The organism is Microcoleus sp. Pol11C2, assembly GCF_036701505.1.
GTDB lineage: Bacteria > Cyanobacteriota > Cyanobacteriia > Cyanobacteriales > Microcoleaceae > Microcoleus.
Window position 1 is genome coordinate 115,144 of sequence record NZ_JAUBQX010000009.1, and the last position, 47,412, is coordinate 162,555.

Sequence of the window (47,412 nt, forward strand, 5' to 3'; positions counted from 1 at the left end):
ATCGTCTCAGAATGGAGTTTTAGCACCACAGGATAACCGAGGCGATCGGCAATTTCTACAGCTTCGGCCGCACTCGCTGCAATTTCTGTCGCTACGGTGGGAATGCCGTAAGCTGCCAGCAACTGTTTTGATTCGTACTCGGTTAATAGAGTGCGATTGTTTTGGCGGGCGGCAGTCAAAATTTTCGCAGCAGTCGCACACCCGGAAGTCTCGATTTCGCAATCAGCGGGGAGAGATGGCGTTTCGTAGATAGCGCGCAGGTTGTATGTGTACCGCCACATATAGTTGAATAACCTGACGGCGGTATCGGGATAAGGGAAAGTCGGAATATTTGCCTGATTGAGAATTTGCGTTCCCGCTGACACTTCCACACCGCCCATCCAGCTTGCTAATAAGGGCTTTCCGAGTTTGCTGTAAGACTTGAGTTTTTCTGCGGTTTGGGTGGGATTTGTCATCGCTTGTGGCGTTAGGATGACCAGCAATCCGTCACTATTGGGATCTGGAGCGACAACTTCTAGAGTTTGGGCGTAACGATCGCTACTAGCATCGCCCAAAATATCGATCGGGTTGTGATGACTCCACTGAGGCGGCAAAAACTCATCAAGCTGCTGCACAGTCTCCGGTGCCAGATCTGCCAGCGCACCGCCGTCGCTAATTAAGGCATCAGTGGCGATCGCCCCAGGGCCTCCGGCATTGGTGACGATCGATAGGCGGTTGCCCTGCGGTCGCGGTTGCTTGGCCAGAATTTCTGCCATGTCGAACAAATCGGAAATCGTATGTACCCGCAACGCGCCACAGCGGCGGAAAGCAGCGTTAAGCACGTCATCGCTACCGGTCAAAGCTCCCGTATGGGAAGCGGCGGCTTGGGCGGCGGCGGCGGTACGTCCTACCTTGAGAATGATGATCGGTTTGTCGATCGCCACTGGGCGGGCGGCGGACAGAAACGAACGAGCATCACCCATAGATTCCATGTACAAAACGATACTGTGAGTATGGGGATCGTCCCCGAAATACTCGATCAGATCGCCCCAACCGACATCGAGCATAGAGCCGATCGACACAAAGGCGCTAAAACCGACATTTTCCCCCAAACTCCAGTCGAGAATCGAAGTACAGAGGGCGCCGCTTTGACTGATGAAGGCGACATTACCCGGACGGGCGATCGTACCTGCAAAAGTAGCATTGAGCCCAAGCACAGGATTCATCACCCCGAGGCAATTTGGGCCGATAATCCGCATTCCGCCCCGACGCGCCTCGGCCATAACTTGCTGTTCTAAAGCCTCCCCAGCCGCACCAATCTCTTTAAACCCAGCAGAAACAATAATTGCCCCTTTCACCCCAGCAGCGATACATTCGCGGATCACTTGCGGCACCCCAGCAGCAGGCGTAGCAATCACCGCCAGATCCACTACTTCCGGGACGCTAGCAATGTCAGGATAAGACTTGAGCCCCAAGACGCTGCGGCGCTGCGGATTCACCGGAAAAACTGTTCCGCCAAACGGACTCCGAATCAAGTTCCACAGGAGAGTACGTCCGACGCTTCCTTCTCTCTCTGTTGCGCCGATTACAGCCACTGACTGAGGCGCAAAAATCCGATCGAGCGGATGGCGCTGTTCTTTCCAAATATCGTGAGCCGGATCGCTCGCAGTGCTTTGATTTCTTGAATTTATCTGCATAATACCCTACTTCAATTAATCAGCAATTAATATTGCTCTGCTTTCGATAACTACCGCATCCAATCCGAACTCTTTTTCTACTTTTTTTCTGCTTTTTATTCAGCTTCTTCGGCTGTTCGCGGTTTCTGAAAAAAAATCTCATTGCGCGTTTCCGACCCACCCACCCTTAAACAACATTTCGGTTGTCAAAGTGTTAGTTCGGGAACCAATTTGGTCAGAGCTTCCTTAACAATTCAAGAGGATGTTCTGCCTACTATCTATCTTAATTCTTTCCACGGAATTAACAAGTCAACTTTTGTAACAAATAGCGAACCGGGTAGTTAAAATATTGAAATTAAATATATAGTAGATGTAGTGGTCGAAGAATAAAAGATCGATCGCTAACAAAAGATTGAGGTGAAAGCAGCTATGTTTGCAGAATGGCACAGCTTTACTGAAGGCAACTGGACAAACGAAGTCAACGTTAGAGACTTCATCCAAAAGAATTACACCCCCTATGAAGGGAATGCAGAATTTCTCACAGCACCAACCGAAAAAACCCAGCAGCTTTGGCAAAAAGTTCTGGAATTAATGAAGCAAGAGCGCGAAAAAGGTGTATTGGATGTTGATACAAAAGTTCCCACATCTATCACGGCTCATGCAGCAGGATACATCGCTCGCGACTTAGAACAAATAGTAGGTTTGCAAACAGATAGACCGTTGAAACGCGCGATTATGCCCTTGGGGGGAATTCGCGTGGTCAAGGCCGGTTTAGAAGCTTACGGCTATCAGCTCGATCGGCAAACAGAAGAAATATTTACGAAATATCGCAAAACTCATAACGATGGTGTATTCGATGCTTACACGCGCTCGATGCGTCTGGCGAGACGTTCTGGTATCATCACAGGTTTGCCAGATGCCTACGGACGCGGGCGGATTATCGGTGACTACCGGCGCGTTGCTTTGTACGGTGTCGATCGCCTAATTGATGATAAAAAAACACAGCAAGAATCACTCGAACTAGAGGCGATGGACGAGGCAACAATTCGTTTGCGCGAAGAGTTATCCGAGCAAATTCGGGCTTTGTTTGAGTTAAAAGAAATGGCTGCTAGCTACGGCTTTGATATTAGCCGTCCGGCGTCAAACGCACGAGAAGCTGTCCAGTGGGTGTATTTTGGCTACTTGGGAGCAGTGAAAGAACAAAACGGGGCAGCGATGTCTCTCGGCCGCGTATCGACGTTCTTAGACATTTATTTCGAGCGGGATTTGCAAAGTGGCGCGAGTTCCGAACAAGAATTGCAAGAACTGATCGACCATTTTGTAATGAAACTCCGCATGGTGCGGTTTTTGCGAACTCCCGACTATAACGATCTGTTTTCTGGCGATCCAACTTGGGTAACAGAGGCGATCGGCGGTATCAGCGATGACGGTAGAACATTGGTAACTCGTAACAGTTTCCGATTCTTACACACTCTCTCCAACCTCGGTACTGCACCCGAACCAAATCTTACCGTGTTGTGGTCGGAAAACTTGCCGGAAAACTTCAAACTCTTCTGTGCGAAGGTATCCAGCGAGACGAGTTCGATTCAGTACGAAAACGACGATTTGATGCGTCCTCAATACGGCGATGATTACGCGATCGCCTGTTGTGTCTCCGCGATGCGAATTGGCAAGCAAATGCAGTTTTTCGGCGCGCGAGTTAACTTGGCTAAGACTTTGCTGTATGCGATTAACGGCGGTAAAGATGAGAAGTCCGGCGACCAAATCGCGCCGCAGTTCGCACCAATTACTACCGAATATCTCGATTATGAAGAGGTAAGAGCGCGGTTCCATGACATGATGGCGTGGTTGGCAAAAACGTATATCAATACGTTGAATGTCATTCACTATATGCACGACAAATACTGCTACGAACGCCTGGAAATGGCATTGCACGATCGCGATGTTTACCGGACAATGGCCTGCGGAATTGCTGGATTGTCCGTGGTGGCGGACTCGCTCTCGGCGATTAAACACGCGAAAGTTAAGGTGCTTCGCAACGAGCAAGGTTTGGCAGTGGATTACTCGATCGAAGGAGAATATCCAAAATACGGCAATAATGACGATCGCGTTGACAGTCTAGCCATCGAACTTGTGCAAAGGTTCATGAACGAAATTCGCCAGCACAAAACCTACCGTGGCGCTGTAGCAACTCAATCGGTACTCACGATTACTTCTAACGTAGTGTACGGCAAAAAAACTGGTAGCACTCCCGACGGACGTAAAGCAGGCGAACCATTTGCTCCCGGTGCTAACCCGATGCACGGCCGAGATTCCTGTGGGGCGATCGCATCCTTATCTTCTGTAGCGAAACTGCCTTACAGTGATTGTCAAGATGGCATATCGAATACTTTTTCGATTCTACCGCAGGCCTTGGGCAGAATGGAGGACGATCGGACTAATAACCTAGTTAGTCTTATAGACGGTTACTTCCACGATGGCGGCCATCACATTAATGTTAACGCGCTCGATCGGCAAACATTACTAGATGCGATGGAACATCCAGAAAACTATCCCCAGCTAACAATTCGCGTCTCCGGTTATGCGGTTAATTTCATCAAACTTACCCGCGAACAGCAATTAGATGTGATTAAACGGACTTTCCACGAACGGGTATAGCTTCGACTTCGCTCAGCTACCAACCTAAACGCTGTCTGAGCAAAGCCCAAACTCAAACTTCGACTTCGCTCTGTTAACGATTTAACCGCTGGCTGAGCGGAATCGAAGCCCAAACTCAAACTTTAACTTGACGGCTGACTGAGCGGAGTTGAAGCCAAGCAAAATTCAAAACCAAATCAATGTCTGGAATTGGTCGCATTCATTCAATCGAAACATTTGGTACCGTAGACGGCCCCGGAATTCGGTTTATCGTCTTCACCCAAGGCTGTCCGTTACGCTGTCTTTACTGTCACAATCCCGACTGCCACAATTCCCACGATGGTAAAGAAGTAACCGTTGATTATTTAATCGATCAAATTACAAAATGTAAATCCTACCTGCGAAAAGGAGGCGTTACAGTCAGCGGTGGCGAACCGTTGATGCAGCCGGATTTTGTCAGAGAAATCTTTAGTCGCTGTCATCAAATGGGATTGCATACAGCCCTTGACACATCAGGATTCTGTCTTTTAGAAGTTGCTAAACCGGTTCTGGAAATGACCGATCTGGTTTTATTGGACATCAAATCCTACATTCCCGAACTGTATTACAAAGTCACCAATGTCTCGATCGAGCCTACTTTAGCAATGGCAAAATATCTCAGCGAAATTGGCAAACCGACGTGGATTCGGTTCGTTCTAGTTCCTCATCTCACAGATGCCATCGAAAACGTAGAAAAACTAGCGGATTTTATTGCCAATCTGAACAATGTGGAAAAAGTAGAAGTATTACCATTTCATAAAATGGGAGAATACAAATGGGAACAATTAAAACTGGATTACGAACTCAAGGATACACCTCCAGCTTCACCGGAACTCGTGCAACAAACTGTTGAAATTTTTCACACTCGGGGGGTAAATGCGATCGGAGCTAGCGGTATATAATAATTAAAAGACCGCGTTCCCAACTCACCAACAATCTTGAAATTATCTGCGTCGATCAGCAGGTTCCCTACCAATCAAAGATTGAGGCAATAATTTTACCGAAATAAACATTAGGAAAAACAACATGAAAGTTACCAATGTAGATGAATTAGAAGCGCTCATTCAAAAAGTAAAAGCAGCCCAAGCTGAATTTGCCACCTACACTCAAGAACAGGTCGATCGCATATTCAAGCAAGCAGCTTTAGCCGCTAATGCCGCCCGCATTCCCTTAGCCAAGGCAGCAGTCAAAGAATCGGGAATGGGAGTCATAGAAGATAAGGCAATCAAAAATCATTTTGCCTCGGAAATGATTTACAACAAATACAAAAACGACAAGACTTGCGGTATCATCGAGTCCGATCGGCATTTTGGCTACGAACGCATTGCCGAACCCGTGGGAGTGTTGGCGGGAATCGTTCCTGTAACTAACCCGACTTCCACCACCATCTTCAAGTCTTTAATCGTGCTCAAGACGAGAAATGGCATTATATTTTCGCCCCATCCCCGGGCAAAATCCTGCACGGCTGCGGCGGCAAAAATCATCCTCGATGCTGCTGTAGCAGCAGGAGCACCACCGGATATTATTGGGTGGATTGATGAGCCAACTGTGCCGCTTTCCCAAGCTTTGATGCAGCACCCCGATATCAAACTAATTTTGGCAACTGGCGGCCCGGGAATGGTAAAAGCTGCCTACTCTTCAGGACATCCCTCCCTCGGCGTCGGCGCAGGAAATACTCCCGCCATCATCGATGAAACCGCCCACATCCAAATGGCTGTCAGCTCAATTTTGCTCAGCAAAACTTTCGACAACGGCACGATTTGTGCTTCGGAACAATCGGTGGTTGTTGTGGATGAGGTGTACGATGCAGTGCAACTGGAATTTATCAAGCGCGGTGCTTATTTCCTCAATGCTGAAGAACGGGAAAAAGTGCGGCAGGTAATCTTAATTGATGGTCGATTGAATGCCGAAATTGTCGGACAATCGGTGCAAAAGGTGGCGCAGATTGCGGGTTTTGTAGTGCCGTCAAACATCAGGGTTTTGATTGGAGAAGTGGATGGGGTTGGTAAAGAAGAACCCTTTGCTTGTGAAAAACTTTCGCCGATTCTCGCCATGTATCGCGCCAAGGACTTTACTGAAGCAGTAGACAAAGCTGAAGCATTGATAATTTTTGGCGGCCACGGCCATACTTCTGTACTCTACACCGCCCCCCACAATCAGAAGCACATTCGTTATTTTGAAAGCAAACTAGAGACTTCGCGGGTGCTGATTAATACGCCTTCTTCTCAAGGTGCGATCGGCGATTTGTACAATTTCCGCCTCGATCCCTCCCTTACCCTCGGTTGCGGTAGCTGGGGCGATAATTCGATTTCTGTCAACGTGACACCCCATCACCTGCTGAATATCAAAACCGTAGCAGAACGGCGCGAGAATATGCTGTGGTTCCGCATTCCTCCCAAGATTTATTTTAAGTCGGGTTGTCTTCCTGTAGCTTTGAGGGATCTTGCAGGTAAGAAACGTGCTTTGATCGTGACGGATCAACCTTTGTTTGAATTGGGATTGACTAAGGAAGTCACAGATAGTTTGGAAGAAATCGGCATCGATCACTACACATTTTACGATGTGGAACCCGATCCTTCGCTTGCTACTGTTCGCAAAGGTTTAGAAATCTGCAATAGTTTCCATCCAGATGTGATTATTGCCTTTGGTGGGGGCTCGCCGATGGATGCTGCTAAAGTAATGTGGCTGATGTACGAACATCCAGAAATTGAGTTTGAAGGATTGGCGATGCGGTTTATGGATATTCGCAAGCGGGTATACGAACTGCCACCTTTGGGATCGAAGGCAATTATGGTGGCAATTCCAACTACTTCGGGAACGGGTTCGGAAGTCACCCCTTTTGCGGTTGTTACGGATGAACGATCGGGGATTAAGTATCCGCTTGCAGATTATGCTCTGACTCCGAGTATGGCGATCGTCGATCCAGAACTTACCCTGAATATGCCCCGGAAACTGACTGCTTACGGCGGCATTGATGCGCTAACCCACGCTTTAGAAGCTTATGTTTCTGTGTTGGCTTCTGAGTATACAAATGGTTTGGCTTTAGAAGCGATTCGTTTGCTGTTTAAATACCTGCCCAGCGCTTACAAAAATGGTGCTAACGATCCGAAAGCGCGCGAGAAAGTACATTATGCTGCTACGATCGCCGGGATGGCATTTGCCAACTCTTTTCTGGGGGTTTGTCACTCAGTAGCTCACCAATTAGGTGCAACTTGCCACGTCCCTCACGGTTTAGCGAATGCGCTGATGATTTCCCACGTAATTCGCTACAATGCAACGGATGTTCCGTTCAAACAAGCGATTTTTTCTCAAAACAAGTATCCTAACAGCAAGTGGCGTTATGCTCGAATTGCGGACTATCTGAATTTGGGCGGCGATACAGAAGAGGAGAAAGTTGAGAAGTTGATCGCAGCGGTGGAAAATCTCAAGCGTGAGGTAGATCTTCCTAGCACGATTCAGGAGGCTCTTGCCAGTCAGGGAATGAGCGATGATTTCTTTTTTGCTCGAGTTGAGGAAATGGCCGATCGCGCTTTTGACGATCAGTGTACCGGAGCTAACCCCCGCTATCCACTGATTGAAGATTTAAAGCAACTTCTGCTGCAAGCGTATTCTCACGGCGGCGACACTTCTGAGGTCGATCGAGTGTTAACTTTAGTTTAATCGGCGCAGTGCAATAGATTTCTCCAGAAAAGCCTGTCAATGGGGGACAGGATGCCTAACCTTTACTCCCCACAGTTTCTGGAGAAATCTAACGCAGGGCCTGGCTGTGAAAATAAACCCCGAAGCGGATCAAAATACCAAGTAGGGGTTGAAACATTTTGAAATTGTGTTATAATTTTAGAGGTAACTTTTTTACGAATTTTGTAGTTTTAGTGGCTGTTCGCGCGATGACCTCTTCACCAACCATAGCACCCGTTCGATCGAGTCAAGTTACCCGCAAACCTTATCCCAACTATCGGGTAATAGTCCTCAACGACGATTTCAACACATTTCAGCACGTTGTGGAATGTTTGACGAAATACATTCCAGGGATGACTAGCGATCAAGCTTGGAAACTCGCCAACCAAATCCACCACGAAGGCCAGGCCACCGTCTGGGTTGGCCCGCAAGAGCAAGCAGAACTTTATCATATGCAATTGAGCCGTGCGGGGCTGACAATGGCTCCGCTAGAGTCAGCTTAACATTTTTTAACTGACAGTTACAATACTTACTTTGAAACTTGCCAAAATGGCAACATCACTTCATCCTCTTGATTTAGATTATGGGTAAACAAGCCTAATCTTTTACTCAAGTAGGATAATTTTATGAATCATCCTTTTGATCTAGATATTGCTGATCTGGAAGCAATTGATTTGGATTTTGAAGAGACGCTAACTGATGAAGAGTCCACGCGCATCGGAGGTGGATTAAGGGCTACCACTCTAGCTATAGGTGAAGAAGGTGGTGGTGGGATACAGTGTATCTCAGCTCCCTGTCCGGGAAGTGAAGGAGGAGGAGGATTTCCTCCCAAGCCTATTCCCATTGACCCTCCGATGACCACTATGGCTCTAGGTGAAGAGGGTGGAGGATATTACACGAAAGCTTGGTTTGAAGGCGGTGGAGGCCCTATTTATTGGTAATTTCATTCGTGCCGACAATGGTAGAGATTCTGCCTAATTCCTGAACTATTCCGCTTCTTTCTGTAATAAGACTTTCAAAGATTCAGCCTCATTCGAGTGTTTTTTTACACTATAAAAAAAGTTGCAACACTCTCAAAACAAGTGATGCGACTTTTCATATTTGTACTTGATTTTAGCCTATTTTTTATTTTCAAATTTCCCATGAACATTTTAATTCTGGGTAATGATTCCGATGCTCATGCTGCTCATATAAAAGATGCTCTCACCCAAGCCGGTGCAGAAGTAGATTATTTAGATACCTATCAGTTTCCAAGACAGTTACGTCTGTCTTGGCAACCTGATACCCTGGTAGGGTGCTTGACGCTACCCGGAGGTCGCCAGTTGAATTTTCAAGATATTCACAGTGTATTTTGGCGCAATTTTTCCGGTGTTGGCGTTGCACCTTTAAAAGATGCAAATCAACAGCAAGTTGCATTGAACGATTCCATGAGTACAGTGCGATCGCTCATACAAGCTTGTCCGGCTCGCTGGATTAATTCCTGGCAGGCATACCAATTTCATAAAGAAAAACCCCTACAACTAAGTCGGGCAAAGCAAATAGGAGTGACAATTCCTGCAACTTTAATCAGTAACAATCCAGAGCAAGTTAGGGAATTTTTCCAATCTCACAAAAAAGTAATTTTTAAGCCCGTTTATGGTGGCGCTCATACCAAGTTGGTGACAGAGGCACATTTAGAACCTAATCGGCTGGACTTGGCTTTGAGTATTTCTCCAATCACAATACAAGAGTATATTCCTGGGACAAACATTCGCAGTTATGTGATTAGTGAATCAGTTTATTCTGCGGAAATTCGCAGTCAAGCTTTGGACTTTCGGGAAGATTTAGAGTCCGAGTTAATTCCGGTAGATTTGCCCGAATCAGTTTACCAACAATGTTTAGCAATCTTAAAGGCATTTATGCTCGATTGGACTGCTATTGATTGGCGTCTCAAGCCAACCGGTGAGTATGTATTTTTAGAGGCAAATCCTAGTCCGATGTTCAGACATTTTGAGCGTCAGACTGGTTTTCCGATTACACAAAAATTAGTCAATTTGTTAATGTATTAACTCGGACTTAAGAGGCGATCGTAATTTTGCCAATCATCCCCGCTTCCGTATGTCCGGCTACCGTACATCGCAGGTTATACGTTCCCGATTTCATCGGCACAAACACCCATTCTGCCATAGCGCCCGGTTTAAGTTCCAATTCGTGAATCGCTCCTTTAATTTCCACTTTCCCAGCTTCAACTTTTTGAGTCCAACTCTCATCAGCAAAGTTTTTAGCAGTAAAATAATGTTTCTACGAACTGGGATTTTTTAGCAGTAATTTATAGCGCTTGCCCGATTCAAATTCTAGCAAATTGGGAAAGAATTTGAGTTTCCCAGCTTCGTTACCTAAATTAATAGTAATTTCGGTGACAGGTTGCCGAGACAAATCACCTGCCGCACTAGCAATTGCCGCCGGCATCAAAATTGTACTAAAACATAAAATTAGTCCCAAAATCACCTTGAAAGTTTTTTCTAACCGCTGGCTGGGGTAGAATTTGGCTAATTGCCAACCGAGTAAATGGAGCATGGCTGTTCTCACTACTATTAACTGACTAATCACTAATGACTAATGGTTTAATTCGATCGCCAAACTTCGTCCCAAGGCCCGCCCCCAACTTCCAAACCCGATAAAGAGCTTTGAGCCTCTAAGATAATTCTAGAACGCTGCTTGCCATTTTTTTCCACATTTCCCCCCAACAACTCTCGCAGTTGCAAGCGCAATTCGCCGTGCGTCGTATCCCGGCAGCAAAAAGCCATGCCTTTTTCTGTGGGAGTTCGCACATAAGTACCAGGACTGTTTGTAGTGCCAATCAACTCAACTTCAAATTGGCTGTTTCTAGCCTGCATTTTCCAGCTTCCCCAAGGTTGAATAGTCCAACTAACTTGGGAATTCCAAGGCACAAATTCGTAAAATTTGCCTCGGTAATGCAGACAAATCATTGCTACCGATTCCATCCACCACAGCACGCCCCGCTTCCCACCACCTGCAGTTAAAGCTAAATCCTTTTCGCCTTGAAAACAATTGCAATTAATCCAAAACCACTTTTGCGGGAAAGCACCGCCCCAGTTTTTTTCGCTGTAAGCGGGAGCATCTTTAAATTCGTAGCGTTGGTCATTCCAATCGATCCAGCCCGTGGCTAAACCGTGCGCCATTAAAATTTGCCATCCAGGCTCAAATACGGGCAGAAAAGATAGCATTCCGGCTGTAGATCTCTGGATTTCTTCTGAGTTTCCCCAGCCATAAATAGGTTTAATTTCGTACTGCCAAAAACAGTGGCTGCCGCTTCCCGGATCGTGCAGATAACCTTGATTCAAAGTAGCAGTAGCTTGATAGCCTTCTTCGACGTGGCTGTCGAATACTTGCGGCTCTAAATATTCGGGTTTAATTTGTAAATCTGTTTTGCCCCAATGTCCGAAACCTAAGCTTTCTCGGTGCGCCCAAAACTTATTTACATCGGGGAAGGTGCGACACAAATAGCTATCTTTCGGGCCGAGAATTTGAGCGGCACCGCCACTGTAAGGTAGACCGCCTCTGGGGTCTTCGATGGAATACATGAATGCAAAGGATTGTCCGTGAATTGGTAATGTTATTCGGTAGTACCAGCCTTCAAAAAAGCGCCGGGAACTGCCGTCCCAGTGGTAGCCGCTGTGGGGAGTTTCAATAGTTTTGAGTTTTGAGAGTGAATTTGACATAAAATTACCAATAGCAAGATTTTAAAAGTTGTAAATTGTGAGTTTAGGGGAGAGAAGCAGGAGGCAGAAGGGGAAAATGCACTAATTACCCATTACCAATTACCCATATGATAGGTTATTAATTATGTCTTTAGCACTTTGGCGATCGCCCTTAGCTCGCGCGCTCCACCGCAACCGCAGTCTTGCTTTTGCTCGCTACTTGCAATTAGCGACTGTTCGGGGTACCGGGCGTCCGGCTAACCGCACTGTGGTGTTTCGAGGCTTTTTAGCAGATACTAATCAGTTAAAGTTTATTACAGATATTCGCAGTCAAAAGGCAGAGGAAATTAACCTCTATCCTTGGGGGGAAATTTGTTGGTATTTCCCGAAAACTCGCGAACAATTTCGGATTGCTGGAAAGCTAGTTTTGGTAGGGGCAGATTATTCAGAGGCAGAGTTGTGTTTATCGCGGTGCACAACTTGGCAAGAGCTTTCTGAGGCGGCTAGAGCACAGTTTGCTTGGCCGCATCCGGGGGATGACAAAGCCGAGGCTAGTGCTTTTGATTCTGCTTCCCCAAATGCGATCGACCCGCTGCCTAATTTTTGCTTGCTGTTGTTGGAACCGGAAACGGTGGATTTTTTGGAGTTGCGGGGGGAACCGCAAAATCGGTCGCTTTATCGGCGCGACGGGGAGGGAAATTGGTCTGTGCGATCGGTTAATCCTTGAAGTCAGTTGACTGTTGTCAGTAGGAAAGTTTTAAGTTGAAAAATTCCCCATGAAAAACTCAACACTCAAAACTATTTTTAGATGCCGCTGCCGTCGAAAAATTCTTGAATGGCTTTATCTTTTAACTTGCAGCTAGGGGTTGTAACTAGCTGTGTTTTTTCGGCTAAGGCTACATTGCTGGCTTGGTTTAAAGCTTCTGATACTGAGTGGAAATTGTGCGAATGGGGAACAGAAGTTAAGGAGACAGATGCTTGAGGAAGCAAACTTTTTACTTGCTGTTCGAGGGATTCGATACGATCGAGCAAAGAGCGAATTACCGCAGCTTCCGAATCCGGCAAACTGCCGTGTTCTAGCGGATTGACGCGCACTCCCGATCGATAGACGATGCGGCCGGGAATCCCTACCACTGTACAGTCAGATGGTACGTCGCGGAGCACGACGGAACCGGCGCCGATGCGGACGTTATTGCCAATTTGCAGATTGCCGAGTACCTTGGCGCCGGCACCGACAACTACGTTTTCGCCGACGGTAGGGTGACGCTTGCCGCTTTGTTTGCCAGTACCGCCAAGGGTGACACCTTGGTAAATTAGGGCAAAATCGCCGATAATCGCTGTTTCGCCGATTACAACCCCCATACCGTGGTCGATGAATACGCTTTTGCCGATGGTTGCCCCTGGGTGGATTTCAATTCCGGTCAAAAAGCGAGCAATGTGGGAAATCAAGCGGGGGATGAAGGGAAGCCCCAACACATAAAGCCAGTGTGCGAGGCGGTGCAGCACTAGGGCCTGAAGACCGGGGTAGCAAAACAAAACTTCCAGCCAGTTGCGAGCGGCAGGGTCGCGATCGAAAATTATACTGAAGTCAGCTCTAAGAGTCTTTAGCACTTTCGGAGTTACCTATTTTGGTTAAACACGCCACTTTCGATTTTACATTTTACTCGATGGGGGAAGTGAGCGGTTGATCGGGAGGGGGGAGAGTGGGGTAGAATTTGACGACATTTTATTGTGGTTAGGCCACAGCGTCGCTGCGTTCTATTCCTGCACTGAGATTGTATAGTTAGACTTGACTCCGGGTTCGACAGTACCTACCCAAATCCTGTAAGAGCCTGCTTGCCAGTCAGAATCAAGTATGCCAGCATCTTTATTCTGACCTATATCGTCTCCGCAGCGCACCGCATTACCGGGGCCTTGTACGAGTAAGGTTGTGTCCTTGCCTCCGCTGTTGACTTGGAGTGTGAGTTTTGAAAATTTTTGTTGCAAGACTATGATGTGGTCTGGAGTTGGGGTGGCAAAACCCAAACATTTGTTTTTGTGGCGATCGGCGTTGGCTAGGACAGATAGAGAGTACGATCCGCCTGTGGAACCTCTCAAAACTGCTGTTGGGGCTGCAAAACCTCGCGATAAAGTTAAAGTGCCGAAATTGGCTGTTTCTGCTAAAACTGGTAGGGCGGCGATCGCGGCGATCGCCGCCAAGAGCGCACCGTTTTTGAAATTGGCTCGCTGATTAAACAACATGGCAATACTCCTCGGTCACAACTTAAAATCACAACTCAGAATTTACCCATCGCAGTCCCTCGAATACAAACTCTGGAGGAAGAATAATTTTTAAATTAGTTCAAAACCTCCTGGCTTCTCTTCCTTATGTCTATCAGGACAATCCCTGTACGATCGCGCTCGCTTGTGCCACTCGGATTTCTGCCACAGGCGCTCGACTCATATCCGAAATGGTACGGTGTCAAGATGATAAATTTGATACTCCTAGCCTTGCTGTTGGCGATCGGTTCCCTATTGACACAGGCCTTGGTATTGTTACCTATAGGTCTATCTGGCTGGCTCCACATCCCTAATTGGGTGAGCCTGGCCTTGATTTTTCTGGCTATTTCTTGGTGCTTGGGGGATTAGTCAACAGTCAGCAGTCATGAGTGAGGAGTTCTTAGTTATTAGTAAAAAGTTAATTATCAATCATACCGCTTCCCCCAATGGTCAAGGCCCGATCGGCCCCGGTTTGATGATGTATACTTCACAATTGACAATCAGCAATCTAAAATCTAGGATTTGACATCTACCTATAGAATGATGCAACGACAAGTTTATTCGATCTCAGGATTTCACTCTTCTGACAAAACCCTGGGGGAAACTCCTAAAAAACAGGATCGTCCGATACACCGGGCGATCGTGTTAATGCTGGTGGCAACAGGTTTGCTGGGCCTGCACGCTAGTCGGCTGGTGGAATTGCAACTGATACAAGGGAAGCAACACCGGGAACGAGCCGAAAACAATCGCGTTCGCCTAGTGCCAATGCCGGCGAATCGCGGACATATTATCGATCGCAAAGGCAAGTTGCTAGCGGCAAACAATTTAGCTCGATCGGTATATTTGTGGCCTAAAGAACAAACGCCGGAAGAGTGGAAAGCGACTGCAGAAAAGTTGAGTCCGCTGGTTAAAATCCCAGCACCAGAAATTTTAAAAAAATTAAAAGAGGTCGATCCTCTATCCTACAGACCGGTGCGGCTCAAGCAAGCAATGCCGCCAGAGGTGTTTGTGCCACTAGCAGAACAGGTGGGACAAATGCGGGGAGTGGAAGTGCGGCCAGAAGCGAATCGCTACTATCCCGAAGGCAGTTTGGCGGCTCACGTGATCGGATATATTGGCGAAGCTACCGCAGCAGACTTGGAAGATCATCCCGAATATCCGATGGGGATGATTGTCGGTCAAATGGGCATAGAAGCGAGCTCTAACAAGAAGATTGCCGGAGTTTGGGGCGATCGGCTGATCGAGGTAAATGCCCAAAATCAAGAATTGCGGCTGATGGGAGAGACACCGCCCAAACCCGGTGAGGCGGTTCAGCTAACAATAGACTTGGAAATGCAAAAAGCAGCCGAAAAAGCCTTGGGGTACCGCCGGGGAGCAGTAGTGGCGATGGATGTCAAAACCGGGGCGGTATTAGTTATGGCCAGCCACCCGACTTTTGATCCCAATCTGTTTACGCGAAAAATCACTAAGGATGAGTGGGAAACTCTTCAAGATCCGGAAAATCCATTTTTGAATCGGGCCATGCAAGGCTATCCCCCCGGCAGCACCTTTAAAATTGTGACTTCCGTCGCGGGCCTGGAGTCGGGCAAATTTTCGCCGGACTCAATTCTCGGTACTTCGTCTTACATTACTGTGGGGGGAATTGATTTTAACGAACACAGTGGCGGTTACGGCGACATCGGCTTTCGGGATGCTTTGGCTTTCAGCAGCAATACATTTTTTTATCAAGTGGGGATTAGTACCGGGCCGGAGCAAATTTCTAAGTGGGGACACCGCTTGGGAATTGGCAAGGATACGGATTTGAATCTTTTGGGGCTAGGCGGCGGCGATCACGGTCAAATCCCGACGCCGGAGGAGAAGGAGAAACTTTATAAAGAACCTTGGTATGCGGGTGATACGGTAACGATGTCGATCGGTCAGGGGTTGGTGTTGGTGACTCCTTTGGAGGCGGCGGTGATGGTGAGTTCGATCGCTAACGGCGGCTATCGCGTGAAGCCTCATCTTTTGACTTCTATGACCGGCACGCCGGAGACTCAACGCGTACATACGGGGATGAAACCTTCAACAATTCAGGTGGTTAAGGAAGGACTGATCGCGGTGGTTGCCGAGGGTACGGGACAGGGGATGAATGACGGTACGATTCCGCTGACGGCGGGCAAAACAGGGACTTCGGAGGTCATCGGACAGAACGATCACTCACTGTATGTGGCGTTCGGGCCCGCTGAAAAGCCGGAAATTGCGATCGCCGTGGTTGTGGAAAATGGCGGTTATGGTTCTGTTGCCGCAGCCCCGATCGCCAAAGAGGTATTTCAAGCTTATTTTAGGCAATCGAAAAAGGTGAAGCAGCCAGTAGTGATTAGTCCTTAGTTATTGGAAATTGGGAATTGGGAATTGGGAATTGGGCATTGGGCATAGTTTCTTCCTTCTTCCTTCTTCCTTCTATCCTTTACATCCGTTACATCCGTCGAGCGAATCCGTTTCCGAACTTCCTTCTTCCTTCTATCCTTTACATCCGTTACATCCGTCGAGCGAATCCGTTGCCGAACTTCCTTCTGACTAATTCAGCCGCATAAATATTGTAGCTTTGCGAATTCCTGTTATTTCTCCCGTACTGGTGACAGTGAGCGATCGCAAGTGATCGAACAATGGTCTTGCCGAAAGTTCAATTAACCTCAACAGCGGGATTTGTTTTTCCCAAATTGCCCTGCTGGAGGGCCAGTCTAAATAAAAATAGCCGTCGTTAGATGGCGGTAGCGGTTCAATGCTGGTTTGAAAATCTTGATTGGCAACTAAAGAACCTGTTGCGGCTGCTTCTAGTGCTGCGTCCATTGCTTCTACTGAGGTGGTGAAAATTTCGTATTTGCCGACGGTGGCTCGGACTCCTTTTGCCTCAGTTTCGATCGCACTTTTTCTATTATTTTCTATTCCATAATTTGGGTTCGTTGTCAACTGCGTCCAAGCGGTAATTTTCTGGTTTCTGAGAGTGAAGCTGCCGATGCTGTATTCTTTGCTGCGGGCAATTTCATCGAGTTGGTTGATCGCCTTTTCGGAATCAGCAGATTTTTCGGCTGCAAAAATCCAGTCAGCACTATTTGACGAATTTGGAAGCACTGCTAAAGCGTATTCTCCTTGTACCCAGTCAAATATATCCTGGGGCAAGTTGACGCCCCAAACTTGCTGAATATCTGCGAGAGTGCGATCGACTAATTTTGAGACTTCTGCATTAGTGGACACCGCCGATGACAAATCAGCCCAAAAATTCCTTAAATCGGTGCTAGCGACCGCGAAAGGACTGGCTGAGGGAATGTACTGCAAGGCTTGCACAGGTTCCGAGAGTGTTGGAGAAGCTGTGTTTTCTCGCGATGTCACTAAAGCAGTTTGAGCCAGCAATCCCCGTCGGTTGACTCCGACAGCAACTGCGAGAGAATTAAGAGAAACTTGGGGATTTTGCTCGGCTGCTGACTGCGGGAGATTGACAAATGCTAAAGCAATTCTGCCTTGAGTTAGCTGCTGCAAAGCTTTTTGATATTCCGGGGTATTATTGAGATTTAGAGTTGCTGCTTCAACGTTATTAATTGCATCTCGAATCACATTCGGGCTATTGGCAAATAAAACAAAATTTTGGTTATTTCCCGAATTTAAATTACCACCGATTGCTGCTGTTGCGAAGCTGGGTGGCAAAGTTGAGTTCGGCAGAAAAAACGGGTTGAAAGGTGAAAGCGAAGCAGATTTTTTCTTGGCTATTGGTGCTTGTTTATAATTAATTTTCACGCCTTTATATAGTTCGGAATGAACTGTTTTATCGGCACGAGATTGTTGGCCCCAGTAGGAGTCGAGAAATTGTTGGCTGCGATCGATATTTCGGGAAGAAACGGCTAGCAAAAACCCTGTTTCTTTGCCGTTGCTGCTGTCGCCATCCAAATCGGGCGTTGTGACGGCGAGAGTAATTTCGTCACTTATCCAAGGTTGGATATCTTTACTGTAATCGAGGTCTGTACTGGCGAGGAAACTATTTTTGATTTGCTCAAATTCTGCGTGCGATCGACTTCTTTCTTCGGGAGTGGCAAAAACTTGTCGCAATGCTTCGAGGCGATCGGGATTTACCAGCATTGAAGCTAACAAAGGTGCTTGTTTCGAGACAAACACAGCCGCAGCCGGAGTAGTTGTCGGCCCGCCAGCGAGCAAATTCAGGGGAGTTTGAGTTGTCAGCCAGTAAAAACCACCGGCACTCAAGCCTAAGAGTGCCAAGACGCCAGCAATGAGGAAAGAAAAGAACGATCGCAACTTCATCGGCAAATGACAAATTACCACAGTCTCTGATTATACACGCAGAACCCGGACTTGTTTAAGAAGTCGGGGTTCTCGCCACATTGTTAGTTTTCAAGTGTATTGGGTAATCTAGCTATCACATTTTCCAGCGATAATTGAGGCAATTCTGACAGCAGTAATGATAAATTTTCTGGGGATAAGCCGAGCAAATTGGGGATGAGATTAACCGGGGGTCCTTCTTGTCCTGATTCGCTGAAGCGGTTGTTCAAAACACTTTCCGCTAGCAAATTGTGGACTTGTTGGCGATCGATTTGTGCGATCTGCAGCATAGATAATGGGACTAACAACATAGCAAACTAGGCAGTAGGTAGAGCCGATACCGGGCGCAAAAAGGTGACAGTTAGCGGGTCTAACTCCCCAAATCTGACCTGCAAGAAACTCTCTAAAATCAATCGCTGTCCTTCTCTCTTCCTTCTTCTATTCCTCGTTCAATACCTCGTTCAAGACTTTGTTCAAGACCTTGTAGTCGTGCTTCTTGTAAATGTTGTTGAAAAAGGGGTACGCTCGCCATAACTAACTCCTGATCTTCATCATCCATTGTGGGATTAGTTGGTGTATTCGCTTGCAAATTTGCTTGCAAGGTGTAAAGTAATTGTAGCGCATTAGCTCGGAGCGGAGCGTTGACGGGAAATGCTGTTAATTCTGTGATCGCCCCTTGCTGCACCCGGCCCCTACCCAACATCCGCAACCACATAATCTCTGGAGTCCTCGCTAGCTGGTGAATAGCGATTAAGCCAACTCTCCAAACCTCAGATAAAAAATAAACTCCTCTCCCCCAGCCCTCAGACTCTTCAGGAGTCCGAAAACCAAAACTATTTAATAAAGCTTCCGAAGCAGTAGGAGTGAGAATCCACAACATCGGTAATTGTCTTTCCTCAAAACGTTGATCTTGTCGATTAGCGCGCCGCTCCAGTTCTGCCCTACTATTTAATAACTTAACGACACAGCTAAAAATTCCCTCAGCAGTCACAGGATTGCGAAACGGTTCAATTATCGCCACCGTTGCAGCCATTTTACCTAACAAACCCCAACTTTGGACATATTCGCCCTCAAAAGAAGTTGGTTGAAACCCAACATCAATTTCTCTAACTTCAGCAGTGACATTTTTGCTCGTTTCTACTTCTCCAGGAGGCGACAATAACTCTTGCAGGTATTCTTTTGCAAACTGATCGTAGGGAAACTTAGTCATCTGATTTTAGATTTTAGATTTTAGATTTTAAAAGCAGGTTGTCTACCAGGGTACTCCTCGCGCATCGGAAAAATCTGCATCTAGAACCGCCCCCGGATCGAATACAGCATCAGTTAAATCAGCTTTTCTAAACGACGTTACCGACAATTTTTCTATTTCTTCAACAGCAATAAAAAAGCCGATCGCAGTTAACCCAAGAATTACCCCAGAAACCAAAAATAAGACAATTCCCCTGATAGTATCTCCGCCCAAAAATGTCACAATACCGCTAGCCCCGATCGCAGCAGCAGCCCCAGCCACAGCCCCCGCCACAATCCCAGCCTCGCACCGAGTCGCAGCAATCGCCGTAGCAGCCGTTCCAGCCACAGCCACAGCCCCCGCATCCGCCCCGGCGATCAGTCCAGTCAAAGCCCCAGCCGCGGTCACTGTCACCGCCGTTACCCCAGCCCTAGCAATCAAATTTCTCACCCGCCTCCGGCTTTGTCCGGTTCTGACACCCTGAAAATTTGCCCCTCTCAAAATCGCCCCGGTGAAATTGCAGCCTCGAATGTCGCAACCGCTGAAATTCGCGCCAGACAAGTCAAGCCCTTTAAAAGAACGGTTCCGCAAGTTTTGGTTAGCAAAATTGAGATTTCGAGGTAAAGTCATTCGATTTTAGATTTTAGATTTTAGATTTTAAATTAGCAAACCAAAAGCTTGGGATTTTAGATTTTAGATTATAGATTGTAGATTAACCAAGCACAGGGCATTTAGAATAAAGCCTGTGGTTTATAACGAGTTTCCATGTCTCCCATCTCCGAATCCCCATTTTCCCCCGAACAAATTGCCGGTGAAAGACTCACACCTGAAGAATATGAAGAAATCGTTCAGCGTCTGGGTCGCCATCCTAATAAAGCTGAATTGGGAATGTTCGGCGTTATGTGGAGCGAACACTGCTGTTACAAAAATTCGCGGCCACTATTAAAACAGTTTCCCACAGAGGGCGATCGAATTCTCGTCGGGCCTGGAGAAAATGCCGGCGTCGTAGACTTGGGATACGGCTTGCAACTCGCCTTCAAAATTGAATCCCACAACCACCCGTCAGCAGTCGAACCTTTCCAAGGTGCAGCAACCGGTGTCGGGGGGATTCTCCGCGATATCTTCACAATGGGGGCTCGTCCGATCGCACTTTTAAATTCCCTGCGTTTCGGCAACTTAGACGACGCTAAAACTCAGAGATTGTTCAAAGGCGTAGTATCGGGAATTTCCCACTATGGAAATTGCATCGGCGTGCCCACAGTTGGCGGGGAAGTTTACTTCGATCCTGCTTATTCGGGCAACCCGCTAGTTAACGTCATGGCCTTGGGTTTAATGGAAACTCAAGAAATCGTCAAATCCGGGGCATCCGGCATCGGAAATCCAGTGCTTTACGTCGGTTCAACTACCGGGCGAGATGGCATGGGAGGAGCAAGTTTTGCCAGTGCAGAATTGACCGACAAATCAATGGACGATCGCCCCGCAGTCCAAGTAGGAGATCCATTTTTAGAAAAATCCTTAATTGAAGCTTGTTTAGAAGCATTCAAAACCGGTGCAGTCGTCGCCGCCCAAGACATGGGCGCAGCGGGAATCACCTGTTCCACATCAGAAATGGCAGCCAAAGGCGGGGTCGGCATTGAATTCGATTTAGACAAAGTTCCCGTTCGAGAAAGCGGTATGGTTCCCTACGAATACCTGCTTTCGGAATCCCAAGAACGGATGTTGTTTGTTGCCCAAAAAGGACGGGAACAGGAATTAATCGATATTTTCCACAGATGGGGATTGCACGCGGTAGTAGCGGGGACAGTTATCGAAAAGCCGATCGTCCGAATTCTCTTTAAAGGCGAAATCGCTGCCGAAATTACCGCAACTGCTTTGGCAGATAACACGCCAATTTATCACCGAGAACTGTTGACAGAACCGCCAGAATATGCTATAAAAGCCTGGGAATGGACGGCGGATTCGCTGCCACAATCCACAGTTACAGGTATCGAAATTAACGGTAATGTCCAAACTTGGAATCAGATTTTGCTGACGCTTTTAGATACTCCCACCATCGCTTCTAAACGCTGGGTTTATCGCCAATACGACCATCAAGTACAAAACAATACTGTTGTTTTACCGGGAGGCGCTGATGCTGCAGTTGTCAGATTGCGTCCGCTAGAACCTTGCCAATCTTCACTTGGTAACGGGCTAGAAGTACACCCCCTTGCTAAGGGGGATCTACAGAGAGAAAATGCTGTTTCTCTAGCTTCCGAAATCAAACAGGAAGAAGAGGTAATTCCTCTATTTAAAAAGGCACAAGGTAGGGAAACTCCAAAAGTTTCTCCCCCCCTTAGCAAGGAGGAAGCGCCCCTGGGGATTATTCCCGGAGTTGCTGCAACGGTTGATTGCAATTCTCGTTATGTTTATCTCGATCCTTATGAAGGTGCAAAAGCAGTCGTAGCGGAAGCAGCGAGAAATTTAAGTTGTGTGGGTGCTGAACCTCTCGCAGTTACTGATAATTTGAATTTTGGCAGTCCCGAAAAGCCGATCGGATATTGGCAGTTAGCGTCAGCTTGTCGCGGGATTGCTGATGCTTGTCGCGAGTTGGGAACGCCTGTGACTGGCGGCAATGTTTCTCTTTACAATGAAACTGTTGATGCTGAGGGAAATCCTCAACCAATTTATCCGACTCCGGTAATCGGAATGGTGGGGTTAATTCCCGATTTGAAGAAGATTTGCGGCCAAGCTTGGCTAAAGAAAGGTGATTTAATTTATGTGCTGGGAATTGGTGAATCATCCCAAAACTCAGAACTTTCATCTGAAAGCTCAAAAATCGAAACTTCTCCTACTTTGGGAGGTTCGGAATATTTAGCGGCAATTCACGGAATTGTAGCTGGGAAACCGCCAAGGATAGATTTTGAGTTGGAAAGAAAAGTGCAATCGGTTTGTCGCGATGGAATTCGGCAAGGTTGGGTAGGTTCTGCCCATGATTGTGCGGAAGGTGGAATTGCGATCGCCCTCGCGGAATGCTGTATCTCTGCTAAAATGGGTGCCGAAATCCATCTCAGTTTCAATTCGGCAAATGTCAGGCGCTGGGATGAAATTTTGTTTGGTGAAATGGGCAACTGCATTGTAGTTTCAGTCGCACCGAAAAATCAAGAAATTTGGGAGTCTTACCTGCAAGAACATTTGACCCAAATGTGGCAGAAAATAGGTTTAGTTTGCTGTGCTGAATCACCTTTGCGGGTTGTGAGTGCTGACAATCAAGTGTTAATTGAGGTGGCGATGGGTGAGATGGGCGATCGATTCTATAATGCGATCGAGCGTCGGATTGCATCTGTCTAATCGCAGTCCATACACCCGGCGGTTGAAACCGCTACACAGACGAAACCCGCCGAGGCGGGTTGAATTTCTTCAGTCCGCGTCGGCGGAGTTTGTTTGTGCAGAAGCGATTTCAATCGCCCCATTATTGCCCAATTCATCGGCGAGCTAATCGCCAAGTCAATCGGCTCTCCTGAGTTTAGGGTGTAAAATCTACCTAATAATACATTTACCGTTATGAGCTTCCATCTAGACTATCTATTAGCCTTGCCTGGAGTCAGGGTTGAAACTTGTACTCAAGTTGAGGGAAAAATTTTATTGGGACTGAGCATTTTATCAGAAGGAATTGTTGGTCATCCGGAGTAAAAATCCTACCGAACAACTGCATCAAAATCGACCAATTCTAGTAAGAGATTTGTCTGTTTTTGGTCGTCCTGTGTATCTAAAAATCCCACGACGGCAGTTTTACTGTCCTATTTGTCAACGGTATCCCCCAGAAAGAATAGATTTTTTGGACGTTAAAAGGCGGCATACTCAACGATACGAACAAAATATTTATGAGCGTGTAAAACAATCGAGCATGGAACAGATTGGACGAGAAGAAGGACTGAGTTATGATGAAATAAAAGGAATATTGGAGCAGATCAACACAATCAAAAAAAAACGAATGGGAAACGGGTTAAACGCATTTGTCTCGATAAGCTGGGGGGGTAACAAGCAGGCTCAAACCCAGATTTAGTAAGGATTGAGCCAATGTATGCTAAAAAAAGATAGGCAGCAAAATTGTTATACGCTTGCCTATCCAAAAAATAATGATACCAACATTCTACCGCATTCATTTAGAGTAATTGCTCAACTAGGGGAAAAAATGGAGCCATCAATAGAAAGAGCTTGTTGAATAGATTGATAAGCAGTTAAACCTTGACGCTTCCCAGTATTGACAACTGAACGAACGGCAGCAAACAAATCTCTGCGCCATTCCGAACGAAAGCCATTAGTCACACGGCGAAATATTACACTCATCCGAATCGCCTGCTCACTACTATTATTCGTTGGTGGAATCGTCGCATCTTCCAGAAATAGAAATAAATTGTCAATTAGCCCACCATAGCGTTTTCGTAACCGGATACCATCCCGATGATGTGGGGCTAAATTCAAAATCCCCGTTAATCTTTCCTGTAAATTTTTTCGATATCGATTGAGTCTAGTATCGTCTATCCTTTCTCGCCGTCGATGGATGATAAAAGCCCTTAATAATAACCTCTTCATCCCTGGGGCAAAAATCCTGTCTCCAGCATCAATCGCATATTGACAATCCCGCAGTTGATGGGCACTCACATACTTGCCATTGTGGTGCTGGATGATTTTTTTGAGCGCGGGAGAAATCTGACACCCAAATATCGGGACGATGTTCTCCTAGAACCTCGTACATTACTCCACTGGCTCGACTGGGGCGGATGAGGTGTAAACAAACGTCCTGGTTCTGAAACACCCACTCCCACTGATTTTGTCCGTTAACTCTCGCACTCGTTTCATCTGAACAAATTAATTTTGCCCGCCGCAACCGTTGTAGTATTTGAGTTACAAAGGTCATCTAAACTGGTTTTTACTTTTGCCAACAGGTTTGCGATTGCTCCTTCGGATATCTTGAGTCCAAAGACTTCCCCAAATATCGACGACAGCCGTTCGTAGCTGATGGCATGAGTGTAACTGAGGTATGTAACTAAGCTTTGAATTGAACTGCCAAACGGTGAACCTGGTTCCATTCCCAATGGTACAGGTGCAACATACTCGGTCTGACAGCAGGCACACTGACCGCCATAACGTTCGATGCGGGTGATGATGGGGCGAATTGGGGGTAGTTCGATTTTGTCGTAGACGGATTGCAATTTTTGGGTGGCGGCGGTGACTTGCTCTCGACATTGGGGACAATTTTTGACTTGGGCGATGATTGTTTGGTCGGGATGAGGATGTAGTTGTCTGCCCCCTCCTGCTCTTCCTAGGCTTCTTTGTCTTTTTATCCCCTCAATTTTTGAGGGCTTAATGTTGGGCTTGAATCCTTTAGAGGATGGAGTGCTGGAATTCTTGCTAGTTTTTTTGGGAGATGAGTCGGATTTTGGTTCGTATGTGGCTAATGCTGCGCTGAGTTTTTGGATTTCTTCCCATAGCTCCACTATCAAGGCTTCTTTTGCCTCGTTCGATAGTTGGTTTAGGTCGGGGAGTTTTTCCATTCCTTTATCTAATGTCTATCTCGTCTTCTTGTCAAGGAGGTTGAGCAATTACCATTTAGAAAAAAAACTAACGTTAGCTCAGTTTAAGGTGATTGAAATATTGTTACCCGTGATACAATCCGAAAAACAAATCAGATTAGAACCGCTATCCCGCGTATTTCCCTCTCTAATTACAAGCGAAAGTCGGCGACGTAAGTTACAAAGATTTTTGGATTTGCCCAACTTAACTATTTCATTAATTTGGTTCCCATTAATTACTTATTGGTTGACAACTTATTGTCGTGTTGGTCAAAGTTTATCAAGATCAATTGACCGCAGTCAATGGGGGCGCATTAATCTTTTTATGGTTAGCCTAATCTGGGAAAAAAGAGCAATTCCATTATACTGGTCGCTGTTGCCAAAATTAGGAAACAGTAACCTGGAGGAACAAACAACAAATCTACAGCAAGTTTTACCATTATTTTCAGAATATAAAGTGATCGTTTTAGGAGACCGTGAATTTTGTTCGGTTGATTTGGGAAACTGGCTTAAACAAAAGGGTGTGTCTTTTTGTTTGAGACTGAAAAAGAATCAATGTATTGAAATGGAACATTTAATTTGGCAACGGTTAGATGAATTGGGAATAGTACCAGGAACCTCTTTGTATGTTCAAGGTAAAAGAGGGAGAAAAACTCGACCGGCTACGGGATTTGATGTCGCTGGTAAATGGAAAAGAAACTAGGGAAAATATCAAGTAAAAGAAGCTGGGTTTATTCTCACAAATTTAGGTTCATTAGCAGCAGCGGTCAATGCTTATAAGCAGCGGATGGGCATTGAAGAAATGTTCCGAGACTGTATGTAAAAAAGGAGGCTACGAGCTTGAAGGCACTAGCCTCAAAGGAAACCGACTTATTAACATGATTCTCCTGATGACGCTTGCCTACACTTGGGCAATATTTCAAGGCAGTGAATTGACGAAAAAGCAGGTACAAAAATATGTATCTCGTCGCAAAGAACCCAAGAAAAAATATCGCAGACGGAGTACATTTGGTGTTGGTGTAGATGCCGAAAAGTGGGTTAATTATCTTGAACAATATGCTGAGCAGGTGCAACAGTTAATGAAGTTAACTCCTTCTAAACGTCGCTTTTATGAACAAGGTCTGAGGGCTGCAACCCTATACATGATTTATAATTTACAAACCATTTGCGCTCGCTATAGAACTTACGCAAAAAAAGGTTGGGCGCGCCAATTATAGTCATAGGGTGCGCTAGGCGCACCTTACATAATTAGATTCTTGCCCAAGGAGCGAACAAGTTTAACGTGCAGGTATAGTAGTCGCCAACTGTAACTGGCTCCAATTTTCTTCAGGCGGAACATCCATGTGATAGCTGAGTGCCGAAGGAATCCCGAGTACGCAGCAGGGAAAATTATTGCCTAGTTCCCTAACCAGCCGATGGTTGGCAGAACCACAGCCCAAGAACAGTAAATTTGCTGATTCTAATTCAACCACATTTCTCAGTTCTGTAGCAACCCCCCCGATGCGTAAATGAGCTTTGAATAAACCGCGCCACTCCTCAGCCAAACAGCGCGCTTGCCACAGCAACTTATCTGCTACCTCGTACTCATTATTTTGACCATAAATTGCTTGGAAATAATGCGGATCTATCCAAGTTTTTGGCTGGGATACCAATGGGATTTCGGTTGGTAAAGCGAGCGCAGGCGCGGCACAACTAAGGGCGAATGTTTCCTCTAAATCAGACACTTTCTGCTGTGCAGCCAAGGCATTTGCGACAGCAACTTTGCAAGTATCTTCGCGGTAACTTTTTGACGATTCGTCGATCACGTAGACGACTTGAACCGTGACTTCTTTAGTTGTTACGAAACGAGTTTGATGCGCCATCCAAAGGGTAATATCCAGAGCTGTTTGACTTTGGGGAGAACTGTTGTAACCGACAATAAAATTGATAGTTTTTGCCTGTTTTGGGGATTTTGATTTCTTAGAAACTGGTAATGTTGGCTCCGGCAGCAATACCATTTCTTCTGCTAAATTTTGGTATCCCAATGCACTTTCAAAACGCGCTAACATTGTTTTGAGATTCACAGGCTTAACCTCTCTTAAGTGAATTGTTATGTCGATCCGTCGGGTGTTATTCGTCTTGAGTAAAGTAGCGATCGAGAAAATTCAAAGCATAGTTGCGGAGTTCGTAATACTCCTTCGATTCCCGCAACTCCTGGCGATTGCGCGGGTGCGCGAACGGCACTGACAAAATCTCCCCTATTGTCGCCGCCGGGCCGTTTGTCATCAGCACAATGCGATCGGACATATAGATAGCTTCATCAACATCGTGAGTAATCATCATTGCAGCTTGTCTGTGATTTTCCCAAATATCCAGCACTTGTTTCTGCAACTTGCCGCGAGTTAGAGCATCCAGCGCTCCAAACGGTTCGTCCATTAATAACATTTTTGGTCGAATCGCCAAAGCTCGCGCAATTCCTACTCGCTGTTTCATGCCCCCTGAAATCTCGTCTGGATATTTATCTGCTGCCGATGTTAAGTTTACCATTGCTAGATGTTCGTTGACAAGACTAATCTTCTCCGGGCGGCTAAGACTTTGCAAAACTTCATCAACTGCCAGCCGAATATTTTCTCGCACCGTCAGCCAAGGGAGCAATCCGTAGTGCTGAAATACCATCATGCGATCGGCTCCAGGTTTGCGAATTTCTTTTCCTTCCAGTGTCACCATCCCCGCGCTCTGTTTTTCCAAACCTGCCACTATTTTTAGCAGCGTTGATTTGCCGCAACCCGAGTGACCGATTACCGAAATATATTCGTTTTCTCCAATACTTAAATTGATATTTTCCAAGACGCTAAATTCGCTACCGTCAGCAGTTTTATACGACTTGAACAAGTTGTTAATTTCCAGAAATTCAGGGTGCTTCTGGACTTGGCTGCTGGCTTCCATAGAAGTAGAAAAGTATTGAGTCACGGTATTCTCCTAAAAAGTAGTAAAGTGTTAATTAAATTTCCTTACGGTTGCGTAATTTCTAAAATCTTTTAGTCGGTTTCAACCGACTTTAGCTATTAGCCAGGGACTTAAGTGCCTGGGGGGACGGTAGGAAAAGCGCAAGATTTGAAACATTAAGACTGAAAAAAAGACTGAGGGCGGTTTGCTCGAATTTCAAAACTATTCAAATAACCCACGGGATCGCTAGGATCAAATGCCTTTTTATCAATGAAAACTTCCGCAGGTTCCACTTGGTAATCCTCCTGGGGACAATCGATCCCCATTTCGGCAACAATCTTGCGGTAAAGGTCGGTTCTCCAAGCTTTTTTAGCTAATTCCTCAGCATTTTTTGGCACCTCCTTAATCTGTCCCCAGCGAGCGGCTTGAGTCATCAACCAAATACTCTGAGACTGCCACATAAATGTTGAATGATTTCCGGGTATTTGAGGCAAATTCTTAGGAATGTCATAGAAAATAGTTGCATCTTCCGATTGTATGGTGCGCTCTTTTTCGTCAAACCCTCCATAGTTGTAGTCGCCAACTATTGCCGGTCGCGTAAATTTGTCGATCGCGCCTTTTTTCGGTCTCGCCCCCGTAAACGATCGCTCAGTCAGCAGCGCCGATATTTCACTGCGATTTTCCGGCTTGCTGCAATACTGACAGGCTTCCACCATTGCCTTAACCAGCGAGTAATAAGTCTTCGGATTTTCCTTAATGAATGATTCCATTACTCCCAAAAGGCGATCGGGATGTCCCAGCCAAACTTCCTTGCCTTGCACGAAGGTAAAACCCACTCCCAAATTGCCTTGAATTGCCCGCGTATTCCAAGGTTCGGCCACCATGTAAGCCTGCATGGCGCCAATCCTGATGTTCGTTACCATCTGCGGCGGCGGCACAATAATTACCCGAAATTCTTTGAACGGATCGACACCGGCAGCCGCCGATATGTAGCGGACAAAGTATTCGTAAATAGCAGAACTCAGAACCACGGCCCAAACCCTGTTTTCCGACGGCTGACTGTCAAAAAAGGCTCGAAATTGTTTGCCAAATTCTTCCAAATTGCCGTTGTATTCGTGCCACGGACGTAAACCGGAATCCCACATAGCTTTGTTCATCGTCATGGCGTTGCCGTGGCGGTGAATTGTCATTGCCGCGCACAGCGGTGCGTGGCGCGCTCCTTCGGCGCCAATTCGGGCGTTTGTGACGGCGCCGGATACGACTGGGGAGGCGTCGAGGCGGCCGAAGATTACGCCGTCGCGGGAGGTTGCCCAGCTTGCTTCGCGGTTGAGTTGGACGTTTAAACCGTATTTGCGGAAAAAGCCTTTTTTCCAGGCGATCGCAAATGGTGCACAATCGTTAACCGGCACGTATCCTACGGTTAAATTTGGTTTTTCTAAGGTTCGGGAATCGACAACCGGCTTTACGGCTGAGGCTTCTTCTGTGAGTCCTTTTGCCGATCGATCCGCGCTAATTGCACAACCAGATAAAGCCATTCCCGCCGCCGCCGCTCCCATTCCTTGCAAAAACTCTCGGCGGTTCCATTCATTGGAAAACTTGTCACTCATATTTAATTTGACTAATGACTGTTAAATGTTGACTGTTAACTGTTGACTGTTAACTGTTGACTGTTAACTGTTGACAACAGACAACTGCTTTCCTAACAACTGCCAACTGACTAATGACTAATGATTAATGATTGATCGATGCGTTACCAACTCCTGAACTTTGTCAACAGCAGCGTCGAGCAACAATCCAGTTAAGCCAATTACAAACACCGCTAAAAATACCGAACTCAGGTTCAAACGGCTCCACTCATCCCACACAAAAAAGCCAATTCCCACACCGCCTGTCAGCATTTCCACCGCCACAATCACCAGCCAAGCAATCCCCAAACTAATCCGCAAACCTGTAAAAATGTATGGCAAACTCGCCGGCCAAATTATTTTGGTAATCCGCCTCCATTGCGGCATTTCCAACACTCGCGCCACATCCAGATAATCCTGGGAAACGCTAGAAACTCCCAAAGCTGTGTTGATAATTGTCGGCCATAAAGACGTGATGAATATGACAAAAATTGCCGACGGCTCTGCTAAATTAAAAATCGATAAAGCTATCGGCAGCCACGCTAGGGGCGACACCGGTTTAAAGATTTGAATCAGCGGATTGAGCGCCATCATTGCCGGTTTCGACATCCCGATCATAAATCCCACGGGAATCGCCACTGCTGCGCCCAGGAAAAATCCCACCAACACCCGTCGCAAACTCGCTAGCAGCAGCCAGCCAATGCCTAAATCTCCAGGCCCGCGCTGATAAAATGGATGGAATATGTAATCTAAATTAGCGATTAACGCCTGATACGGAGTGGGAATCAAATCGCTTTTGAAGCTGGCAACAATCCACCACAAGCCAAGAATTCCCAAAAAACCCGCAGCAGGTAACAAAACAGCATCTCGGATGACAACGGGTTTTACACGCTTCCACGTTGCAACTCCTGCAAGTGCGATCGCAGATAAATTAAGCTGTATGAACATTTCAATCTCCTTCAGAGTCAGGGCAGGTACAAGAATCTTGAACAATACCAACCTGAGACACTGACGAAGCCAAACTATCTTGTTCAGAACATTTGGCTTTTCAGTCTCTTCTCAATGCCTGCGAAGTTAGCTGACGGGCTAGGACTGAGAGATGTCCTTCTCTACATAATTAAAGGTTAAAAATTACACTCACTCAAACTTGGCAATTTTTAACTTTGCTTTTTAATTGTGTAGAAATTAGCCCCGAAAATTGGTTCCTCCGCTCCAGCCACACGCTTGGTTTGATCGCGCAGTGCTGAATTAGGCTTGACGTTTTAAGCCAATTTAAAATAAGCTAACACGACCATTTAATTTTGTCAATATGTCTTTAGGAGTAGCCATTGGCGATCGACAAAGCCCAAAAGTTGGCCAACAATTCAAAAAGTTAATTCTTAAAGTAACCTAGAGAGATAAAATGCGATTGTTGACTTGATTTATATATTAAGGACCATGATTGATTTTAGCCAAGCGCTACAAGATCAAATTGACATAATTACCGAAAACTGGATCGAAGCTGTTCGCGCCGACGAGCAAATCGGAACCGCCAAGCAACTCACCTACAATGGCGTGCGCGACAGCCTTCCCATTGTACTGCAAGCGATGGTAACTATGCTGTCCCAATCAGAAGACAGTGACATTGGGACAATCATAGAAGAAAGTTTAGACCACGGAACTGTCAGGGCAACACAAGGTTACGATGCCGAAGAAATTGCGCGGGAATACCGCTTGCTGCGGAGGGTAATTTTCGAGGCTTTAGAGCCAGAATTGCTAAAAGGCTCAGCGGCTGAAGTAAACCGAGCTTACCGCTTAATTGACAGTGTCCTCGACGAAGGAATTGCTAAATGTTTCCAAACCTATACCCAGGCAAGATTGCAAGAACTACAGGAGTTGCAAAACCAATTGCAACTTACAAATCAAGAGCTGAGTCGCTTATTTCGCGCCAGTCAAGAGAATCTATCTCACTTAGCTCACGAATTGAAAACCCCCCTCACCTCTATTATTGGCTACTCAGAATTGTTTTTGCGCCAAATAAACAATTCTGAACTTAAAGATTCTGCTCCCAACTTGGCACATATTGATAAAGTCCTCAACAACGGCAGACGGTTACTTAGATTAATTAACGATACTCTCGAAATCTCGCGGTACGACGCGGGACGCATAAAATTGCAGCTAACGGCCACAAAGGTGCGATCGGCGATCGGCACTGTTGTCGAAATACTCGATCCTTTGGCTAAAGAAAAAAATCTAGAGATCGTCGTTGAGTGCGCTCCGGTTCTCGATCAAGTTATGACAGATTACTTGCGCTTGCAGCAAATTATCACTAACTTGGCGAGCAACGCCATTCGCTACACCCAAGCTGGTACTATTACCATAAAAACCGAATTATTGTCAGACGAACAGTGGAGTCTCTGCATCAGCGATACAGGAATTGGCATTGCTTCAGAAGACTGCGATCGGATTTTTCAACCCTATTTTCGAGCCAACACCTCCCTGGGTTCTAGCATTCCTGACACTACCGGCTTAGGGCTAGCAATTGTCGTTCGATTAGTCAACCTCTTGCAAGGTAAAATCCAATTAGTTTCTGAAGTAGGAGTTGGCTCCTCTTTCACGGTAATTTTTCCCTTAGAATTGGATGGAGTTTAGATTAATGTTAACTGTGGACTGTTGGCTGTTGACTGTTGACTGTTGACTGCCAACTAATGACTAATGACTTCTTCAAATCAGAAACCGAAGAGTTACATAAATAGCCGCAGTTATTAATTGCACCGCCATCACAGGCAGCCCGTAACGCAGAAAAGTTTGAAAAGAAATCCGACGCCCGTGCAGTCAAAACCAGCCGCCGGCAACAAAACTGCATCTCGGATGACAACGGGTTTTACCCGCTTCCACGTTGCAACTCCTGCAAGTGCGATCGCAGATAAATTAAGCTGTATAAACATTTCAATCTTCTTCAGAGTCAGGGCAGGTACAAGAATCTTGAACAATACCAACCTGAGACACTGACGAAGCCAAACTATCTTGTTCAGAAATTTGGCTTTTCAGTCTCTTCTCAATGCCTGCGAAGTTAGCTGACGGGCTAGGACTGAGAGATGTCCTTCTCTACATAATTAAAAATTAAAAATTACACTCACTCAAACTTGGCAATTTTTAACTTTGCTTTTTAATTTTGTAGAAATTAGCCCCGAAAAGTGGTTCCTCCGCTCCAGCCACACGCTTGGTTTGATGGCGCAGTGCTGGATTAGGCTTGACTTTTTAAGCCAATTTTAAATTGGCTGGCACGACTATTTAAGTTTGTCAATATGTCTTTAGGAGTAGCCATTGGCAATCGACAAAGCCCAAAAGTTGAGAGAAAATTCAAAAAGTTAATTAATTAAACTCACCTAGAGAGATAAAATGCGATCGCCCACTTATTTCTCTACTTAAGCCATGAGAGACTTTAGCCTCGCGCTGCAAGATCGAATCGACATAATTATACAAAACTGGATCGAAGCTGTACGCTCCGACGATCAACTCGAAAGCGCTAAAGAACTCACCTACAATGGCGTGCGCGACAGCGTTCCAATGGTACTGCAAGCGATCGTAACCATGCTTTCCCAATCCCAAGAGAGCGACATTCGCACACTCGTAGAAAAAAGTTTAGAACACGGAACTCTCAGAGCAAAACAAGGCTACGACGCCGAAGAAATTGCGCGGGAATACCGCTTGCTGCGCTGGGTAATTTTCGAGGCTTTAGAGCCAGAATTGTTCAAAGCCTCTGCCACCGAAGTCAGCCGAGCTTATCGGTTAATTGACACTGCCCTCGACGAAGTGATTGCTAAATGTTTTCAAACCTTTACCCAGGAAAGATTCCAAGAACTAAAAGATTTGCAAAACCAATTGCAACTTACAAATCAAGAACTGACTCGCTTAGTTCGCGCCAATCAAGAGAACTTATCTCACTTAGCTCACGAATTAAAAACTCCCCTCACCTCTATTATCGGCTACTCAGATTTGTTTTTGCGCCAGCAACAAAACTATTCCGAAATTAAAGGTTCTGTTCCCAATATAGGACATATTGATAGAGTCCTCAACAGTGGCAGACTGTTGCTGAGATTGATCAACGATACTCTGGAAATTTCGCGGTACGAAGCCGGACAAATAAAGTTACAGCTAGCTCCAATCAGACTGCCAGATGTACTCGCCACGGTTGTTGAAATAATCGAGCCTTTAGCGAAAGCCAAAGGTTTAGAGATAGCTGTGGAGTGCCATCTCTCAGACGATCAAGTGGTGACAGATTGCTTGCGCTTGCAGCAAATTATCACTAACTTAACCAGCAACGCCATTCGCTACACCACAGCCGGTACTGTTACAATAAAAAGCGAACTTTTGCCAGATAAATATTGGACAGTAACGGTCTCAGATACAGGAATTGGTATTGCTCCTGATGACTGCGATCGGATTTTTCAACCCTACTTTCGAGCCGACAACTCCCTGATCTCTGGCATTCCTGACAGTACCGGCTTAGGGCTAGCAATTGTCGCTCGATTAGTCAACCTCTTGCAAGGTAAAATCGAATTAGTTTCTGAAGTAGGAGTTGGCTCCTCCTTCACTGTAATTTTTCCCTTAGAATTGGATGGAGTTTAGATTACTGTTAACTGTTGACTGTTGACTAATGACTGTTGACTGCCAACTGCCAACTGCCAACTAATGACTTCTTCAAATCAGAAACCGAATAGTTACATAAATAGCAGCAGTTATTAATTGCACCGCCATCACAGGCAGCCCGTAACGCAGAAAAGTTTGAAAAGAAATCCGGCGCCCGTGCAGTTCAGAAATTCCCGCAGCGACTATATTAGAAGAAGCTCCTACCAAAGTGCCGTTTCCGCCTAAAGTTGCTCCGTACATCATCGCATAAAAAAGCGGCAGCACAGCAGGTGGAAACTGCCCTGCAAAATCCGGAGCCAGCACCTCTGCCGGTGCGAGTCCGATATTGACTACATACTGTTTTAGCAGCGGCACCATCGCTACTACCAGCGGAATATTTGGCACCACGCTCGACATCAAACCCACAAAAAATAACAAAACTAAAGAACCCAGAAAAATATTCTTACCTAAAATTACTGCTAATATTCCAGATATACTGCCGATTACTCCCGTTTTTTCCAAACCGCCAATCAGCACAAAGATAGACATAAAAAATAGCAGCGTGCTCCAATCTAAATCCCGCAAAATATTATTAACAGAATCAATTTGGGAATGGTGAGCTAAAAGCATTGCCAAAGCAGCCCCCAACAAAGCAACCGCTGCCGGTGAAATAGGCACGGGCAGAGACTCTCCTATGACAAAAAATGTCAGCACGAAAGCTATAATTAAGCCACCCACTGCTAAAACTCGGGGGTGATTGATTTTTGGGCGCGGCAAATGTTCCAAATCATCTAAGTTTTTGTGCCAAATTTCGCGGAACAGCCAAGGTAACATAACTAATATGACTGCTACGGCAATTACCCCCCCAAAACTTAACTTTACCAGGTAATCTGCAAAGCTCATGTTAATAGCATCGCCGACAATGAATGTCGCCGGATCGCCCACGATGGTCAGCAGTCCCGAACTGTTAGCTACAAATACCATTAAAATCAGTAACGGCACAAAATCTACACCGAGTTCTTCTGCCATGGGCGGAATTAATGGTGCTAGCAGCATGACTGTCGTGGCATTGGGCAAAACAGAACAAATTGGCGTAGTAATTGCGACAATACCCAGCAAGAGATTTTTGCCTTTGCCTTTAGCCAAAAGCACAATTTGAGTTGCCAAGTATTCAAATACTTTGGTAGGCTCAAAGGCTCTCACCATTACCATGACGCCGAAAAATAAGCCCAGCGTGGCGTGACTCCGACCGATATATTCGATCGCGTTGTTTAACGTCATCACGTGGGTAAAAACCAGAATCACCGCTCCCAGAAATGCCGCAACTGTGAGGTGTATCCATTCTGTAATTATTAAGAAAACTACACATATAAATGTTGTTGCAGCGATCGCAGCTTGCACTGTTTCCATTTAGTCCCCTGAAAAAAATAAAACTTAAAAATTAAAAACTCTTGGTTCGAGTGAATATACTACTTTCTGGCTATTCTGTCAATAAATTTAAGTGCTGATTTTGCCAGCAACAAGCTGGGAGCGACTCATCAAGAGCTCTCCAGCACAGGGAAAAATCACCTCAAAACTACTTCTTTTGGCAGGGTCGCCCTTGCCCAAAGTTTGGTATGGCGCTCGGGCGAGCGCTCAACTACAATGAAGCATGGGCAATCTCTGCCAAACTCAACCCCCACGCAGACATTATGGACTACAGCCAAGTGCTCGCCGAAAAAACCGATATTATCGTCCAGAACTGGATTGAAGCAGTTCGTCAGGATCGGAAAATTGAAAGCGCTGACGCCTTACCGCACTCAGCAATCGAAAATCACATACCTCACCTGCTGGCGGCGATGGCCACAGTGCTTTCCCAATATCAAAACAGCGAAATAAAACTATTAATTGAAGCTAGTTTAGATCACGGATTTCTCAGAGCCGAACAAGGCTACGACGCTGCAGAAGTAGCCCGGGAATACCACTTATTACGTCAAGTAATATTCTCGCAGTTAGAATCAGAATTGCTAGCAGGAACCACTGCCGACGTATTCAGAGCTTTTAGGCTGATAGATGCCGTAGTAGACGAAGCAATTGCTCAGTGTTTCAACAGCTACGTCGCTCAGAGGCTGCAGGAACTTCAACAAATCCAAACTCAGTTACAACTCACCAATCAAGAACTCTCTCGCCTGGTCAGCGTCCATCAAGAAAACGTCTACCATTTGGCTCACGAACTTAAAACTCCTCTCAACTCAATTATTGGTTATTCCGAACTATTCCTGCGAAAAGAAAAATGGCAATCTCAAGTCAAAGATACTCTCCCCGGCATCGAACACATCGAGCGAGTATTGCGTAACGGCAGACACTTGCTTCGCATGATTAATGACACACTAGAACTTTCTCGCGCCGATGCGGGAAAAATTAAACTTAACCTGCGGCCGACTAATGTACAATCTGTAATTAACGCCGTAGCAGAAATGATGCAGCCAATTGCTGATGCTAAAGGATTAAACCTCACTGTTACCAGCGACTGCGCCCCAAGACAAGTAATCGCCGACGCACAGCGGCTGCAACAAATTCTGACTAACCTGCTGAGCAATGCCATTCGCTATACAGAATCTGGTAGCATCGAATTAAGTTGCCACCCTGCTGGAGACGGAAAGTGGGCGATCGCAATTACAGATACCGGCATTGGCATCGCCCCGGAAGATACAAAGCGCATCTTTGACCCCTTCTTTCAAGCAGGAGAAGCAGCCAAACAGCTCTTTCCCACCGAAAGCACTGGTCTGGGATTAGCAATAGTATCGCGGCTCGTCACGCTGCTGCAAGGCAAAATCGAGTTAGTATCAGAAATAGGAGTCGGCTCAACTTTTACCGTGATTCTGCCGCAAGAAGTTAAAATACTCCAAGAAGTAAGCTAAACATTAAGTTCAAATTTTTACATCCGAAAATCCTATGCCCGCAGCCAACCTTAGCCCTTCCACCACAGCCTTTCCCCTAACCGCCGTAGTCGGGCAAGAAGCAATCAAATTAGCTCTGCTGTTAGCAGCAGTCGATCCCGGATTGGGAGGAGTTGCGATCGCAGGCCGCCGCGGGACAGCAAAATCAGTAATGGCCCGCGCCTTGCACTCATTACTGCCACCCATTGAAATTGTTAAAGATTCTTTTTGCAACGCCGAACCTAATGAAATTGTTGCAGAACAGGCATCAGGCTTGTTAGCAGAAAATGGCCGCTCAGATGCCCACACCACCGATACTAATTCCTTAACTACTGAAATAATTCCCACACCATTCATTCAAATTCCTTTGGGTGTCACCGAAGACAGACTCTTAGGTTCAGTCGATGTCGAACAATCAGTGAAATTCGGTCAAACCGTATTTCAACCCGGACTCTTAGCCCAAGCAAATCGAGGCGTACTTTATGTAGACGAAATTAACCTCCTCGATGACAACATTTCCAACCAATTGCTAACAGTATTAACCGAAGGGCGCAACCAAATAGAACGCGAAGGCATTAGCTTTCAACACCCCTGCAAACCTCTATTTATCGCCACCTACAACCCCGAAGAAGGGCCGCTGAGAGAACATTTGCTCGATCGCATCGCGATCGTACTTTCAGCCGACGCAGCACTCGAACTAGAAGAAAGAGTCTATGCAGTAGAACAAGCTTTATCCTACTCCAGCTCCCCCCAAGAATTTCTCAATCAATACAGCGAAGATACCGACAACCTCAAAACCCAAATCATCCTAGCCAGAGAATGGCTCAAAGATGTCAGCATTAAACGCGAACAAATTGCCTACTTAGTAGAAGAAGCCATCCGGGGTGGCGTTCAAGGACACCGCGCCGAAATATTCGCAGTCCGCGTCGCCAAAGCCGCCGCCGCCATCGAGGGACGCACAGAAGTTAACGCCGAAGATTTGCGCCGCGCCGTAGAATTAGTTATCGTACCCCGCGCCACCATCATCCAAACTCCCCCAGACGAAAACTCTCCTCCTCCTCCCCCCCCACCGCCTCCCCAAAAGCAGTCAGAACAAGAACAAGACGAACCAGAAAACGAGCAAGAAGACGAAGAAGACCAAGAGGATGAAGACAACCCGGAACCTGAAGAAGAACCAGAAAAAGATACCATTCCCGAAGAATTTCTCTTCGACCCCGAAGGGGTAATTCTCGACCCCAGCGTGCTTTTCTTCGCCCAAGCCGCCAGCCGCCAAGGCAAATCGGGCAGTAGAAGCACCATTTTCTCGGAAGATAGAGGCCGTTACGTCAAGCCAGTATTACCCAAAGGCCCCGTCCGCCGCATCGCCGTTGACGCCACCCTCAGAGCCGCCGCACCCTACCAAAAAGCCCGCCGCGACAGGAGTTCTAACGCCCCCCAACCCCCCCTTAGCAAGGGGGGGCAAGAGGGGGTTCAGCGCCGTGTATTTGTGGAACAGGGAGACATTCGAGCGAAGCGCTTGGCCAGAAAAGCTGGAGCTTTAGTCGTATTTGTCGTCGATGCTTCGGGTTCGATGGCCCTCAACCGGATGCAGTCGGCCAAAGGCGCAGTCATGCAGCTACTCACAGAAGCTTATCAAAGCCGCGACCAAGTTGCTCTCATTCCCTTTCGCGGGGAACAAGCAGAAGTGCTGCTACCGCCGACTCGTTCGATAGCCTTGGCCCGCAAGCGTTTGGAACGGTTGCCCTGCGGAGGCGGTTCCCCCCTGGCCCACGGTTTGACTCAAGCAGTGCGGGTGGGAGTCAACGCGCGGCAGTCTGGAGATATTGGTCAAGTTGCGATTGTCGCCATTACTGACGGACGCGGCAATATTCCTTTGGCTCGTTCTTTGGGCGAACCGATTGTAGATGGAGAAAAGCCTGATATTAAGCAGGAATTGTTAGAAATTGCTGCCAAAATTCGCGGGTTGGGAATGCAGTTGCTGGTGATTGATACCGAAAGCAAGTTTATTTCGACTGGCTTTGCGAAGGAATTGGCCAAGACTTCTGGAGGGAAATACTATCACTTGCCCAAAGCTACCGAACAGTCGATCGCAGCTATGACTAAAAATGCTCTGCGCGACGCGATCGGCTAAAATCCTGATAGCCACATTTATCTGCGTTTATTCGCGTTTATCTGCAGTTAAAAATCCAAAAATTAGACTTTTGGCCAAAAGTCTAATTTTTAACTCTCACTCTCCGGCGACTCAGCGCCAGCGAACCCGCAACTAAACCCAACCCTACCACCGTCGAAGGCTCAGGAATTCTTACGGGAAGAGGTACGCGGTTTGCCGTCCCCCGGTTCGGCGTTGAAGAAGTTGTACCTTGGGGGAGTTGACCGGTCTGAGCCAGCAGCAAATTTTCTGAACCCTGCCATGAAGCAGCGGTAGAAACGGCTCGGACATTAGCTGCAACTGCAGCTTGACCGCTGGAAATAACGGCGGCGGCAGCCAATAAAATCCCGGCTGTAGGGGGCAATAATTTGCGCTCAAAAAATCTGGGCATTGGACATTACCTATTTAGCAGTTTGTCGATAGAACTCGAGCTTTTCATTAATTTTATCGGTATCCTCTGTCTGAGCTACCTTAGCAATTAACGGAACCGATTTTAGATTTTAGATTTTAGATTTTAGATTTTATTTATATTTTAGATTATTGAAGTTTCTGGTCCCTAGTTTCAACTAAGTCGCAAATCAAAAACCTAAAATCAACTGTGGCCCCTGCCTCTAGCATATACTCCATGATCCCCAATCGTAAATCCCCCCTCCAAAATTGATTGACTTCAGCTATCTGTGATTTGATCGACTTTAAGCTAGCCCTTGGCAGCAGATAGCGCCGGCCCTTTAAACTCTATAGCTTTGCAGCGAGGCGCAACGGTGCGAGACAGCGACACGGCACAGACCTGTACGCAGTCGATTATAAACAATCGATCCCGGGTTTGGAGTGATTTCACCCCCGTTCTTTATCAAATCTTTAAACTATTTCAGATTTTGCAAACTAAGTGTAAAGCTGTCAAAATGATAGATAGCAATTCTCAGCCAAAATTAGGTAAATCCTCGTGAGTAACACTAGCAATTTCCGCGAAGCCGTGCGCGAGGCCAAAAACCACGCGCTGGTAGGCCCCAACGTCATCTCCAACGCTCTCCCCTTCGTGGGCGGCGGACTTGTCTTAACTGCTGTCGGCACCTACGGGGGCCTGGGAGTGATCCGCAACTATCCTGGGATCTTCTTTCCCACCTTCATTGCTGCGATCGTCGTAGAATTAATTCTCTTCTTCATCGCCCGCGGTGCCGCCGAACAAGGCAACAAAAACACCGCTTTGCCCCTGCTGGCAACCTACAGCCTGCTTTCCGGCTACACTCTCAGCGGATTGGTATTTACAGCCCTCAGAACCCAAGGCGTCGGCATCTCCGGCATCGCTTTTGCAGCCCTCGGATGCGGCATTACCTTTATCGCCGCCCGCCAAATTGGCTCCAACCTTTCTGAACAAGACGGCATGGCCCTCACCAAAACTATCAGTTTAGGTGTGATTGCTTTGTTAGTCGTCGTTGGCGGTCAGTTTCTGCTCTCTCTATTTGGCATCTACACCCCAACCTGGTTGGAAATTGGCATTTCTGGCATCGGCGTGTTTATATTTGCCGGCGCTGCGATCGTCGATTTTTACATATTACCCCGCAGCTACCGCGACGATCAGTATTTGCCCGCCGCTCTGTCGATGTACTTGACCTACATCAACTTGTTCATTTTCATTCTGCGCCTGCTGATTGCTATCAACAGCCGCGATTAATTGAAACTTTAGCTTAAAAAAAACCGCGGCTCGATCGACATCCGGCCGCGGTTTTTTTTTATTAAGATTTGGAATTAAGATAATCGTCATCGCCTCCTCTGTCCCTCATACAAAAAACTTATATCCTATTCACAGTCGGCCGACATAAGGTATAATTTTAGTTTTTAATCACTCAATCAAAACTCTTGCTATCTAATTGTGTCGATCGCGATTGCAATATTAATCACAAATTAATTGGGGAAAACTCATGTACTTAAAATATGAAGATATTAGGATAGTCAGTGTAGAAATTACCTCCAGGTGCAATGCAGCTTGTCCGCAGTGTCCCCGCACCGACAACCCGATTTTGCCGGGGGCGGAATTAAAGATGGAGGATATTGAGAGAATTTTCCCACAAGAGTTTTGCTCTCAGTTGGATTTGGTGTATATGTGCGGCAACTACGGCGATGCTATGACTAGCAATACCACAATTCCGGCGATCGAGTATTTGCACCGCATGGGAGTTCCTCATATCAGCCTGTACACCAATGGTAGCGGACGAAACCCCGACTGGTGGCAAGCCCTGGCAAAGGCGATGACAGGAGAACACGATCGCGTAATTTTTAGTATCGACGGGTTGGCCGATACTAACAGCATCTACCGCCAAAATACCAACTGGGACAGGATAATGCAGTCGGTTAATGCCTTTATCCAAGCAGGCGGAAAAGCTGTATGGCATTACTTGATATTTGAACACAACCAGCACCAAGTAGAAGCAGCACGGGATTTAGCCCAACAACTAGGATTTGTCGAGTTTGTACCGAAAGCTACCTCTCGTTTTGTGGCGAAAGAGATTTATGACAAAGAGTCCGCAAATCAACAACCCCCGAAGGCAGAAAACTCTCAGGTAGATGCTAAGAGCGAGCGCCCCAACCAACCAGCAACAACTAATGCGTCAGCCCCTCAAAATCAAACACAGACCGCTGTTGGGTTGCACCGACAAGCTGAGGACTGTTTGAAACAAGGACAGCTCTCAGAGGCGATCGCAGCCAGCCAACAAGCCCTGAAAATTCAGCCTAATTTTGCAGCAGCCTGGAAAACTTTAGGCAATGCTGTTCAAGGTTTGGGGAAGATGCAAGCAGCAGCAGATTGTTACGCCAAGGCACTCAAAATTCAGCCTAATTTTCCAGAAGTTTATGCTAATGTAGGCAGTCTTTATGCTCAACAGCAACAGTGGCAGCCAGCTAGTGCTTATTACCAAAAGGCGATCGAGCTTAAACCCAATTTTGCCGGAGCTTATCGAAATTTAGCTAAAGTTTTGACGCAGTTGGGGCAACCAGAAAAAGCAAATTATGCTTGGTATCAAGCTATAGCTATCGAAACCTCTCAAGCACCAGCTCAAACTCCGGTCGTCCCATCAAAGCCAGCCAGCGAAGAACTCCAACCCCCATCCTTGGAACAATATAAAAATCCCCAGGGAGACCAATTTATCCAAGCTGTAGAAAAATTTGGTAGCCTAAATAATTACTACCGCAATGTAGAAATTAGCTGTCAAACTCAAGCCAGCCAAGAAATTTTCATTAGTTTTGAAGCGGAACTCTGGCCTTGCTGTTGGGTAAGCCATACTAAATACGCTGTTTACAACCACACTTACCGACCGCAATTTCTGGCTTTAATTGAACAGTATGGCAAGGGGTTTAATTCTCTCAGAACTCAATCGGTGAAAGATGCGATCGCCAGAGATTGGTTTCGCGAAGACCTCACAAAAAGTTTTTCCTGTTCTAAAAGGTTGGACGTATGCGCTCACGAATGCGGTAAAACTTTCAATTCAACAGGTTCGCAGTATATATAAGAAGGAAGGCACGACACGGATTTAGACACAGATACACGGATTAATTGCTGAAATGTCGAAATTTCAGCTAAAATCAACAATACACCCCACAACTAGGAGAACTCACAGTGGAAGTTCTAGACATCAAACACAATATCGAAACATTGTCCGATCGACTGGGTACAACCCAGGACTATCTTTGACATCCCCGCACTTACAGCCAAAATTCAAGACTTAGAGCAAATCTGCGCCCAACCAGCATTTTGGGACGACCAAGATCGAGCTCAAGAAACTCTCCAAGAACTGAATGACTTAAAATCTCATTTAGACCAATATCGCGGCTGGCAAACGAGCTTGGAAGATGCTAAAGCTATTTTAGAACTGCTGGAGTTAGAAGCCGACGAGTCCCTGTTCCAAGAAGCCTCATCGAGTCTTTCTCAGTTAACCCGCGAACTTGACCAGTGGGAACTGCAACAATTACTATCCGGGCCCTACGACGAAGGCGGCGCTGTTTTGACGATTAACGCCGGGGCCGGCGGCACAGATGCTCAAGATTGGGCCGAAATGCTGCTGCGGATGTACACCCGCTGGGGGGAAAGTCAAGGTTACAAAGTACATTTAATGGAAATTTCCGAGGGAGAGGAAGCAGGTATTAAATCTGCTTCTTTGGAAATTGTCGGCCGCTACGCTTACGGTTATATGCGATCGGAAAAAGGCACTCACCGCTTGGTCAGAATTTCGCCTTTTAATGCTAACGACAAGCGTCAAACCAGTTTTGCTGGCGTCGAAGTGATGCCAATTCTCGATCGATCCGTACAGTTGGACATCCCCGAAAAAGATTTGGAAGTCACTACTTCCCGCGCGGGCGGCAAGGGCGGGCAAAATGTTAACAAGGTAGAAACCGCAGTCCGCATCGTTCACCTTCCTACGGGTTTGGCCGTCCGCTGTACAGAAGAACGCAGTCAGTTGCAAAACAAGGAAAAAGCTTTGGCATTACTCAAGGCGAGGCTGTTGGTGATTGCTAAGGAACAGCGGGCTTCGGAAATTGCCGAGATTCGCGGCGATATGGTGGAGGCGGCTTGGGGCAACCAAATTCGCAATTATGTTTTTCACCCATACCAAATGGTCAAGGATTTGCGTACTGGGGTGGAAACAACCGCCATCGCAGATGTAATGAACGGCGAATTAGACCCGTTTATTCAAGCTTACCTGCGGCAGGAAAATCAGTTGATAGCCCAAACCGATGGAACCGCGCGAATATAATTGGCGCCTTGACATACAAAGTCCACCTGCGCGGACTAAAGAATCAAGAGCAGTGATGGCAGCGGATTTGCTATAATTTTGGGGTTTTGGCCGATCGCCCGACCTTCAACAGGTCGCGCGGTCAAAAACCTTGATATGATAAAACTTGATCTGACAAACACTAAGGAGAAATAATGACCCAAGTTGTAATAGGCGAAAATGAAGGGATTGAGTCAGCCCTACGACGGTTTAAGCGACAAGTTTCTAAAGCGGGTATTTTCCCCGACATGAGAAAGCACCGCCACTTTGAAACTCCGTTGGAAAAGCAGAAGCGCAAAGCTATTGCCAGAAGGACTAAGAGACGCTTTCACCGCAATAACAAGCCCTAGAATTATTAGCACTAAATTGATTCGGCAGATATAATGCCTTGCGATTCTAGTACCGCAGCGACTCGGAGAATCACCGCTTCGCTGTAGGGAGCACCAATAATTTGTACCCCCAAGGGCAAAGCGCCGGGCCGCTGTACGGGCACGCAAAGAACGGGCAAGCCAATAAATGATAGGGGTTGGGTGAAAAGTCCGAGATTGGGACGCACTAAGATTTCTTGTCCGGCTATTACCATTTTCTCGACGCCAATTTCAGGGGCAGCTATCGGGGTTGCGGGTGCGAGGATGATGTCTGTGTGTTGGAATATTTCGCGAATTCGATCGCGGTACCACTGTCTGAACCTCTGGGCTTGCAAGTACCAAGTCGCAGGGATCAGGGTTCCCGCTAAAAAGCGATCGCGCGTCGCCGGATCGAAGTCTTGAGGGCGCGATCGCAAATTGTCTAAATGCAAATTTCCCCCCTCGCAAGCGGTAATGATAAATGCCGCAGCCCGGGCGCGATCGGATTCCGGTATGCGGACAGTTGCAAGCCCCCCTATTTTTGGGGGGTTTGTTGTTTTTTCTGTACCATTACCACAATCCAAGACATTTGTCAAGGCTTTAGCAACTATTTCTACAGCCTCCATTGCTTCCGGTTCGGCCCCTGTGGCGAAATACCCGTCAGCAACAGCAATTCGCAATCCTTCGATGCCTTGATTTAACTGCGGCGAACAAAGTTCTGGCGGGCGTTGAGTGCAAACTGGGTCACGAGAATCAGGGCCTTGCAGGATATCGTACAGCAGCGCCATATCTCTGATCGATCGCCCAAACGGCCCGACACAATCCAAACTACTCGAAAATAAATAAGCGCCAGCCCTCGACAAACGGCCGTAAGTAGGCTTAAAGCCAAAGACACCACACAAAGCAGCCGGTACGCGGATGGAACCGTTAGTATCAGAACCGAGAGTGAAGGGTACAAAACCGGCGGCGACTGCTGCTGCGGAACCGCCGCTGGAACCGCCGGCGATGCGCGCAGTATCGCGGGGATTGCGAGTCGGCCCGTAGTGGCTGTTTTCGGTGACGAAACCGTAGGCGTACTCGTCCATGTTGAGAGTACCTACGAGGACAGCCCCGGCTTGTTTGAGTCGGGCGACCACCGCCGCGTCCTGGGTAGCCGGAGGATTGTCAGCGTTGATTTTTGACCCTGCTAGGGTGGTAATTCCGCCGATGTCGAACAGGTTTTTAACAGCGAAGGGAACGCCTGCTAAAGGGCCTGGGTTTTCGTTATTTGCGATGGAATTATCTATTTTTTCGGCTGCTGCGAGTGCGCTTGATGCAGTGATTGCAGTAAAGCAATTAAAAGCTTTATCCTTAACAGCAATCCGTTCCAAAGCAGCATTTACCGCCACTGTAGCCGTAATCTTACCAAATTTAACCGCCGCTGCCGTAGCAACCGCATCAGCCTTCTCTAAAAAACATCTGCGTTCATCTGCGTTCATCTGCCCTCATCTGCGGTTAAAAATCTAAGGTTCAAACACCGGCGCGACTTCTACTTCTGGGGGTAAAGGAAACTCAGTAACGAGTCGGGCGATCGCAGCTATTCTCTCGAAGTTTACCACAACACCGGGGCGGTGTTCCGGGTCTAACGGTAAGTTTATCAGTTCAGCGGTGCGATCGACATAATCTTCTACATTTACCATGAGTCCCTCCCAAAAAAACATCAGCGTACATCAGCGTACATCCGCCCCCATCTGCGGTTTAAAAGCTCAGGTTCAGATATAAGTGCGATCGATTATTGTATTGTAATCGCGATCGGGCTGTCAGTTGTTATTGCTCAGTTTTTTGTATTCCTCGGATTGCCTGATATCATCTAGAGGCGATTTTTGCTCTGGTGGTTCATCAGGAGCAAACTTTATACAGACCTGCGTTTGCCAAGACTGCAAAGTTTGATTAAGTTCTATTTGAAGCTTTCCTTTTTGCCAACCCTTGGAACCAATTTTTAGAATTTGACAATCAATTCCTTCTTGAGGCGATTTCCAGTTTATATCCCCTCCCATAATTTGTGTTTCTTCGTTAATCGACAGATATTGTATCCACTGAATTATCGATTTCTCACGTTGGTTAGTTTCTGCTACATAAGTCTGAAGCATTACCTTGTTAAACTTACTGGAGGCTAGCTCTTTAAATCGGCGTACCGTAAAAGTAGCTTGACCCAATAACAAAACATCATCATCGCCGTCTAGTGTCTCATAGGTTCTATTGATTTCAACTTTTTCGTCCATTTTATTTCACAAGATTCTGCTACTTGATATTTTATACTCTTTGGAGGTGTGTGAGTCAAGCTGGTTAACAAAATCAATTTACTATCCCACTTTCCCAACTCAAACACTGACAGTTTCCCGCAACCTCTCAACGGCAACATCCAGCGGAGGCCAAGCAAAATCCTCCGCATCCCTCAATTCCTTAACCTTCTCAAAAATCTCAACCTCTGCCTCTTCCCTATCCGTCAGCTTATCATAAAAACAAGGGTCAGTAAACCACTGCTCAAAAGCAATCTCTAACCGCCCATTCGGTGCTAGTTCAAACCGCCAATACTTAGAAACCCTACTATCAAACACCTCAAACAGCGGTGCAGGATTGTGCATGGGATAAGAGGTGTAGTTATCGTCACAAATATAGTACCAAACATTACCCTGCGATTGGTAAAGAGCGTAGACAACATATTCCTTGCCAAGTGTTAGGGGAAATTCCACTTCTTTCGTAAAATAGAACTCAGATTTGAGGTAACTTTCAGGGAGTTCATTACCTGTATTGGCAATACAGCGAACTTGCATGGTGTTTATAATTATAGACAGAATCAGGAGTTACGCTCGCTTTGACAAGGAAATCAAATTGTAGGGTGCGTCATAATTTCGTACTTATAACGCTTATTTAGGGTTTGGCTTCTCACCCACCTTAGTCGTAATTGCTCAACTAGGGGAAAAAAGGGAGCCATGAATAGAGAGGGCTTGTTGAATAGCTTGATAAGCAGTTAAGCC

At 46.5% G+C, this 47,412-nt stretch carries 44 protein-coding genes and 2 riboswitches (1 of these 46 only partly in view); of the genes, 20 read left to right on the forward strand and 24 right to left on the reverse strand.

What is annotated here, in order from left to right:
• On the reverse strand, positions 1-1,676 hold the 5' portion of the coding sequence (locus QUA42_RS08425) for a bifunctional acetate--CoA ligase family protein/GNAT family N-acetyltransferase (protein ID WP_333136792.1). The gene continues 1,060 nt to the left of window position 1, outside the view; the window shows 1,676 of its 2,736 coding nt (coding positions 1-1,676); it begins with the start codon at positions 1,674-1,676; its stop codon lies off the left edge, out of view.
• A 408-nt stretch (positions 1,677-2,084) separates the two neighbouring features.
• Between QUA42_RS08425 and pflB the strand changes: the two genes are divergently transcribed.
• The 6 genes from pflB (at position 2,085) to QUA42_RS08455 (ending at position 10,057) form a co-directional block, all read left to right on the forward strand.
• Positions 2,085-4,313: a formate C-acetyltransferase gene (gene pflB / locus QUA42_RS08430; RefSeq protein ID WP_333136794.1), complete on the forward strand. Its 2,229-nt coding sequence runs from the start codon at positions 2,085-2,087 to the stop codon at positions 4,311-4,313.
• A 179-nt stretch (positions 4,314-4,492) separates the two neighbouring features.
• Positions 4,493-5,233, forward strand: coding sequence for a pyruvate formate-lyase-activating protein (pflA, locus tag QUA42_RS08435; RefSeq protein ID WP_333136796.1), 741 nt, complete (start codon positions 4,493-4,495; stop codon positions 5,231-5,233).
• Between the two features lie 124 nt (positions 5,234-5,357).
• On the forward strand, positions 5,358-7,991 hold the full coding sequence (adhE, locus tag QUA42_RS08440; RefSeq protein ID WP_333136797.1) for a bifunctional acetaldehyde-CoA/alcohol dehydrogenase: 2,634 nt from the start codon (positions 5,358-5,360) through the stop codon (positions 7,989-7,991).
• Positions 7,992-8,218: 227 nt separating this feature from the next.
• Entirely contained in the window at positions 8,219-8,512 is a 294-nt protein-coding gene (clpS, locus tag QUA42_RS08445; RefSeq protein ID WP_190743461.1) for an ATP-dependent Clp protease adapter ClpS, read from the forward strand.
• Between the two features lie 123 nt (positions 8,513-8,635).
• Positions 8,636-8,950: a hypothetical protein gene (locus QUA42_RS08450; protein WP_333136799.1), complete on the forward strand. Its 315-nt coding sequence runs from the start codon at positions 8,636-8,638 to the stop codon at positions 8,948-8,950.
• 201 nt (positions 8,951-9,151) lie between these two features.
• The gene (locus QUA42_RS08455) at positions 9,152-10,057 is read left to right on the forward strand and encodes an MvdC/MvdD family ATP grasp protein (protein ID WP_333136801.1); all 906 of its coding nucleotides are present in this window, start codon (positions 9,152-9,154) and stop codon (positions 10,055-10,057) included.
• A 7-nt stretch (positions 10,058-10,064) separates the two neighbouring features.
• Here QUA42_RS08455 and QUA42_RS08460 read toward each other — a convergent pair whose 3' ends face one another.
• From QUA42_RS08460 to QUA42_RS08470, 3 genes are all read right to left on the reverse strand, one after another.
• Complete coding sequence (locus tag QUA42_RS08460) at positions 10,065-10,223, reverse strand: sulfocyanin-like copper-binding protein (protein WP_333136803.1); 159 nt, start codon at positions 10,221-10,223, stop codon at positions 10,065-10,067.
• A 66-nt stretch (positions 10,224-10,289) separates the two neighbouring features.
• Positions 10,290-10,565, reverse strand: coding sequence for a hypothetical protein (locus QUA42_RS08465; RefSeq protein ID WP_333136805.1), 276 nt, complete (start codon positions 10,563-10,565; stop codon positions 10,290-10,292).
• 47 nt (positions 10,566-10,612) lie between these two features.
• Positions 10,613-11,731, reverse strand: a complete 1,119-nt coding sequence (locus QUA42_RS08470; protein ID WP_333136807.1) for a tocopherol cyclase family protein — start codon at positions 11,729-11,731, stop codon at positions 10,613-10,615.
• A 124-nt stretch (positions 11,732-11,855) separates the two neighbouring features.
• On the opposite strand from QUA42_RS08470, the gene QUA42_RS08475 reads away from it, so the two are divergent.
• Positions 11,856-12,437, forward strand: a complete 582-nt coding sequence (locus QUA42_RS08475; RefSeq protein WP_333136809.1) for an Npun_F5749 family FMN-dependent PPOX-type flavoprotein — start codon at positions 11,856-11,858, stop codon at positions 12,435-12,437.
• A 77-nt stretch (positions 12,438-12,514) separates the two neighbouring features.
• Here QUA42_RS08475 and cysE read toward each other — a convergent pair whose 3' ends face one another.
• A complete protein-coding gene (gene cysE, locus QUA42_RS08480; RefSeq protein WP_333136811.1) occupies positions 12,515-13,321 on the reverse strand; it encodes a serine O-acetyltransferase in 807 nt (268 codons plus the stop codon).
• Between the two features lie 147 nt (positions 13,322-13,468).
• Entirely contained in the window at positions 13,469-13,951 is a 483-nt protein-coding gene (locus tag QUA42_RS08485; protein ID WP_333136813.1) for a hypothetical protein, read from the reverse strand.
• 558 nt (positions 13,952-14,509) lie between these two features.
• Between QUA42_RS08485 and mrdA the strand changes: the two genes are divergently transcribed.
• Complete coding sequence (mrdA, locus tag QUA42_RS08490) at positions 14,510-16,336, forward strand: penicillin-binding protein 2 (protein WP_333136815.1); 1,827 nt, start codon at positions 14,510-14,512, stop codon at positions 16,334-16,336.
• Positions 16,337-16,525: 189 nt separating this feature from the next.
• Here the strand turns inward: mrdA and QUA42_RS08495 are convergent, their stop codons facing one another.
• The 4 genes from QUA42_RS08495 to QUA42_RS08510 all read right to left on the reverse strand — a co-directional run bounded on the left by QUA42_RS08495 (position 16,526) and on the right by QUA42_RS08510 (position 20,135).
• Positions 16,526-18,280 (reverse strand): DUF3352 domain-containing protein, encoded by a 1,755-nt coding sequence (locus QUA42_RS08495; protein ID WP_333136817.1) that lies wholly within the window; start codon positions 18,278-18,280, stop codon positions 16,526-16,528.
• 62 nt (positions 18,281-18,342) lie between these two features.
• Complete coding sequence (locus QUA42_RS08500) at positions 18,343-18,567, reverse strand: hypothetical protein (RefSeq protein WP_333136819.1); 225 nt, start codon at positions 18,565-18,567, stop codon at positions 18,343-18,345.
• A gap of 119 nt (positions 18,568-18,686) precedes the next feature.
• Positions 18,687-19,487, reverse strand: coding sequence for a flagellar assembly protein H (locus QUA42_RS08505; RefSeq protein ID WP_333136821.1), 801 nt, complete (start codon positions 19,485-19,487; stop codon positions 18,687-18,689).
• A 42-nt stretch (positions 19,488-19,529) separates the two neighbouring features.
• Complete coding sequence (locus tag QUA42_RS08510; protein WP_333136823.1) at positions 19,530-20,135, reverse strand: pentapeptide repeat-containing protein; 606 nt, start codon at positions 20,133-20,135, stop codon at positions 19,530-19,532.
• 135 nt (positions 20,136-20,270) lie between these two features.
• On the opposite strand from QUA42_RS08510, the gene purL reads away from it, so the two are divergent.
• Together purL and QUA42_RS27675 are read left to right on the forward strand one after the other, a co-directional pair.
• A complete protein-coding gene (purL, locus tag QUA42_RS08515) occupies positions 20,271-22,832 on the forward strand; it encodes a phosphoribosylformylglycinamidine synthase subunit PurL (protein ID WP_333136825.1) in 2,562 nt (853 codons plus the stop codon).
• 391 nt (positions 22,833-23,223) lie between these two features.
• Positions 23,224-23,547, forward strand: coding sequence for a helix-turn-helix domain-containing protein (locus QUA42_RS27675; RefSeq protein WP_445301296.1), 324 nt, complete (start codon positions 23,224-23,226; stop codon positions 23,545-23,547).
• A 113-nt stretch (positions 23,548-23,660) separates the two neighbouring features.
• Here the strand turns inward: QUA42_RS27675 and QUA42_RS08520 are convergent, their stop codons facing one another.
• Genes QUA42_RS08520 through QUA42_RS08525 form a run of 3 tightly spaced genes read right to left on the reverse strand, consistent with a single transcriptional unit; the run spans position 23,661 to position 25,039 of the window.
• The gene (locus QUA42_RS08520; RefSeq protein WP_333136827.1) at positions 23,661-24,146 is read right to left on the reverse strand and encodes an IS66 family transposase; all 486 of its coding nucleotides are present in this window, start codon (positions 24,144-24,146) and stop codon (positions 23,661-23,663) included.
• On the reverse strand, positions 24,106-24,402 hold the full coding sequence (locus tag QUA42_RS27680) for an IS66 family transposase (protein ID WP_445301297.1): 297 nt from the start codon (positions 24,400-24,402) through the stop codon (positions 24,106-24,108). The genes QUA42_RS08520 and QUA42_RS27680 overlap by 41 nt, the downstream gene beginning before the upstream one ends.
• Positions 24,341-25,039: a transposase gene (locus QUA42_RS08525; protein ID WP_333136829.1), complete on the reverse strand. Its 699-nt coding sequence runs from the start codon at positions 25,037-25,039 to the stop codon at positions 24,341-24,343. The genes QUA42_RS27680 and QUA42_RS08525 overlap by 62 nt, the downstream gene beginning before the upstream one ends.
• Before the next feature lie 109 nt (positions 25,040-25,148).
• Between QUA42_RS08525 and QUA42_RS08530 the strand changes: the two genes are divergently transcribed.
• On the forward strand, positions 25,149-25,760 hold the full coding sequence (locus QUA42_RS08530) for a transposase (RefSeq protein WP_333136831.1): 612 nt from the start codon (positions 25,149-25,151) through the stop codon (positions 25,758-25,760).
• A 67-nt stretch (positions 25,761-25,827) separates the two neighbouring features.
• Positions 25,828-26,274: a hypothetical protein gene (locus tag QUA42_RS08535; protein ID WP_333136833.1), complete on the forward strand. Its 447-nt coding sequence runs from the start codon at positions 25,828-25,830 to the stop codon at positions 26,272-26,274.
• Positions 26,275-26,334: 60 nt separating this feature from the next.
• On the opposite strand, the gene QUA42_RS08540 is transcribed toward QUA42_RS08535, so the two are convergent.
• From QUA42_RS08540 to ntrB, 4 genes are all read right to left on the reverse strand, one after another.
• Positions 26,335-27,120 carry a universal stress protein gene (locus QUA42_RS08540; RefSeq protein WP_333136835.1) on the reverse strand — a complete coding sequence of 262 codons (786 nt, stop codon included), beginning with the start codon at positions 27,118-27,120 and terminating at the stop codon, positions 26,335-26,337.
• Between the two features lie 46 nt (positions 27,121-27,166).
• Positions 27,167-28,006, reverse strand: coding sequence for a nitrate ABC transporter ATP-binding protein (locus QUA42_RS08545; RefSeq protein WP_333136836.1), 840 nt, complete (start codon positions 28,004-28,006; stop codon positions 27,167-27,169).
• Between the two features lie 152 nt (positions 28,007-28,158).
• Positions 28,159-29,589, reverse strand: a complete 1,431-nt coding sequence (locus QUA42_RS08550) for an ABC transporter substrate-binding protein (RefSeq protein WP_333136839.1) — start codon at positions 29,587-29,589, stop codon at positions 28,159-28,161.
• A 117-nt stretch (positions 29,590-29,706) separates the two neighbouring features.
• Positions 29,707-30,555 carry a nitrate ABC transporter permease gene (gene ntrB / locus QUA42_RS08555; protein WP_333136841.1) on the reverse strand — a complete coding sequence of 283 codons (849 nt, stop codon included), beginning with the start codon at positions 30,553-30,555 and terminating at the stop codon, positions 29,707-29,709.
• 100 nt (positions 30,556-30,655) lie between these two features.
• Positions 30,656-30,872, reverse strand: a riboswitch (cyclic di-AMP (ydaO/yuaA leader).
• Positions 30,873-31,044: 172 nt separating this feature from the next.
• Here ntrB and QUA42_RS08560 point away from each other — a divergent pair.
• Entirely contained in the window at positions 31,045-32,238 is a 1,194-nt protein-coding gene (locus QUA42_RS08560) for a sensor histidine kinase (RefSeq protein ID WP_333136843.1), read from the forward strand.
• 128 nt (positions 32,239-32,366) lie between these two features.
• Here QUA42_RS08560 and QUA42_RS08565 read toward each other — a convergent pair whose 3' ends face one another.
• Positions 32,367-32,534 carry a hypothetical protein gene (locus tag QUA42_RS08565; RefSeq protein WP_333136844.1) on the reverse strand — a complete coding sequence of 56 codons (168 nt, stop codon included), beginning with the start codon at positions 32,532-32,534 and terminating at the stop codon, positions 32,367-32,369.
• Between the two features lie 99 nt (positions 32,535-32,633).
• Positions 32,634-32,850: riboswitch (cyclic di-AMP (ydaO/yuaA leader) on the reverse strand.
• Positions 32,851-33,021: 171 nt separating this feature from the next.
• Here QUA42_RS08565 and QUA42_RS08570 point away from each other — a divergent pair.
• Positions 33,022-34,218 (forward strand): sensor histidine kinase, encoded by a 1,197-nt coding sequence (locus QUA42_RS08570; RefSeq protein WP_333136846.1) that lies wholly within the window; start codon positions 33,022-33,024, stop codon positions 34,216-34,218.
• Positions 34,219-34,290: 72 nt separating this feature from the next.
• Here QUA42_RS08570 and QUA42_RS08575 read toward each other — a convergent pair whose 3' ends face one another.
• Positions 34,291-35,628 carry an ArsB/NhaD family transporter gene (locus tag QUA42_RS08575; RefSeq protein WP_333136848.1) on the reverse strand — a complete coding sequence of 446 codons (1,338 nt, stop codon included), beginning with the start codon at positions 35,626-35,628 and terminating at the stop codon, positions 34,291-34,293.
• A 206-nt stretch (positions 35,629-35,834) separates the two neighbouring features.
• Between QUA42_RS08575 and QUA42_RS08580 the strand changes: the two genes are divergently transcribed.
• A complete protein-coding gene (locus tag QUA42_RS08580; RefSeq protein WP_333136850.1) occupies positions 35,835-37,118 on the forward strand; it encodes a HAMP domain-containing sensor histidine kinase in 1,284 nt (427 codons plus the stop codon).
• Between the two features lie 34 nt (positions 37,119-37,152).
• Positions 37,153-39,267, forward strand: a complete 2,115-nt coding sequence (bchD, locus tag QUA42_RS08585) for a magnesium chelatase ATPase subunit D (protein ID WP_333136852.1) — start codon at positions 37,153-37,155, stop codon at positions 39,265-39,267.
• A gap of 82 nt (positions 39,268-39,349) precedes the next feature.
• On the opposite strand, the gene QUA42_RS08590 is transcribed toward bchD, so the two are convergent.
• Positions 39,350-39,676, reverse strand: a complete 327-nt coding sequence (locus QUA42_RS08590) for a PEP-CTERM sorting domain-containing protein (protein ID WP_333136854.1) — start codon at positions 39,674-39,676, stop codon at positions 39,350-39,352.
• 552 nt (positions 39,677-40,228) lie between these two features.
• Between QUA42_RS08590 and QUA42_RS08595 the strand changes: the two genes are divergently transcribed.
• From QUA42_RS08595 to rpsU, 4 genes are all read left to right on the forward strand, one after another.
• On the forward strand, positions 40,229-40,957 hold the full coding sequence (locus QUA42_RS08595; RefSeq protein ID WP_333136856.1) for a Bax inhibitor-1 family protein: 729 nt from the start codon (positions 40,229-40,231) through the stop codon (positions 40,955-40,957).
• Between the two features lie 247 nt (positions 40,958-41,204).
• Positions 41,205-42,788, forward strand: a complete 1,584-nt coding sequence (locus QUA42_RS08600; protein ID WP_333136858.1) for a tetratricopeptide repeat protein — start codon at positions 41,205-41,207, stop codon at positions 42,786-42,788.
• A 107-nt stretch (positions 42,789-42,895) separates the two neighbouring features.
• Positions 42,896-44,030 (forward strand): peptide chain release factor 2 gene (gene prfB, locus QUA42_RS08605; RefSeq protein WP_333136860.1). Its coding sequence is split into 2 segments (ribosomal slippage): positions 42,896-42,967 and positions 42,969-44,030, totalling 1,134 coding nucleotides; the frame shifts between segments, so codons are not numbered across the junction.
• Between the two features lie 173 nt (positions 44,031-44,203).
• Positions 44,204-44,398 carry a 30S ribosomal protein S21 gene (gene rpsU, locus QUA42_RS08610; protein ID WP_006632476.1) on the forward strand — a complete coding sequence of 65 codons (195 nt, stop codon included), beginning with the start codon at positions 44,204-44,206 and terminating at the stop codon, positions 44,396-44,398.
• Positions 44,399-44,409: 11 nt separating this feature from the next.
• Here rpsU and QUA42_RS08615 read toward each other — a convergent pair whose 3' ends face one another.
• The 4 genes from QUA42_RS08615 to QUA42_RS08630 all read right to left on the reverse strand — a co-directional run bounded on the left by QUA42_RS08615 (position 44,410) and on the right by QUA42_RS08630 (position 47,208).
• Complete coding sequence (locus QUA42_RS08615) at positions 44,410-45,873, reverse strand: AtzE family amidohydrolase (protein WP_333136862.1); 1,464 nt, start codon at positions 45,871-45,873, stop codon at positions 44,410-44,412.
• A gap of 24 nt (positions 45,874-45,897) precedes the next feature.
• Positions 45,898-46,074, reverse strand: coding sequence for a DUF4089 domain-containing protein (locus QUA42_RS08620; protein ID WP_333136864.1), 177 nt, complete (start codon positions 46,072-46,074; stop codon positions 45,898-45,900).
• Positions 46,075-46,194: 120 nt separating this feature from the next.
• Complete coding sequence (locus QUA42_RS08625) at positions 46,195-46,656, reverse strand: KGK domain-containing protein (RefSeq protein WP_333136866.1); 462 nt, start codon at positions 46,654-46,656, stop codon at positions 46,195-46,197.
• Positions 46,657-46,755: 99 nt separating this feature from the next.
• Positions 46,756-47,208, reverse strand: coding sequence for a hypothetical protein (locus QUA42_RS08630; protein WP_333136868.1), 453 nt, complete (start codon positions 47,206-47,208; stop codon positions 46,756-46,758).
• Between the last annotated feature and the right edge of the window lie 204 nt (positions 47,209-47,412).

Coding starts and splice junctions, on each gene's coding strand:
- pflB (WP_333136794.1), top strand. CDS start 2,085: ATGTTTGCAGAATGGCACAGCTTTACTGAAGGCAACTGGACAAACGAA.
- pflA (WP_333136796.1), top strand. CDS start 4,493: ATGTCTGGAATTGGTCGCATTCATTCAATCGAAACATTTGGTACCGTA.
- adhE (WP_333136797.1), top strand. CDS start 5,358: ATGAAAGTTACCAATGTAGATGAATTAGAAGCGCTCATTCAAAAAGTA.
- clpS (WP_190743461.1), top strand. CDS start 8,219: ATGACCTCTTCACCAACCATAGCACCCGTTCGATCGAGTCAAGTTACC.
- QUA42_RS08450 (WP_333136799.1), top strand. CDS start 8,636: ATGAATCATCCTTTTGATCTAGATATTGCTGATCTGGAAGCAATTGAT.
- QUA42_RS08455 (WP_333136801.1), top strand. CDS start 9,152: ATGAACATTTTAATTCTGGGTAATGATTCCGATGCTCATGCTGCTCAT.
- QUA42_RS08465 (WP_333136805.1), bottom strand. CDS start 10,565: ATGCTCCATTTACTCGGTTGGCAATTAGCCAAATTCTACCCCAGCCAG.
- QUA42_RS08470 (WP_333136807.1), bottom strand. CDS start 11,731: ATGTCAAATTCACTCTCAAAACTCAAAACTATTGAAACTCCCCACAGC.
- QUA42_RS08475 (WP_333136809.1), top strand. CDS start 11,856: ATGTCTTTAGCACTTTGGCGATCGCCCTTAGCTCGCGCGCTCCACCGC.
- QUA42_RS08485 (WP_333136813.1), bottom strand. CDS start 13,951: ATGTTGTTTAATCAGCGAGCCAATTTCAAAAACGGTGCGCTCTTGGCG.
- mrdA (WP_333136815.1), top strand. CDS start 14,510: ATGATGCAACGACAAGTTTATTCGATCTCAGGATTTCACTCTTCTGAC.
- QUA42_RS08500 (WP_333136819.1), bottom strand. CDS start 18,567: ATGCTGCAGATCGCACAAATCGATCGCCAACAAGTCCACAATTTGCTA.
- QUA42_RS08505 (WP_333136821.1), bottom strand. CDS start 19,487: ATGACTAAGTTTCCCTACGATCAGTTTGCAAAAGAATACCTGCAAGAG.
- QUA42_RS08510 (WP_333136823.1), bottom strand. CDS start 20,135: ATGACTTTACCTCGAAATCTCAATTTTGCTAACCAAAACTTGCGGAAC.
- purL (WP_333136825.1), top strand. CDS start 20,271: ATGTCTCCCATCTCCGAATCCCCATTTTCCCCCGAACAAATTGCCGGT.
- QUA42_RS27680 (WP_445301297.1), bottom strand. CDS start 24,402: ATGACCTTTGTAACTCAAATACTACAACGGTTGCGGCGGGCAAAATTA.
- QUA42_RS08525 (WP_333136829.1), bottom strand. CDS start 25,039: ATGGAAAAACTCCCCGACCTAAACCAACTATCGAACGAGGCAAAAGAA.
- QUA42_RS08535 (WP_333136833.1), top strand. CDS start 25,828: ATGCTTATAAGCAGCGGATGGGCATTGAAGAAATGTTCCGAGACTGTA.
- QUA42_RS08550 (WP_333136839.1), bottom strand. CDS start 29,589: ATGAGTGACAAGTTTTCCAATGAATGGAACCGCCGAGAGTTTTTGCAA.
- ntrB (WP_333136841.1), bottom strand. CDS start 30,555: ATGTTCATACAGCTTAATTTATCTGCGATCGCACTTGCAGGAGTTGCA.
- QUA42_RS08560 (WP_333136843.1), top strand. CDS start 31,045: ATGATTGATTTTAGCCAAGCGCTACAAGATCAAATTGACATAATTACC.
- QUA42_RS08565 (WP_333136844.1), bottom strand. CDS start 32,534: ATGTTTATACAGCTTAATTTATCTGCGATCGCACTTGCAGGAGTTGCA.
- QUA42_RS08570 (WP_333136846.1), top strand. CDS start 33,022: ATGAGAGACTTTAGCCTCGCGCTGCAAGATCGAATCGACATAATTATA.
- QUA42_RS08575 (WP_333136848.1), bottom strand. CDS start 35,628: ATGGAAACAGTGCAAGCTGCGATCGCTGCAACAACATTTATATGTGTA.
- QUA42_RS08580 (WP_333136850.1), top strand. CDS start 35,835: ATGGCGCTCGGGCGAGCGCTCAACTACAATGAAGCATGGGCAATCTCT.
- bchD (WP_333136852.1), top strand. CDS start 37,153: ATGCCCGCAGCCAACCTTAGCCCTTCCACCACAGCCTTTCCCCTAACC.
- QUA42_RS08590 (WP_333136854.1), bottom strand. CDS start 39,676: ATGCCCAGATTTTTTGAGCGCAAATTATTGCCCCCTACAGCCGGGATT.
- QUA42_RS08600 (WP_333136858.1), top strand. CDS start 41,205: ATGTACTTAAAATATGAAGATATTAGGATAGTCAGTGTAGAAATTACC.
- rpsU (WP_006632476.1), top strand. CDS start 44,204: ATGACCCAAGTTGTAATAGGCGAAAATGAAGGGATTGAGTCAGCCCTA.
- QUA42_RS08615 (WP_333136862.1), bottom strand. CDS start 45,873: ATGAACGCAGATGAACGCAGATGTTTTTTAGAGAAGGCTGATGCGGTT.
- QUA42_RS08620 (WP_333136864.1), bottom strand. CDS start 46,074: ATGGTAAATGTAGAAGATTATGTCGATCGCACCGCTGAACTGATAAAC.
- QUA42_RS08625 (WP_333136866.1), bottom strand. CDS start 46,656: ATGGACGAAAAAGTTGAAATCAATAGAACCTATGAGACACTAGACGGC.
- QUA42_RS08630 (WP_333136868.1), bottom strand. CDS start 47,208: ATGCAAGTTCGCTGTATTGCCAATACAGGTAATGAACTCCCTGAAAGT.